The organism is Shuttleworthella sp. (assembly GCF_057251025.1).
The window spans coordinates 1-54,605 of the sequence record NZ_DBHIDN010000010.1 but is presented as its reverse complement, the minus strand read 5'-3'; the positions used below and the strand labels follow the sequence as shown (position 1 = coordinate 54,605).

42 protein-coding genes and 7 tRNA genes are annotated in these 54,605 nt (G+C 56.0%); 6 read left to right on the top strand and 43 right to left on the bottom strand.

Annotated features, from left to right (window positions below; genetic code table 11):
• Positions 1 to 381: enoyl-CoA hydratase-related protein (locus tag ACO5R6_RS04110; protein ID WP_485625919.1), on the top strand; the 381-nt coding region annotated here is incomplete at its 5' end.
• A 125-nt stretch (positions 382 to 506) separates the two neighbouring features.
• Here the strand turns inward: ACO5R6_RS04110 and nagA are convergent.
• The 26 genes from nagA to ACO5R6_RS03980 form a co-directional block, all read right to left on the bottom strand.
• The gene (gene nagA, locus ACO5R6_RS04105) at positions 507 to 1,694 is read right to left on the bottom strand and encodes an N-acetylglucosamine-6-phosphate deacetylase (RefSeq protein WP_485625918.1); all 1,188 of its coding nucleotides are present in this window, start codon (positions 1,692 to 1,694) and stop codon (positions 507 to 509) included.
• A gap of 11 nt (positions 1,695 to 1,705) precedes the next feature.
• Entirely contained in the window at positions 1,706 to 2,626 is a 921-nt protein-coding gene (locus ACO5R6_RS04100) for an ROK family protein (protein ID WP_485625917.1), read from the bottom strand.
• 35 nt (positions 2,627 to 2,661) lie between these two features.
• Positions 2,662 to 3,582 carry a dihydrodipicolinate synthase family protein gene (locus tag ACO5R6_RS04095; protein ID WP_485625916.1) on the bottom strand — a complete coding sequence of 307 codons (921 nt, stop codon included), beginning with the start codon at positions 3,580 to 3,582 and terminating at the stop codon, positions 2,662 to 2,664.
• Positions 3,583 to 3,715: 133 nt separating this feature from the next.
• Positions 3,716 to 4,639, bottom strand: coding sequence for a carbohydrate ABC transporter permease (locus ACO5R6_RS04090; protein WP_485625915.1), 924 nt, complete (start codon positions 4,637 to 4,639; stop codon positions 3,716 to 3,718).
• A gap of 10 nt (positions 4,640 to 4,649) precedes the next feature.
• On the bottom strand, positions 4,650 to 5,561 hold the full coding sequence (locus ACO5R6_RS04085; protein WP_485625914.1) for a carbohydrate ABC transporter permease: 912 nt from the start codon (positions 5,559 to 5,561) through the stop codon (positions 4,650 to 4,652).
• An 82-nt stretch (positions 5,562 to 5,643) separates the two neighbouring features.
• Positions 5,644 to 6,978, bottom strand: a complete 1,335-nt coding sequence (locus tag ACO5R6_RS04080; RefSeq protein ID WP_485625913.1) for an ABC transporter substrate-binding protein — start codon at positions 6,976 to 6,978, stop codon at positions 5,644 to 5,646.
• A gap of 61 nt (positions 6,979 to 7,039) precedes the next feature.
• Positions 7,040 to 7,726, bottom strand: a complete 687-nt coding sequence (locus ACO5R6_RS04075; protein ID WP_485625912.1) for an N-acetylmannosamine-6-phosphate 2-epimerase — start codon at positions 7,724 to 7,726, stop codon at positions 7,040 to 7,042.
• 120 nt (positions 7,727 to 7,846) lie between these two features.
• Positions 7,847 to 8,578 (bottom strand): glucosamine-6-phosphate deaminase, encoded by a 732-nt coding sequence (gene nagB, locus ACO5R6_RS04070; protein WP_485625911.1) that lies wholly within the window; start codon positions 8,576 to 8,578, stop codon positions 7,847 to 7,849.
• A gap of 61 nt (positions 8,579 to 8,639) precedes the next feature.
• Complete coding sequence (locus ACO5R6_RS04065) at positions 8,640 to 9,482, bottom strand: MurR/RpiR family transcriptional regulator (protein WP_485625910.1); 843 nt, start codon at positions 9,480 to 9,482, stop codon at positions 8,640 to 8,642.
• A gap of 322 nt (positions 9,483 to 9,804) precedes the next feature.
• The gene (glgA, locus tag ACO5R6_RS04060) at positions 9,805 to 11,241 is read right to left on the bottom strand and encodes a glycogen synthase GlgA (protein WP_485625909.1); all 1,437 of its coding nucleotides are present in this window, start codon (positions 11,239 to 11,241) and stop codon (positions 9,805 to 9,807) included.
• Entirely contained in the window at positions 11,238 to 12,374 is a 1,137-nt protein-coding gene (gene glgD / locus ACO5R6_RS04055; protein WP_485625908.1) for a glucose-1-phosphate adenylyltransferase subunit GlgD, read from the bottom strand. The genes glgA and glgD overlap by 4 nt, the downstream gene beginning before the upstream one ends.
• Positions 12,364 to 13,503 (bottom strand): glucose-1-phosphate adenylyltransferase, encoded by a 1,140-nt coding sequence (locus ACO5R6_RS04050; RefSeq protein WP_485625907.1) that lies wholly within the window; start codon positions 13,501 to 13,503, stop codon positions 12,364 to 12,366. Before ACO5R6_RS04050 ends, glgD begins: the two co-directional genes overlap by 11 nt.
• Before the next feature lie 69 nt (positions 13,504 to 13,572).
• Positions 13,573 to 15,450 carry a 1,4-alpha-glucan branching protein GlgB gene (gene glgB, locus ACO5R6_RS04045; RefSeq protein WP_485625906.1) on the bottom strand — a complete coding sequence of 626 codons (1,878 nt, stop codon included), beginning with the start codon at positions 15,448 to 15,450 and terminating at the stop codon, positions 13,573 to 13,575.
• A gap of 283 nt (positions 15,451 to 15,733) precedes the next feature.
• Positions 15,734 to 17,929, bottom strand: coding sequence for a type I pullulanase (pulA, locus tag ACO5R6_RS04040; RefSeq protein ID WP_485625905.1), 2,196 nt, complete (start codon positions 17,927 to 17,929; stop codon positions 15,734 to 15,736).
• A gap of 61 nt (positions 17,930 to 17,990) precedes the next feature.
• Positions 17,991 to 18,803 carry a pyrroline-5-carboxylate reductase gene (gene proC / locus ACO5R6_RS04035; RefSeq protein WP_485625904.1) on the bottom strand — a complete coding sequence of 271 codons (813 nt, stop codon included), beginning with the start codon at positions 18,801 to 18,803 and terminating at the stop codon, positions 17,991 to 17,993.
• Positions 18,804 to 18,816: 13 nt separating this feature from the next.
• Positions 18,817 to 20,145: a replication-associated recombination protein A gene (locus ACO5R6_RS04030; RefSeq protein WP_485625903.1), complete on the bottom strand. Its 1,329-nt coding sequence runs from the start codon at positions 20,143 to 20,145 to the stop codon at positions 18,817 to 18,819.
• Positions 20,146 to 20,154: 9 nt separating this feature from the next.
• Complete coding sequence (locus ACO5R6_RS04025) at positions 20,155 to 21,528, bottom strand: MATE family efflux transporter (RefSeq protein WP_485625902.1); 1,374 nt, start codon at positions 21,526 to 21,528, stop codon at positions 20,155 to 20,157.
• A 69-nt stretch (positions 21,529 to 21,597) separates the two neighbouring features.
• On the bottom strand, positions 21,598 to 22,398 hold the full coding sequence (proB, locus tag ACO5R6_RS04020) for a glutamate 5-kinase (protein ID WP_485625900.1): 801 nt from the start codon (positions 22,396 to 22,398) through the stop codon (positions 21,598 to 21,600).
• Between the two features lie 110 nt (positions 22,399 to 22,508).
• Positions 22,509 to 23,231 (bottom strand): TraX family protein, encoded by a 723-nt coding sequence (locus ACO5R6_RS04015; RefSeq protein ID WP_485625899.1) that lies wholly within the window; start codon positions 23,229 to 23,231, stop codon positions 22,509 to 22,511.
• Between the two features lie 162 nt (positions 23,232 to 23,393).
• Complete coding sequence (gene clpB / locus ACO5R6_RS04010) at positions 23,394 to 25,979, bottom strand: ATP-dependent chaperone ClpB (RefSeq protein WP_485625898.1); 2,586 nt, start codon at positions 25,977 to 25,979, stop codon at positions 23,394 to 23,396.
• Between the two features lie 137 nt (positions 25,980 to 26,116).
• A complete protein-coding gene (locus tag ACO5R6_RS04005; RefSeq protein ID WP_485625897.1) occupies positions 26,117 to 27,031 on the bottom strand; it encodes an MBL fold metallo-hydrolase in 915 nt (304 codons plus the stop codon).
• Positions 27,032 to 27,134: 103 nt separating this feature from the next.
• Entirely contained in the window at positions 27,135 to 27,974 is an 840-nt protein-coding gene (locus ACO5R6_RS04000; RefSeq protein ID WP_485625896.1) for an undecaprenyl-diphosphate phosphatase, read from the bottom strand.
• Between the two features lie 22 nt (positions 27,975 to 27,996).
• A complete protein-coding gene (locus ACO5R6_RS03995; protein ID WP_485625895.1) occupies positions 27,997 to 29,175 on the bottom strand; it encodes an AI-2E family transporter in 1,179 nt (392 codons plus the stop codon).
• On the bottom strand, positions 29,162 to 30,244 hold the full coding sequence (locus tag ACO5R6_RS03990) for a PIN domain-containing protein (protein WP_485625894.1): 1,083 nt from the start codon (positions 30,242 to 30,244) through the stop codon (positions 29,162 to 29,164). The genes ACO5R6_RS03995 and ACO5R6_RS03990 overlap by 14 nt, the downstream gene beginning before the upstream one ends.
• A 151-nt stretch (positions 30,245 to 30,395) precedes the next feature.
• A complete protein-coding gene (locus ACO5R6_RS03985; RefSeq protein WP_485625893.1) occupies positions 30,396 to 32,390 on the bottom strand; it encodes a hypothetical protein in 1,995 nt (664 codons plus the stop codon).
• The gene (locus ACO5R6_RS03980; RefSeq protein WP_485625892.1) at positions 32,387 to 34,000 is read right to left on the bottom strand and encodes a serine/threonine protein kinase; all 1,614 of its coding nucleotides are present in this window, start codon (positions 33,998 to 34,000) and stop codon (positions 32,387 to 32,389) included. The genes ACO5R6_RS03985 and ACO5R6_RS03980 overlap by 4 nt, the downstream gene beginning before the upstream one ends.
• Positions 34,001 to 34,580: 580 nt before the next feature.
• Between ACO5R6_RS03980 and ACO5R6_RS03975 the strand changes: the two genes are divergently transcribed.
• Positions 34,581 to 36,050 carry a L,D-transpeptidase family protein gene (locus tag ACO5R6_RS03975; protein WP_485625891.1) on the top strand — a complete coding sequence of 490 codons (1,470 nt, stop codon included), beginning with the start codon at positions 34,581 to 34,583 and terminating at the stop codon, positions 36,048 to 36,050.
• A 120-nt stretch (positions 36,051 to 36,170) separates the two neighbouring features.
• Here the strand turns inward: ACO5R6_RS03975 and ACO5R6_RS03970 are convergent, their stop codons facing one another.
• The 5 genes from ACO5R6_RS03970 to ACO5R6_RS03950 all read right to left on the bottom strand — a co-directional run bounded on the left by ACO5R6_RS03970 (position 36,171) and on the right by ACO5R6_RS03950 (position 44,055).
• Positions 36,171 to 37,718, bottom strand: coding sequence for a Mur ligase family protein (locus ACO5R6_RS03970; RefSeq protein WP_485625890.1), 1,548 nt, complete (start codon positions 37,716 to 37,718; stop codon positions 36,171 to 36,173).
• Between the two features lie 8 nt (positions 37,719 to 37,726).
• Positions 37,727 to 38,950 carry a carboxylate--amine ligase gene (locus ACO5R6_RS03965; protein WP_485625889.1) on the bottom strand — a complete coding sequence of 408 codons (1,224 nt, stop codon included), beginning with the start codon at positions 38,948 to 38,950 and terminating at the stop codon, positions 37,727 to 37,729.
• Positions 38,951 to 39,116: 166 nt separating this feature from the next.
• A complete protein-coding gene (gene cuyB, locus ACO5R6_RS03960; RefSeq protein WP_485625888.1) occupies positions 39,117 to 39,830 on the bottom strand; it encodes a cysteate racemase in 714 nt (237 codons plus the stop codon).
• 66 nt (positions 39,831 to 39,896) lie between these two features.
• Entirely contained in the window at positions 39,897 to 41,675 is a 1,779-nt protein-coding gene (gene thrS / locus ACO5R6_RS03955) for a threonine--tRNA ligase (protein WP_485625887.1), read from the bottom strand.
• Between the two features lie 349 nt (positions 41,676 to 42,024).
• A complete protein-coding gene (locus ACO5R6_RS03950; RefSeq protein WP_485625886.1) occupies positions 42,025 to 44,055 on the bottom strand; it encodes a 2-isopropylmalate synthase in 2,031 nt (676 codons plus the stop codon).
• A gap of 250 nt (positions 44,056 to 44,305) precedes the next feature.
• Between ACO5R6_RS03950 and ACO5R6_RS03945 the strand changes: the two genes are divergently transcribed.
• Complete coding sequence (locus tag ACO5R6_RS03945; RefSeq protein ID WP_485625885.1) at positions 44,306 to 46,117, top strand: Na/Pi cotransporter family protein; 1,812 nt, start codon at positions 44,306 to 44,308, stop codon at positions 46,115 to 46,117.
• A 175-nt stretch (positions 46,118 to 46,292) separates the two neighbouring features.
• Here the strand turns inward: ACO5R6_RS03945 and ACO5R6_RS03940 are convergent, their stop codons facing one another.
• The 5 genes from ACO5R6_RS03940 to ACO5R6_RS03920 all read right to left on the bottom strand — a co-directional run bounded on the left by ACO5R6_RS03940 (position 46,293) and on the right by ACO5R6_RS03920 (position 49,817).
• A complete protein-coding gene (locus ACO5R6_RS03940) occupies positions 46,293 to 47,702 on the bottom strand; it encodes a sodium-dependent transporter (protein ID WP_485625884.1) in 1,410 nt (469 codons plus the stop codon).
• The gene (locus ACO5R6_RS03935) at positions 47,692 to 48,312 is read right to left on the bottom strand and encodes a cytidylate kinase-like family protein (RefSeq protein WP_485625883.1); all 621 of its coding nucleotides are present in this window, start codon (positions 48,310 to 48,312) and stop codon (positions 47,692 to 47,694) included. The genes ACO5R6_RS03940 and ACO5R6_RS03935 overlap by 11 nt, the downstream gene beginning before the upstream one ends.
• A gap of 12 nt (positions 48,313 to 48,324) precedes the next feature.
• Positions 48,325 to 48,750, bottom strand: a complete 426-nt coding sequence (locus tag ACO5R6_RS03930; RefSeq protein WP_485625882.1) for an RNHCP domain-containing protein — start codon at positions 48,748 to 48,750, stop codon at positions 48,325 to 48,327.
• Positions 48,740 to 49,120 (bottom strand): RNHCP domain-containing protein, encoded by a 381-nt coding sequence (locus ACO5R6_RS03925; RefSeq protein ID WP_485625881.1) that lies wholly within the window; start codon positions 49,118 to 49,120, stop codon positions 48,740 to 48,742. Before ACO5R6_RS03925 ends, ACO5R6_RS03930 begins: the two co-directional genes overlap by 11 nt.
• A gap of 79 nt (positions 49,121 to 49,199) precedes the next feature.
• The gene (locus ACO5R6_RS03920) at positions 49,200 to 49,817 is read right to left on the bottom strand and encodes a histidine phosphatase family protein (RefSeq protein WP_485625880.1); all 618 of its coding nucleotides are present in this window, start codon (positions 49,815 to 49,817) and stop codon (positions 49,200 to 49,202) included.
• Between the two features lie 275 nt (positions 49,818 to 50,092).
• On the opposite strand from ACO5R6_RS03920, the gene hcp reads away from it, so the two are divergent.
• From hcp to ACO5R6_RS03905, 3 genes are all read left to right on the top strand, one after another.
• A complete protein-coding gene (gene hcp, locus ACO5R6_RS03915; RefSeq protein ID WP_485625879.1) occupies positions 50,093 to 51,736 on the top strand; it encodes a hydroxylamine reductase in 1,644 nt (547 codons plus the stop codon).
• Between the two features lie 103 nt (positions 51,737 to 51,839).
• A complete protein-coding gene (locus tag ACO5R6_RS03910; protein WP_485625878.1) occupies positions 51,840 to 52,490 on the top strand; it encodes a hemerythrin domain-containing protein in 651 nt (216 codons plus the stop codon).
• Entirely contained in the window at positions 52,487 to 53,734 is a 1,248-nt protein-coding gene (locus tag ACO5R6_RS03905) for a patatin-like phospholipase family protein (RefSeq protein WP_485625877.1), read from the top strand. The genes ACO5R6_RS03910 and ACO5R6_RS03905 overlap by 4 nt, the downstream gene beginning before the upstream one ends.
• A gap of 68 nt (positions 53,735 to 53,802) precedes the next feature.
• On the opposite strand, the gene ACO5R6_RS03900 is transcribed toward ACO5R6_RS03905, so the two are convergent.
• The 7 genes from ACO5R6_RS03900 to ACO5R6_RS03870 all read right to left on the bottom strand — a co-directional run bounded on the left by ACO5R6_RS03900 (position 53,803) and on the right by ACO5R6_RS03870 (position 54,478).
• A tRNA-Leu gene (locus ACO5R6_RS03900) sits at positions 53,803 to 53,886 on the bottom strand.
• Between the two features lie 32 nt (positions 53,887 to 53,918).
• Positions 53,919 to 53,991, bottom strand: a tRNA-Val gene (locus ACO5R6_RS03895).
• A 44-nt stretch (positions 53,992 to 54,035) separates the two neighbouring features.
• Positions 54,036 to 54,109, bottom strand: a tRNA-Asp gene (locus tag ACO5R6_RS03890).
• A 28-nt stretch (positions 54,110 to 54,137) separates the two neighbouring features.
• Positions 54,138 to 54,211 (bottom strand) — tRNA-Ile (locus ACO5R6_RS03885).
• Positions 54,212 to 54,215: 4 nt separating this feature from the next.
• Positions 54,216 to 54,288 (bottom strand) — tRNA-Thr (locus ACO5R6_RS03880).
• Between the two features lie 8 nt (positions 54,289 to 54,296).
• A tRNA-Glu gene (locus ACO5R6_RS03875) sits at positions 54,297 to 54,368 on the bottom strand.
• 38 nt (positions 54,369 to 54,406) lie between these two features.
• Positions 54,407 to 54,478, bottom strand: a tRNA-Asn gene (locus ACO5R6_RS03870).
• Positions 54,479 to 54,605 lie beyond the last annotated feature (127 nt).

Sequence of the window (54,605 nt, the reverse complement as noted above, 5' to 3'; positions counted from 1 at the left end):
ACCGGTCTCGGCATCATCCCCGGATTCGGCGGAACCCAGCGCCTCGCCCGTCTGGTCGGCATGGGCCGCGCCAAGGAGCTGATCTTCACCTGTGACAACATTGACGCCCAAGAGGCCTATCGGATCGGTCTTGTCAACAAGGTTGTCCCCAAGGAAGAGCTCTATCCCACCTGTCAGGCAATGGCCAAGAAGATCCTCTCCAAGGGTTCTTACGCCAACAGCATTGCCAAGGCTGCCATCAATAACGGCTACGATATGGACATCAAGAATGCCGTCGAGATGGAGGCCAACCTCTTCGGCGTAGTCAATGATACCCACGACAAGAGAGAGGGCATGGGCGCTTTCCTGGAGAAGCGGGCTGCCAATCTGACAGACTTCTAACCGGACGAACCTGTGAGCTGTCGGATCTCCCAACCGGACCTGCAGCAAAATCTGACGGATATGGATGAGAGGGACCGTAAGAGAATGATTTCTGCACTCTCTTACGGTCCCTCTCTTCTCCCCTGTCAAACGCCTTGGCCGGCCTTATAGACCGCTTTCAGACGCAGGTCCTGATCCAGGAGGATAAAGTCCGCCTGCATCCCCTCGGCAATCGAACCGAGTTCATCCTGAAGCCCCAGTTCTCTGGCCGGGTTGTATGTCGCCGCCCGGACTGCGGTCTCAAGCGGAAGGCCCATTTCTCTGACCGCCACCCGCATGCAGTCCGCCAGATTACTGACAGAACCGGCAATGGTCCCGTCGGATGCCAGCCGCGCGCACTTGCCCTCCTTGATCACATCCAGGCCGCCCAGAGTGTAGGATCCGTCTTCCATGCCTGTCGCCCGCATGGAGTCGGAAATTAAGATCATCCGCTCCTCCCCCAGCATACGGAAGATGCCCCGAACGACGGAGGGGTGGATGTGCACGCCGTCCGCAATCAGTTCCGCGCCGACCCACGGGGAATCGCAGACCGCGCCGACCACACCGGGCGCTCGATGACTGTAAGCCGGCATGGCATTGAACAGGTGCACTGCGTGGCTTGCGCCCAGATCGAAGGCCCGCTTGGCTACATCGTAGTCGGCGTTCGTGTGGGCCAGGGAGACCGAGACCCGATCCCTGACCTCCCGGATGAAGTCCAGGCTGTCCCGGTTCTCCTCCGGCGCAATCCCGATGAATTTGACCAGACCCCGGGAGGCGTCCAGAAATCCCTCTAAGACCTCCATTGAGAAGGGAATGATATTTTCCTGGTCCTGGGCCCCTTTCTTGCTCCTGCTGATGAAGGGCCCCTCCATGTTGATCCCCACATAGGAGGCCTCCGGTCTCCTGCCCGCTTCCGGCCGCCTTGATCTCTCCTCCTGCCCCTCGGCGTAGTCCACCAGGACGGCTAAGACCCGGTTGAGTTCGCTGACCGGCAGGGTCATGGTTGCCGGGCAGATCGAGGTCACGCCGACGGAGAGTTCATACGCCGCAATCGCGGCCAGGGCCTCTTCCCTGGCATCGCAGACATCTGCCCCCACGGCCCCGTGAAAGTGCAGGTCGATGAGGCCGGGAATCAGATAGGCCCCCCCTCCGTCTGCAATTTCCCCATCACTTTTATTTTCCCCTGCAGGCTTTCCTGTCAAATCAACCGAGGAGAACTTCCCGTCTCTGACGGCGACACTGCCCGGGTGAAAGCGAAAATCCCTCCCGTAGACAAATACATTCTGTATCCTCATAGCTAAGCTCCTCATCCTCTCCTCTCCTGCATGTATTTGAAGTGATAATAGGCTCCCAGCATGCCTGCCTGATTGCCGTTTTGCGCCATGGCGAGCCTGGTTTTTCCCCCGATCGACGGAAGCAGGTGCCGGTCTAAGGCCTTGCGCAACCTGGGATAGAGATAGTCCTCCTGTCTCATAATACCGCCGCCCAGGACGATGCACTCGGGGTTGAGAATGCAGGCCAGATTGGCCATCCCCCTTCCCAAGAGGTCCACCATCCGGTCAATGGCCTGAATACAGTCCCTGTCCCCCGCCCCGGCTGCGGCAAAGATCCTGCGCCCGTCCCAGGCCTCTTCTGCCTCGCCCTTGGCCGCAGCTACACTTCGGCACAGGGCCGATGTCGACGCCACGGCCTCGAAGCGGTCCGGTCCGCCCAGGTCCATATAACCCAGCTCGCAGGCGGCATGAGAGAAACCGTGGTAGATGCCCTCAAAGCCCTGATCCCTTAAATAGAACGCGCCCCCGATCCCGGTTCCGACCGTAAGGGTCAGCACGCTGCTACAGCCCCGGCCGGCTCCGGCGATTGCCTCTGCCAGCCCCGCGCAATTGACATCATTCTCCACCTCAACCGGCAGCTGCGTGACCTCTCCCAGAATCTCTTTCCAGCAGGTCCCCCGGTAGGCCGGAATGGTCGGTCCGGCATCAATAATCCTCCCCCGGTCCGGGTCAACCATCCCGGCCGTGGAGATGCAGACCCCGACATATTCCGCGTCTTTCTCTCGGTTTTCCAGGTAATGGGCCAGGATCTTATGTACCTTTGCCACTAGGCAGGGGCCTCCCCTGTCAGCCTGACTCGGCCGCTCGAAGGACTCAAGGACCTGTCCCTGCTCGCTGACTATGCCGTATTTGATCGCTGTCCCCCCAATATCAATGCAGATGTATTCTTTCATCCTTCTCCACACATTCGAAAACGCCCCGACGGAGCTTACAGCCCATATCTCGCCACTGCCTCCTCGATCTCAGCCGCCGTCTCCCGGGCGATCTGCCTGTCCGATTCGGTCAGGGGCGCAAGCGGCCTCCTGACCGAGCCGAGGTCAATCCCCTCTTTGATCCGAAGGACTTCCTTAATCATCGCATACATGTTGCCCCGGCCGGAGCAGAGCTTTTCTATGATCCGGTTGACCACGGTCTGGATCTCTTGTGCCAGGACCATATTCCCGGTGATGAGGCAGTCATTCATGGCCAAAAAGAGCTCCGGCATGGCCCCATAGGTGCCTCCGATCCCGGCATCTGCCCCGATCATCCGGCCCGCGATAAACTGCTCATCCGGTCCGTTGAAGACCACATGCTCTCCCTGTCCGCATCTCTTGAAAATCTGGATGTCATAGGGGGCCATGGAGGAATTCTTGACCCCGATCACCCTGGGATTCTCAAGCATCTTCAGGTAGAGGTCTCTCGACAGGGCAACCCCGGCCAGCTGGGGGATATTATAGATGACGAAGTCCGTGTTGGGAGCGGCCGAGCTGATGTCGTTCCAGTAGTCCGCAATGGCATCATCCGGCAGATGGAAGTAAATAGGGGGAATGGATGCAATCGCATCCACCCCGAGGCGCTCCGAGTGACGGGCCAGTTCCATGGAATCCGCCGTGTTGTTGCAGGCCACATGGTTGATGATGGTCAGTCCTCCTCCGGCCTGATCCATGACAGCCTCTATGATCTGCTTTCGCTCTTCCGGGCTTAAATAGATGCACTCTCCGGAAGACCCGTTGACATAGAGCCCATTGACCCCCTTGTCAATGTAATAGTCCACCAGCTTTCTGACCGCGTCTGTACTGATCCTTCCCTCTCCGTCATAGCAGGCGTAAAAAGCAGGAATCACTCCTCTGTACTTGTCCAACTTGCTCATTCTTACCTTCTTTCCCTTTCTGCCTGGGTGAGACCCCGGACCCGGACGCCATTTCCCGCAGGTCTCAGGGAGTCTCCCTATGAAGAAAAGTCGGGGAAGACCCGACTTTTACCTCTGTGCTACATTTCGAATCTTATCCCTTCACAGCTCCCATTGCGATTCCCTGGGTGAAATATTTCTGGAAGGTCAGGAATATGATCAGAATCGGAGCCGCCGCCAGTGTCGCGCCTGCCATAATCAGGCCGAAGTCCGTGGAATTCTCCGCCTGCAGCTTAGCGATGCCAAGCGAGATGGTCAGATGATTGGTGGAACTAAGCATGATCAACTGCATGAAGTAGTCGTTCCAGTTGTTGATGAAAGTGAAAATCGCCAGAGCGCCGATTCCCGGCTTCACCATGGGGACGACCACCGAGTTGAAGGTCTTCAGCTCACTGGCTCCGTCAATCCGGGCCGCCTCAATCAACTCTCCCGGAATTCCCTCGGAGAACTGCTTCATGAGAAAGACGCCGAAGGGCCAGCCCACGGTCGGGAAGATCACGGCCCAGATACTGTCATAGAGATTCAGGGCGGACATCTCCCTGATCAGGGGGATCAGGATAACCTGCTTGGGCAGGGCCATAGCGCAGACGATCAGCGAGAAGAGCAGGACTCTTCCGGCGAAGCGCTTCTTGGCCAGGACATAGCCTGCCATGGTCGCCGTGATACAGGTCAAGACCATGGCCATCACGGACATGAAGACCGTATTCAGCATCCAGCGGATCGAAGCGGGTACGATGGGACCGGTGGACAGGATCAGGGGTCTGCCATCCTCAGTGAAACCGCTGCTGAAGGGCAGGGCGATCTCCCAGAGGGGGGCTCGCTGACTTCCCATCAGGGTCCGGAAATTGTCCAGGACCCACTTGCCGGGCCACCACTCGGGTGATGGGGCATTGATCGAGGCTGCGGTTTTGAAGGCCCCCGTCACGATCCAGTAGAGGGGGAAGGTGAAGAGAATGGCCAGGATCACCAGGAGGATGACCCCGATCAGGTAATAGGGTGTGATTTTCTTCTTGATCATGTCTATCACCTTACCTTTCTCTGGTTATGCGGAACTGCACGGCTGACAGAACGGCGATGATAATGGCGAGGACCACGCCCATGGCGTTGGCATAGCCATAGTCATAGAGTTTAAACGCCGTGTAGTAGATATAGTACATCACCGTATCGGTGCTGTGGTTGGGGCCGCCGGAGGTCAGCAGCTGGATCAGGGCGAAGCACTGGAAGCTGTTGATCATGGTGATGATCAGGATATAGAGGGTCGTAGGCATGATCGCCGGCCACTTGATTTTCCAGAAGAGCTGGAAGTCCGTGGCCCCGTCCACCTTGGCCGCCTCGACAACAGACTCGTCCACATTGCCGAGAGCGGACACATAGAGGACAATGGGCTGGCCGACAGAGGTGGTCAGGAGGATGAGAATAATACAGGCAAGGGCGAAGCGCTCATCTCCCAGCCAGTTGATATTCTCATGGATCAGTCCCGTGCTCTTTCCCAGGTAGTTGAATATTCCGTAATAATTGTTGAACATCCACTTCCACACAACGGTAACCGCTACCGAACCGGTGACAACCGGCAGATAGAAGATCACGCGGAATGCGGACAGGACCGGACCTCTCATCTTGTAGATCAGAGCCGATACCCAGAGGGAGAAAACACAGACCACAGGCACGGATACGAGAACAATGATGAAGGTATTGGCCAGGGACTTTAAGAAAATCGGGTCTGCGAAGAGATTCCGGTAATTTTTCAGTCCGACAAAGACATCCTGTGTATCCGCTCCCATCGTGGAGTCAAAGAAACTGGTGAAAACACATAGAACCATGGGAAGGACAACAAATCCCAGGAAGAAAACCAGACTGGGCAGCAAGAAGAGATATGCCGACTTGGTCTCCCGGATCACAAGTGCCCGCTCCCTCAGCGCAGCATTTGTTGTTTTGCTCAAGCTTTTCCTCACTCTCTAAAAAAGGGTGCCCTGCCCTGTCCGGGCGGGGCACCTCTGACCTCTGTTACTTCGGTCGTGCAAGTTACTTCTTCTTTGCCGCCGCATTGGCATTGGTGTCGAATGTCTTGACTTCATTCGCGATGTCTCCACCGGAACCGATTCTCTGCAGCATGTTCCACCACTCGGTACGAGCAGTTGCCCAGCCGGGAACAACCTGGTAGTAGTCGCCCATCGCAGGCATGAACTTCTCCGTGAACATCTTCATGACCTTCTCATTGGACTGGCCGGCGTACACGTCGCCCAGGTTCTTGTGGGCCGGGAAGAAGCCGGACTCAAGAACGGATTCCTTGGTCTGGGTCTGGTCGTTGGCCATGAAGTCGATGAACTTCTTGGCAGCAGCGATCTTGGACTCTGAGCCGTTATTGAAGATTCCGAAGCCCCAGATGCCGCCGCAGAGCTCTGCTGATCCGTCATTGGAGGGGAACTGCATGGGGATGATCTCATCGCCGTTATTGGTCTTGCCTGCTTCTCCGTTCTTGGAATCATTCTGCTGTGCTGCATTCCAGCAGTTGGAGATGGCAAGGGTGCCGTTTCTGAAGAGGGTGATCTCGTCGCCGCCCGCAATCGAGGGATCGAACTTAACGCCCTTGGTATCCTTTAGGGCCTGCAGGGCCTTGATATTGGCCTCGGAGTTCACCGTGTACTCGGTGTGGTCTGTATTGGTAAAGCGGCCTCCGTAGAGGTTGTTCACCAGAGCTCTGGTTCCTTGGTCTCCGCCCTGTCCGGAGCAGTAGACTGCTGTGACGTCTGCGCCCTGTCCGGATTCTGCCACTGCCTTGACTGCCTTCAGGTAGTTCTCGGTCGTCCAGGTGTGCTTGTCCAGATCCAGATACTGGAGGGCGTTGGCCTTCTCGAACTTGGTCTTGTTGATTGCCATGCAGTGGGCAACCATGCAGAGCGGATACTCATAGTACTTGCCGTCTGAGCTCTTGCAGGCAGCCGTCACATTGGGATAGAAGTCCTTGGCGGCATCGCTCTTGAACATGTCAGACAGGTCAACCATGAGGCCCTTGGCACCCCAGTTGGCAACCAGCCGCTCCGGTCCTTCCATGATCAGGTCGGGTGCCTTCTTGCCCTCAATCGCGGTGTTGACCTGGTCATCTCCGGTCTTGTAGTCCAGGTACTGAACCGTCACCTTGATATCGGGATACTTCTTGTTGAAATTAGCGATCAGCTTGTCCACGGTCTCTGACTTGCCCCACTTGCCGATGGGGTAGGTCCAGAGGGTGATGGATTCCTTACCTGAAGACTGTCCCTTGTCCTCTGACGCGCCCTTCTTGCCCTGGCCGCAGCCGGCAAATGCGCCGACAACCATCGCCATGGCCAAACCCATTGCCACAAGTTTCTTAAATCTCATAATATAACCCCTCCTAAAAATATGCAGGTATTTCGGAGATCCCATTTTCTCCGAATGTCCCTCACTCCAGCGCCCGGGCAAATGCCCTGGTAATCAACTGGGGCCGGGTGATGATCGAGCCCACCACAACGGCATAGGCTCCCAAATCGATGACCCTTCTGGCCTTCTCCGGCGTGTTGATATTCCCCTCGGCGATGACCCGGTGTTCTGTATTGGCTACAATCTCCCGCAGGATCTCAAAGTCGTTGGCTTCGATCTTATCACCCTGACTCTGGGTGGTGTAGCCCACCATCGTTGTCCCGATAAAGTCAAAACCCAACGCGTCCGCGTGCAGGGCTTCCTCTACCGTGGAGCAATCCGCCATCCAGAGCTGGTCCGGATAGCGCTGCTTGAGTTCCGCAAAGAACTCATCTAAGCTCTTGTCTCCCGGTCGAAGAGCTCCGGTCGCATCGAGCGCGATGATGTCAGGCTTGACTTCCATTAACTCTTCCACTTCTCTGATCGTGGGAGTGATGTAGACCCGGCAATCGGGATAGTCCCGCTTGACGATGCCGATCACGGGCAGGTCCACAGTGGACTGAATTTCCCTGATGTCCTCCGCCGTATTGGCCCGAATCCCGGCCGCTCCGCCTTCCGCGGCAGCGGCTGCCATCCTTCCCATAATGAAAGAGGAGTGAAGCGGTTCGTCGGCCAGAGCCTGGCAGGAGACAATGAGCTTACCCTTGAGTGTTTCCACTCGATTCCTCATGCGCTTCCCCTTTCTATTGTGATAAGAGAAGCATAGCAGAATATAAATATATTTTCAATATAAATTTATGTTTCGGAAATTTTTTCTTTCATTTTCCTGCGAGATCCCTTCGGCCGGATCCTATAGCGGGCACTGACTTAGGGCCGCCGCATCCGCAATCAGGACAACATCCCGGTGCAGCTGGAGTATGGAGGCCGGAACCCGGGGGGTCACCGGACCGAAGAAGGCAGCCTGAACCGCCCCTGCCTTATCCTCTCCGCTCACGATGACCAGGATCTTCCCGGCTGACAGGATGGTCCCGATCCCCATGGTGAGAGCCTGCCTGGGAACATCCTCCTTGCAGGCGAAGAGGCGGGCATTGGCATTGATCGTGCTCTGCGTCAGGTCCACCACATGTGTTCCCTTGGGAAAGAAGTCCGCCGGCTCGTTGAAGCCGATGTGGCCGTTATGCCCCAGTCCCAGAAGCTGCAGGTCGATTCCTCCCAATTCCTCCACCAGCCGGTCATAATCCCTGCACTCTGCGGCGAGGTCTTCTGCCATCCCGTTGGGCACATGCGTGTTCCGGATGTCGATATTGACCTTGTCAAAGAGCTGATGGTTCATAAAATAACGGTAGCTGGCCGGAGAGCTCCCATCCAATCCCAGGTACTCATCCAGATTTACGCTTTTGGCTCGGGAGAAATCGAGATCCCCCTTCTCGCACCGGTCCACCAGATGCTCATAGGTCTCAATCGGAGACGACCCTGTAGCTAAGCCTAAGACTGAATTGGGTTTTAGGATCAGCTGGGCCGCAATCAGATTGGCGGCCTTCCGGCTCATCTCCTTCTTGTCTGCCGTCTTGTAAATTCTCATCGTACTCTTCTCCCCTTTCTGTGATTCTCCCACCCCTTGTGTCTCTTCCCGGTCTCTTTGCTCAATAGAGCTTATTGACCACGGCATTTGCCGTCTTACGGCGATTCTCCCTGGCCGTCTTGACATTCGCCCTGAAATAACACTGATAGAGAATATCAATGATATGAAGCTGACTCAGCTTTGCCCCCATCGAGCCCCCCTCCAGGGGGCCCTCTTTGGATCCGCAGATCAGGACGCAATCTGAGAACTCCGTCAGGGGCGACTTGAGGAATCTGGTGATGGCGATCACCTTGGCTCCCGCCTCCTTGGCGATCTGGGCCACCTCAACTGTGTCTTTGGTCGATCCGGAATAGGACACCACAAAGAGGAGGTCCCCCTCTCCCATCATCGAAGCCGCCATGGCCTGCAGGTGGGTGTCACCCGCAGTCATCACCTTGGGCGTGACATGCAAGAACTTGTTATTGGCCTCAATCGCCGCCGTCTTGCTGTCTCCCACGCCAAAGAACATGATCTGCCTGGCCTCGGTCAGCATGTCAACCGCCTTCTTGACCGTCTCCCGGTCCAGGAGCTGATTGGTCTCATTGATGGCGTCCAGATGACTCTTTAGGACTTCCTGGAAGATCGGCTCCTTGCCGTCCTCCTCCCGGTTCTCCTCTTCATCCTTCTCATGGCCCATGTTGATGGAGAGCCACATCTTGAACTCCTGATAGCCCTTGGCCCCGATGGTTCGGCAGAAGCGGTGGACCGACGCGTCCGCCACATGACACTCCTCCGCCAGCTCCGTAATCGACATGAAGAGAACCTTCTGGGCATTCTTCTGTACATAGTCGGCGATCTTCTTCTCGGTCCTGGTGAATTGATTGTAGGAAAGCTGCATGGAAAGCAGCACATTGGGAATTGCCATCATCGCCTCCTTCTCGAAGGGCAGGTGGCCGGCCGCCTGCTCTCTTGATTCATAATCCTTCTCCTGTTTATTATAGGTGGGCTGAAAATTCTTTTCAATTACATTTTCACACCTCCCTCTTTTTTGTCGATTTTTTTCATTTGGTGTTTTTGTTGGTTTTTACATCCGTCCTCCTGCTTGTATGGTCTTTGATTCATCCTTTTTCATCGATCGAATGTCGGGACCCAAACAGACAAAAAAGAAAGCCGACCCTTCCCCGCCCGCACCGAATGTGCCCCGGCGGAGAAGCCGTCAGCTTCCTCTGTCTCATTTCATCAGCGGATCAGATAGGGGCCAGCTGCTGATAGAGATCAATATAGGCAAGACTTGCCGTATCCCAGGAGAAGTCCCGGGTCATGGCGTTGTGCTGGAGAATTCTCCAGGCCTCCCTGTCATTGTAATAGACGTCAAGGGCCCTCTCGATGGTCTTGACCATCCAGTAGCCTGAGAACTCTCCGAATGAGAAACCGGTTCCCTCGTGCGTCACAGCATTATAGGGTTGCACCGTGTCGCGAAGGCCGCCAACCTCACTGACCACGGGAAGCGTCCCATAGCGCATCGCCATCATCTGCGAGAGTCCGCAGGGCTCGAAGGCCGACGGCATCAAGAAGAGGTCGCAACCGGCATAGATCTGCTGGGCCAGTTCCAGATTGAAGGTGATATTGGCTGACACCTTATCCCTGAAGGTCTGCCCGAACCACCAGAAGTCATGCTCATAGGCCGGATATCCGGTTCCAAGAACGACAATCTGCAAGTCATGCTGGAGGAGGTTGTTCATCTCACTGACCACGAGACCAAATCCCTTCTGGTCTGTCAGTCGAGACACAATTCCGATCAAGGGCACATCCGGCCGAACCGGAAGCCCGGTCCGCTTCTGCAGTTCCGCCTTGTCAAGCGCCTTGCCCGACAGGTCATCGACAGAAAAATGATGGGGGATCATAGGATCTGTTCGGGGGTCGAAGAGGTCTGTATCGATTCCATTGACCAGGCCTGATAATTTCCCGGTTTCCATCCGCATGACCTGATCCAGTCCCTTGCCGAATTCGGGCCTCTGGATTTCCTGGGCATAAGACGGAGACACCGTTGTAACCCGGTCCGAGTAGAGAATCCCTGCCTTCATCCAGTTCAGGCAGTTATTCCAGCGCAGGACTCCATCCTCATAGCGCCGGTAACCGACGCCGAAGAGTTCTGACAGCATCCCGCTGTCGAACTGCCCCTGAAATTCGAGATTGTGGATGGTCAGAACCGTCCGGATCCCCTGATAGGCCTGAATCCAGTGGTATTTCTCCTTGAGCAGGAAGGGGATCATAGCCGTGTGATAGTCATGGACATGTAGGACGTCGGGAATGAATCCGACCTTTTCCATGAGCTCGATGGCCGCCAGCTGGAAGAAGGCGAAACGCTCCCCGTCATCTCCCTCTCCATAGATCCTCCCCCGGAAGAAATACTGCTGGTTGTCCAGGAAGTAGTAGGTCACTCCATCCCGAACCAGCTTGCGGATCCCGACATACTGATGGCGCCAGCCGACATCCGTGTAGTAGTAGCCCACATATTCAACCCGGTCCCAGAACTTGGCATCAATCAGATCATAATAGGGAAGGACAACGACAACCTCATGGCCCTTTTTGGCCACTGACTTCGGGAGGGCCCCGATGACGTCGCCCAGGCCGCCCGCCTTGGCATAGGGAGCTCCCTCTGCCGCTACGTACATTATTTTCATTGAATGATATCTCCCGTGATTTCCTGTCCCTTGCCGATAACCAGCAGATGATCCTCGCTTCCGCGAAGGGTTACTCCCTCCGGGACATCGACATTCTTATCGATAATCGCGTACTCAATCGTCGCGTTTTGATAAATCCGCACTTTGGGGGAGATGACGGACCACTTGATGGTCGCACCCTCATCAACCAGGCAGTTACGTCCGACAACCGAGTGCTCCACCGCCCCCTTGATAATTGACCCTGAGGCGAACTGGGAATTTCTGATTTTCGAGTCTACATCAAAATAGGTTGCCTCCTCATTCTTTACCTTGGTATAAATCTTCTGGTCGCCATAGAAGAGGGCGTAGAATTTCTGTGGATCCAGCATATCCATATTGGCCTCGTAATAATCCTCGACCGAGTTGATATTGGCCAGATAGCCGGAGTGCTCGAAGGCCAGGGCCTGCGACTCCACCAGGAGGTCCCGAAGGACGAAGCAAATCTTGCGGAGCTTCTCCTTCCCCGCCTCTTCTTCCAGTTTCTCAATGAGCCAGGGTGTATCAACCACATAGATGTCCGCATTCATGGGGCCGATCTCCTGGATGTCTTCCAGGCCCAGCTTCCCCACCACAGTGTCCGTATCATCGATCTGCAGGATCTCGTTGACCTCAGAAATCTGCCTTTTGGGCAGCTTCTTATAGACCACGGTCAATTTACCCCCGTTGGCTGTGTGGATATGGATCAGCTGCTCCAGATTAATGTTGCAGAGGATATCGAAGGGCATGTAGATGGTCTGATCTGACCCGGAGCACTTCAAATAGGTCAAAAGCTGATCATAGTATTCCCGGTCAGCCAGCTGATAGTCCTCCCTCTCCTCAAGAAAAGAGGGAAAGTAGTGGCTCAGGAGGGTGTTCAGACCCCAGACACGTCCGGACCGCACATGGTCGAAGACAGAGCGGACCTTATCCCCGCCAAAAATCGCGTATACGCTTCGAATGCCGGAGTTGGCGATGCTCGACAGCTGAAAGTCCATCAGGCGATACTTCCCGTCAAAGGGGAGCGTCGCTAAAGGCCGATTCTTCGTCAGACTGCCCATGTCCAGAGAACCGGCGCCGACATTACCCAATATTGCTGTATATTTATCAATCTTCATCCGGCACCCCCACTACTTCGTTATAGCCGACAACTGCCACTTCCTCGCTGCCATCGATCACGACATCCTGGCCAATGGTAGCGCCTTCACCGATGATCGCCCGCGTCACATGGGCGCCCATCTTGATTGTAACCCCGCTCATAATGAAGCTGTCCTTGATGACCGCCCCCTCTTCCACCTTGACATTGGTGGAGAGAATCGAGTGGTCTACCCTGCCGAAGACGAAGCAACCGTCCACGACAAGCGAGTTGTTCACCGTGGCCTCATCACTGATGAAGTTGGGCGGAGCAATCAGGTTCTTCGAGTAGATCTTCCAGGACCGGTCGCGGCTGTTTAAGGCGTTATCAATGGCGATGTACTCCATGTTGGCCTCCCAGAGAGACTCAATGGTGCCGACATCCTTCCAATAGCCTTTGAAATTATAGGTATAGACCGGCTCTCCGTGCTCCAGATAGGCCGGTATGACATTCTTTCCGAAGTCCGACATATCTACTTCATTCTTCTTGGCATTGATCAGCATCTGCTTCAGCTTCTTCCAGTCGAAAATATAGATGCCCATTGAGGCATGTCCGGACTTGGGATGCTCGGGCTTCTCCTCGAACTCGACAATCCGGTCATTGGCGTCCGTGTTCATGATTCCGAAGCGGCTTGCCTCCTCTAAAGGCACGTCAATTACCGCCACAGTCAGGCTGGCGTGATTATCCTTGTGCTGCCTGAGCATATCGTCATAGTCCATCTTGTAGATGTGGTCTCCGGAGAGAATCAGAACGTACTTGGGGTTGATGCTCTCAATATAGTCCATATTCTGATAGATGGCATGGCTGGTGCCCAGGAACCACCGGTTCCCCTCCTTGGCGGAATATGGCTGCAGAATCGTCACTCCCGTGTCAATCCCGTCCAGACCCCAGGAAGATCCGTTCCCGATATGACTGTTCAGGATCAGAGGCTGGTACTGGGTGATTACACCGACATTCATGATGCCTGAATTGGCGCAGTTGGACAAAGCGAAATCAATAATCCGATAGCGGCCGCCGAACTGAACCGCCGGTTTTGCGATGCTCTGCGTCAATTTCCCCAGACGCGTTCCCTGCCCTCCGGCAAGAATCAAAGCCAACATTTCATTTTTCATGGAAATCCACCCCTCCTTCACAACGGATATCATGATATCGATAAAGACGCCTTACTCTCGGAATCCGTCTTAGTTTCTCACGCGTCTCTTCAATCTCCAGACACTGGCTCCGAGGGCCGGCAAGGTGAAGCTGAGCGTATTGGTGTAATCTTTCCAGCTGCCCTCCTGCGTCTGGGTATTCTGATTGTGTTCCTTCCAGACGCCTCCGAATTCCTCCAGCTCCGTATTGATCACTTCCTCATACAGGCCCGCGACCGGAACGCCGATTGTGAAGTTCTGCCGCTCAACCGGTGCCATGTTGAAGACACAGATTAAGAAGTCTCCCTTATCCCCCTTTCGGATGAAGGAGAGCACGCTCTCCGCCCGGTTGTCCGCGTCAATCACCTCCAGGCCGTCGTAGGAGTCATCAATCTGCCAGAGCGCCTTGTGATCCTTATAGAAGGCATTGAGTTCACTGGTAAAGTGCTGCATCCGCTGGTTCATGTAGTCATCCAGATTGCCCCACTCCAGTTGGTAGTCGTACTTCCACTCCAGGAACTGACCGAATTCAGAACCCATAAAGAGGAGCTTCTTGCCCGGATGGCAGATCTGATAGGTGAGAAGGTTCCTGAGACCGGCGAACTGGTTGTAGCGGTCTCCCCACATCTTGTGCATCAGGCTCTTCTTCCCGTGGACCACCTCGTCATGGGAGAAGGGCAGGATGAAGTTCTCGTTGAAGACATACATGAAGCTGAATGTCACCAGGTTAAAATCATACTGGCGATAGATGGGATCTTCCTCGTAGAACTTGAGGATGTCGTTCATCCAGCCCATATTCCACTTGAAGTCGAAGTCGAGGCCGCCCTCGTCGAAGGGTCTTGTGATGGGCGTGGCCGCCGTTGACTCCTCGGCGATCATCATGACATCCGGATGATAGAACTTGACCACCCCGTTCAGGCGCTGCAGGAAATTGTAGCCCTCGATATTCCGGTTGCCGCCCTCCTGGTTGGGCGTCCAAGGGCCATCGTCATAATCCAGATAGAGCATATTGGACACCGCATCCACCCGAATTCCGTCCAGATGATACTCCTCCAGCCAGAAGAGGGCGCTTGAGAGGAGGAAGGACTGGACCTGGTTCTTGCCCAGGTCGAAATTCAAGGCTCCCCACCGATAGTTGTGGGCCCTGTTATGGTCCTGGTACTCGAAGGTCGGCGTCCCGTCGAAATAGGCAAGCGCGTCATCATTCTGCGTGAAATGGCCGGGCACCCAGTCTACCAGAACACCGATATTGTTCTGATGGCAGGCCTCAACGAAATCCTGGAAGTCCTCCGGGGTCCCGTAGGTGTGCTCCAGGGCGAAATAACCCATGAGCTGGTAGCCCCAGCTCATGTCCAGGGGATGGGCCATGAGGGGCAAAAACTCCACATGGGTGTAGTGCATCTTCAGCAGATAGGGAATCAGCTGATCCTTCAACTCCTTGAAGGTGCAGGGGGTTCCGTCCTCCTTGTACTTCCAGGACGACGCGTGGACCTCATAGATGTTGACCGGACGCTTCTTAAAACCAAAGCGCTTGCGCCGTCCCATCCAGGGAGCGTCCCTCCACTTCCTCTTCTGCATGGTGTGCACGATGACTCCCGTCCCGGGTCTGGCCTCAAAATAGTTGGCGAAGGGGTCGATCTTCTCTACCACCTGGCCTCCCTGTCTCTTGACAAGATACTTGTAGACCTGTCCCTCCTGGGGAAGATCCGTGGAGAGCTCCCAGACGCCGATGTGGTTCTTTACCATATCCAAGGGATTTTGGAACCAATCTGTGAAATCTCCGATGACCTGGACGTGCTCAGCGTGCGGCGCCCAAACGCGAAATACGTAAGTTCCCTCCTGATTTTCATCCCGGTGCAGTCCCAGGTAGTCCTGCAGGTGAAAGTTCTCACCCAGCCCAAATGTGTACATAGACTCTTCCAAATTCATACGATCACCTCTCCTACTCATACAACTATGCAATCGTTTTTTCTATTATATCACTTCTCTATGTTTGTCAGAAAGTTCTAAATTTTTGTTTAGAGTATTGCGTTAATATATTTAATATGGCATAATTATATGATCGGCGCATTTTTAGAGGGTCTCACCTCTTCCCGGATCAATCCGCAAAACCCCCGCAAGTCCCTGCATTTGCCTGGACTTGCGGGGGTTTTCAATTGATCTGAAAAAGACATGAGACCGGCCGATTCCGCAGGCCTCATCGGGGGATCTCTCAGGAGATCTCCAGGCTCTTCTTGCTGCTGTCAAAATAATAGTGCTTCTTGTCGGCTCCCAGACTCTTCAGCTCTATGATCCCGGACCCCTCCTGGCAGGACTCGACCTCAATATGGTTTCCAATCTCCTCATAGCTCCTGCAGCTGAATTCCCCTGCCGTCTTCTTGAGCTGAATCAGGTCCCGGATTGCCGCAACCAAATCCGCCTTACGGGTGACCCGGTCCCAGTCGATGCTGTTGACGGCATCCGGGGCATTGTAGCTGTTGCTGGCCCGGGCATAGTCCCCATCCGTATAGGTCCCGTTCGGTCCGGTCGCGACCAACTTGCTGCGCTGGAACTCCTGCCCCAGCTGCATGAAGCAGATCCCCTGCATGAGAAGGTTGAGCGCGTTGGCAAAATAGACCCTCTTCTTGCGTTCTTCCTCGGAGTCCTCCGGATGCAGTATGGTCAAGAGGTCATTCAGATTGTAGTTATCATGGGCCTCGATATAGTTTAAGACCTGATTCGGAGCCACATAGGCCACATAGCCAAGGCTTCCGAGAAGCGCCGCGGCGACTCTGCCCTCATGCCCCTGGCCCGAGACATAACCCTTCTTGATCTGCCCGTATACTTCCGCCCCCTTGACAGCGTCCCTCTCATCATCATTGAAGAAGGCGATCCGGGGCATGAAGTGGGCATTCGCCTTCATGGCCTTGTACTGGCTCGGCAGGCCCCGGCCCATATCCCATCCCTCCCCGTAGAGAAGAATGCGGGGATCGATCCGGTCCAGGGCTGACCGGATGGCGTTCATTGTGTCGACGTCATGGAGGCCCATGAGGTCCAGCCGGAATCCGTCCAGGCCGAACTCCTCAGCCCAATATGTGATGGAGTCCAGCATATACTTGCGGTACATCTCCTTCTCACTGGCAGTCTCATTGCCGCAGCCCGATCCGTCCTGGAAAGACCCGTCGTAATTCATGCGATAGTAGTAATCCGGCACCGCCAGCTGGAAGGGAGAGCTGTAAGGCGAATAGGTGTGGTTGTAGACCACATCCATAATTACCCCGATTCCCGCCTCGTGATAGGCCTGAATCATCCGCTTGAACTCCAGAATCGGAGCCAGGGGATCCTCCTGGTCCAGGGCGAACTGTCTGTCCGGGACATTGTAGTTCTCCGGATCATAGCCCCAGTTGTACTGGATCTTCCCCTCCTTGTCGTAGGTCTTGTGGTGGTCGAAGACCGGCTGCAGCTGGACATAGGAATAGCCCATTTGCTTGATATAATCAAAGCAGCTTGCATCGCCGAAGCGGTTTTTCGTCCCGGACATGCAGGCCGCCGGGAAGGTTCCCCGCAGATCTTCCGCAAGTCCGGACGTGGCGGACTTGGTAAAATCTCTCAGGTGGAGCTCCGCGATCACCGCCGCGCAGGGGTTTTTCACCCGCCAGCCGGCGGCCGCCCCATGTCGGACCGCAAAGTCCTCCGGGACCAGTTCCTCCGGGGCCGCAATCAGGCTTCTCTGGTTGTCAAGGCTCAGGGCGATGCTATAGGGGTCCCGGGTCTCCTGGTAGAAATTCTCCTCGTGATAGACCCGGTAGAGATAGGAGGCCCCTGCCAGATCTCCCTTAACGGTCACAGACCAGACCCCCCGGGTATTTCTCTTGTGATTGGCAAAATGTGTCTCCCCTCCCCGCTTCATATCGAGGACACGGACCCGCCGATCCCCCTTTGGGTACAGGAGAACCTGGACCTTATGGGCCATGGGAGACCAGAGGCGAAATTCCGTCTCGGTCCTCCCGTACCGGTATCCAAGCCAGCCCTGGAATCCCCATCTGCGGTCGAAGTCCTGGGTGTGAACCGCCATGTCGAAGGCGGTCTGATTGGGTTCTTTCAGATAGGGGCTGGTCATAGCCGCCTGCTTGGAGTAGTAGACCTGCCCATCCCCCTCGATCAGCCAGATCTCATTGGGGGCATCCCCCAGAAATCGCCTTACCTTATAATCCTTGGTCTGCTTGGACCAGTCATCGGTCTTGACCAGGAGATTGACCGAAGTCAGAAAACGACTGGAGGGGTAATTGATGCTTCCAAGGAGGCCGAAATCATCCCTCCCCGAGAACTTCTCTTCTTTTCCCCAGTAGCCGTCAAGCCACTTCCACATATTGCAATGACTGTAGTTTCCATCCTTACTGTGAAAGTGTACGCGCAGTTGGTTATCCATTCTCTCTCTCTTTCAAACGCTTCTTCCTTAACAACTCCATTTGTCTTATGAGGGACCGGTCTCATCTTCTGCCCATCTCCTTCGACTTCTTCACGGCTGCCAGTATACCATCCATGACCAGGCCACGGAAGCCGCCTTCTTCCAGCACCCTGAGACCGGCGATGGTGGTTCCCGCAGGCGAGGTCACCTGGTCCTTGAGCTGGCCGGGCGTAAGACCTGTCTCAAGGACCATCTTCGCGGACCCTAAGACTGCCTGGGCGGCGAATCGATAGGCCTGTGACCGGGGGAGACCGGCCGCAAGTCCCGCATCCGCCATAGCCTCTATCATCATGTAGACATAGGCCGGGGAAGAGCCGCAGAGACCGGTCACCGCATCCATCAGAGCCTCGGGCACCCATTCGGCCCTGCCCAGGCTCTCAAAGATCTCTAGGACCAGGTCCCTGTCCTCTTGCGGCACCGTGTCGCTGGCGGTCAGCGCGGACATCGCCTCTCCAACCATGGCCGGCGTGTTGGGCATGACCCGAATCAGCCTGACCGGGCGGCCGAACGCCGCCTGCAGGGCCGCAAGAGATTTGCCGGCAGCAAGGCTGATCAGCAGGGTATCCTCTGCCAGCACATCCCGAATTTCCTCGATAAGCCCCTCCAGGATGTGGGGCTTTACCGCCAGGACAAGGATCCTCCCGAAGGCCGCCGCCTCCCGGTTGTCCCCTGTGGCCCTCACGCCGAAGTCAGCGGCGAGCCGGTCCCGGTTCCTTGCACTCGGAGCCGAGACCATGACCCGGTCTCCGGTGACAAGCCCCCCCTGCCGTATTCCCTGCAGGATGGCAGATGCCATATGGCCTGCCCCGATAAAAGTGATCTTCTCGATTTGCATAGGCGCTCCCTCTTTAATCCTCCGCCTGCTCGTGGATCTTATCCATCCAGGCCTTCATCTGCCTCTCATAGCCCTGGTCTGAGATCTCATAGAAGGTCTCACCCAGAAGCGAATCCGGCAGATACTGTTGTCTGACATAGTGGTTGGGCCAGTCATGCGCATACTTGTAGCCGATCCCATGGCCAAGCTTGGCACTCCCCCCGTAGTGGGCGTCCCGCAAGTGACCGGGCACGGTCTCCGTCATGCTCGCCCCGACCGTCTTCATGGCCTTCATAATCGCATTCACTGCGGAATTGGACTTGGGCGCGCAGGCCACATAGGCTGCTGCCTGGGCCAGAATGATCTGACTCTCCGGCATGCCGATCCGCTCCACTGCCTGGGCTGCGCTGTTGGCAACAATCAGGGCCATGGGATCTGCATTGCCCACATCCTCCGCGGCGCAGATACAGATCCGCCTGGCAACAAACTTGACGTCTTCTCCGGCATAGAGCATACGGGCCAGATAGTAGACCGCCGCATCCGGATCACTGCCCCGCATCGACTTGATGAAGGCAGAGATCGTATCATAATGGCCGTCCCCCTTCTTGTCATACTTGACCACCCTCCGCTGGATGCACTCACCGGCCACCTCGAGGCTGATGTGGATCCGGCCGTCCTCAGACCGGGGCGTGGTCAGGATCCCAAGTTCGATCGCCGTGAGGGCGTTTCTGGCGTCACCGTTGGCCATATCGGCCAGAAAATCCAGGGCGTCCTCATCGACAAGCGCCTGATAACTCCCCATCCCCTTCTCGCAATCGCTGACCGCGCGCAGCAGAAGCTCACGGATATTTTCCCTGGAGAGAGGCTTCAGCTCAAATACAATCGACCGGGAGAGGAGGGCCCCGTTGACCTCAAAGTAGGGATTCTCTGTCGTGGCCCCGATCAGAATAATGGTCCCGTCTTCCACATAGGGAAGCAAATAGTCCTGCTGCCCCTTGTTGAAGCGGTGAATCTCATCGATGAAGAGAATGGTCTTCCTGCCGTACATGCCCAGGACATCCTTTGCCGCCTGAACCGCCTCCTGCATGTCCTTCTTCCCCGCTGTCGTAGCGTTGATCTGGTGAAAATCAGCCGAGGTCGTGTTGGCAATCACCCTGGCCAGGGTGGTCTTTCCTGTCCCCGGAGGGCCGTAGAAGATCACCGATGAGAGCTTGTCCGCCTTGATGGCCCGGTAGAGGAGTTTATCCCTGCCTATGATATGCTCCTGTCCAACCAGCTCATCCAGACTGGTCGGGCGCAGGCGGGAGGCCAGCGGGGCCTCATCTTCCCGGCTTCTGTCCCTTGCATAGTCAAATAAATCCATCTGGTCCTCTCATTCTCTGTCCTTTCTTCTTCTCGCCCGCATCTTCTGCTCGATCCTTCCGATCACATAGAAGCGGTAGACAAAGGCCGTAAAGAGGCCGGCCGTAAGCCAGGCCGCCGCATCACAGGCCGCTGCCAGTGAGTAGGAGCCGATTCTCATGGAGACAGCCGCCGGAATCACCCGGGCAAGCAGTTCCACCACTCCTCCCATCATGGGAAGGAGACCATACCCGCAGCCCTGCATGATATTGCGGAAGATGAAGATCATCCCCAGTGGAATATAGCAGGACATGGAGAAGTAGATATAGGGTCTTGCGAACCCCATCAGGCTCTCTGTATCTGTCCCGGGCGGGAAGAAGAGATGCATCAGGGGTGAGAGCAGGAGCAGGATCAGGACCGAGATCAGGGCCGCATAGACAACGTCCATCTGCATGGCCGCCTTGACGCCGGACCGGATCCGGTCCGAACGAGCTGCTCCGTAATTCTGCCCTCCGTAAGCGGCCATGGACTGGCCCAGGGCTGCGAACCCCTGGGTCAGCAGCGTTGACATCTTGCTGGCCGCCGTAAAGGCCGCCACCGCCGTCGGTCCGAAGGTGTTGACCGCCGTCTGCAGGACCATGGTCCCCGATGCGGTAATCCCGAACTGCAGAGCCATAGGGATCCCCACTCGGATCTGCCGGGCAGCCATTCCCCGGTCGATTCTCCAGAAATCCCGATAGGGGAGCAGGTCCGGCATCTTCCTTGCGATGTAGACGGCGGCGGCCAGAGCGGCGATCACCTGGGAGAGGACTGTGGCGTATGCCGCCCCCTCCGTCCCCATGCCAAGGCCCAGGATGAAGGCCAGGTCCAGAACGATATTGCAGGCCGCGCCGATCAGAAGAAAGAAGAGGGGCAGCTTGGAATTCCCGACCGCTGTCAGGAGAGCGGAGCCAAGGGTGTAGAGAACGATGCTGAAGAGGCCGAAGCAGATAACAATGATATAGCGGTAGGCGTCATCGAAGATCTCCTCCGGTGTATTCATCAATCGCAGGATCCGCCGCATAAAGATGGTAGAGAGGGCAGTCAGAATCAGGATCACTCCAAAGCTCAGCATGAGGGCATTGGAGGCCGACCGTCTGGTTCCCTTCGGGTCCATGGCGCCGAAGCGCTGCGCCGTCAGAACGGTAAAGCCGGTGGTCAGGCCGATTGCCAGGCCCTGAACCAGGAAGACAATGGTTCCGGTGGAACCGACGGCCGCCAGGGCATTCTGGCCGAGAGCGCGCCCGACAATGATCGTGTCCACCAGATTGTAGAGCTGCATGAACAGATTGCCCAGAAAGAGGGGCAGGGTGAAGCGGAGAATAACCGTCAGGGGCTTCCCCTCTGTCAAGTGTACGCTCTTCATTACAATCCTTTCCGGCGTCTGCCCGAGCTTCGAGAACGATCTCCCGACCGCCGCCGGCGTCCGGTTAAATCATTTCTCCTTAGCGGCGAAGAGGGTACCCACCCTCTTCGCGTCCACGATATCATAGAGGACCTCCGGGTTGGCTCCGTTGGTCACCAAAGTATCAATTCCGTTGGCCGTAGCCAGTTCTGCCGCCTTGAGCTTGGTCCTCATTCCCCCGGTTCCCCGCCGGCTTCCCGCGCCGCCTGCCAGGGCATAGGTCTCATCGGTGATCTCCTCTATGCGGGAAATCAGCCTGGCATTGGGATAGAGCCTGGGATCCGCATCATAGAATCCGTCAATATCGGACAGAATCACCAGGAGGTCCGCCCGGCAGAGAACGGATACGACGGCGGACAGCATGTCGTTATCCCCGAAGAGCTTGTCCTCGGACTCAATCTCCGTGTAGGACACGGAGTCATTCTCATTGACGATGGGGATGATCCCCTGCTCCAGGAGTGCGAAGAAGGTATTGGCCAGATTCTCCTTCTTGACCTCCTGCTTGATATCCTCAGCGTTTAAGAGGATCTGCGCGACAATCTTGTTGTACTCCCCAAAGAACTTGTCGTAGAGGAACATATTCTCGCACTGGCCCACGGCGGCAGCCGCCTGCTTCATGCGCATCTGCGTCGGCTTTTGGGCCAGCCGCATCTTGTTGGTCCCTACGGCGATAGCTCCGGAGGATACCAGGAGGACCTCATGCCCCATATTCTGAATGTCCGACAGGACCCTGGCCAGATGGTCCAGCGTCCGCAGATTGCTCTTTCCATGCTCATTGGTCAAGGTCGATGTTCCGACCTTGACTACAATGCGTTTTCTCTGAATCCCCATGTCTGCTCCTCTTCAGCCATATGCCCTGCTCTCGCATAAGAGTTCATCTATTATAGACTACTTACGCTTCCCGTGACATAGTTCCGCACAAGTCTTTTCCGACCGGGATTTCAGGGGAGAAGAAGGCGGCCAAGACCGTATAAGAGCATCAGGTGTCCGGGATAGAAGACATAGAAGAACCACTTGTGGAAGGGCTTCCTGCTGCCGGCCTGTCCGTTATAGGTATAGCGGAGCAGGAAAAGAGGCAGGAAAATACCGAGCAGGTATACTTCTGTCCGGATCTCGGCCCCTGCCATGAATTCAGAGAAACCAATCAGGAAGGTGTAGATTATGGTTATCCCGAAATAGGCCCTCCACATGCGGGTCTTGTCCCGATAGTTGCGGACAAGCATCAGGGGGACAATCACCCCATAGGCCGACCAGTCCCCCCAGATACTTAAGAGGATGCAGGCCAGGACTGCCAGCCGCCTGAAAGTCGGTGCAAGATTTGCCCTCTGGTCGAAATAGCAGGCCATCAGTCCCAGGAAGAGGGTATATATGATTCCGAAATTCGTCCCGAGAGAACTTCGGATGTCGAAGCAGAGGATAAAGGGAATCCAGGACACCAGGGCAAAGATCCCCATGCGGATCAGGTATTTCTTCAGGTCCCGCGTGTGCATGAATCCCTCGGCGACAAAAAAGGCCATGGCCGGCCCGGTCAATCGTCCGATGAAGTGCATGACCTGCCCCGCCGGGCTGGCGGTTGGGATGAACTTCCAGGCTACATGGTCGATGACCATGGCAATAATAACCAGGTACTTGATTTGATTTCGATTCAGAGAAAGTGTCTTCATGGGAGGTATTCTCCCATATGCACTGCCCATAAAGCAAGGAGATCTCATCTTGCCTCCAATAAAAAACACCCCTCCCTCTTCCCGCGTGCGATGGCACGGGCAAGAATGGGGAAGGGTGTTTTCTGTTTTGTCCTTCTCTGACCTAAGAGACTTCTCGAAAGCTTACTGCTTCCTTGCGGACAGACCGGAGTCGTCAGCAGAGATCACGATGCTATCTCCCATACTGATGTCTCCCTTTAAGATGATGCGGGCAACCAGGGTCTCAACAGACTTCTGAATATAGCGCTTCAGGGGGCGGGCCCCATAGGCCGGCTCATAGCCATGATCAATGATATATTCCCTGGCCTCATCCGTCAGGACAACCTTGATCTGCCGGTCCTCCATGCGGGCATTGAGTTCCTTCATCTGCAGGTCTACAATCCTGCCGATATTGGACTTGGTAAGAGGCTTGAACATAATGATCTCATCGAGACGGTTGATAAACTCCGGCCTGAAATGGATCTTGACCTGGTTCATAACCTGTTCTTCCGCCTCGGGTCCGATCTCGCCTGACTCGTCAATGCCGTCCAACAGATAATCGCTCCCCAGATTGGAGGTCATAATGATAATGGTGTTCTTGAAATCCACCGTTCTGCCCTGAGAATCCGTGATCCGGCCGTCATCCAGAACCTGCAGAAGAATATTGAAGACATCCGGGTGCGCCTTCTCCACCTCATCGAAGAGGACGACCGAGTAGGGCTTGCGGCGGACCGCCTCGGTCAGCTGACCGCCCTCGTCATAGCCCACATATCCCGGAGGGGCCCCGATCAGGCGAGACACGGAATATTTCTCCATGTACTCACTCATATCAAGACGGACGATATTCTTCTCATCATCGAAGAGGTTGGCGGCCAGGGTCTTGGCCAATTCCGTCTTGCCGACGCCGGTGGGCCCCAGGAAGAGGAAGGAGCCGATGGGTCTGGACGGGTCCTTGATCCCGGCCCGGCTGCGGATGATGGCCTCAGTGACCAGTTGGACCGCTGTATCCTGTCCAACCACCCGCTTATGGAGCTCTTCATCCAGATGCAGGGTCTTATTCCGCTCGCTCTCTCCCAGCTTGGACACGGGAATACCGGTCCAACGCGAGACAATCCGGGCGATCTCATCCTCGGTCACCGCCTCATGGACCATACTCATGTCCTTGTCCTCAATTCCGGCCTCCTCCTGTTTCAGGGATGCCTCCAGCTTAGGCAGCTTTCCATACTGCAGCTCTGCGGCCTTGGACAAGTCATAGGACTGCTTGGCCCGTTCAATCTCCTTCTTGGTCTCCTCAATCTCCTCCCGGAGGGCAGAGACCTTGCCGACAGCGCTCTTCTCGTTCTCCCACTGGGCCTTCCTGCTGTTGAGCTCTTCCTTTAAGTCTGCCAGTTCACGAGTCAGCTTCTCAAGCCGTTCCCTGGAGAGGGCATCCGTCTCCTTCTTCAGAGCTTCCTCTTCAATCTGCATCTGCATCACCTTGCGGTTGATCTCGTCCAGGTCTTCCGGCATGGAATCCATCTCTGTCCGAATCGAGGCGCAGGCCTCATCGACCAGGTCAATGGCCTTGTCCGGCAGGAACCGATCCGTAATATAGCGATTGGACAGGGTTGCCGCAGCGACCAGGGCCGCATCCTGGATCTTGACATGGTGGAAGACTTCATAGCGCTCCTTGAGTCCGCGGAGGATCGAGACCGTGTCTTCCACGGTCGGCTCATCCACCATAACCGGCTGGAAACGCCTTGCCAGGGCCTGATCCTTCTCAATATATTCCCGGTACTCGTCCAGAGTCGTAGCTCCGATACAGTGGAGCTCGCCCCTGGCCAGCATGGGCTTTAACATATTCCCGGCATCCAGGGCTCCGTCCGCCTTGCCTGCTCCCACAATGGTGTGGAGCTCATCAATGAACATCAGGATCTGTCCGTCCGACTTCTTGACGGAATCGAGGACTGCCTTGAGCCGCTCCTCAAATTCTCCCCGATACTTGGCTCCGGCCACTAAGGCTCCCATATCCAGGGCGAAGACCTTCTTATCCTTCAGGGTGTCCGGGACATCGCCTCTGGCAATACGCTGGGCCAAGCCCTCCACAACGGCGGTCTTTCCGACGCCCGGGTCCCCGATCAGGACAGGGTTGTTCTTGGACTTGCGGGAGAGGATCCGGATGACATTCCGAATCTCCTCGTCTCTTCCGATGATGGGGTCCGCTTTCTGGTCTCTGGCCCTGGCCACCATCTCGTGGCCGTATTTCTCCAGGGCCTCATAGGTATCCTCCGGATTGTCACTGGTGACCCGCACATTGCCCCGCACCTGCGAGAGAGCCGCAAGAAAACGCTCTCTGCTAAGGCCGTACTCCCGGATCAGGTCCTTCATACCCTTGCTTGCGAATCTGAGCATGGACAGGAAGAGATGCTCCACGGAGACATACTCATCTCCCATGGCCTTCGCCTCATCCTCCGCATGGGTCAAGGCATCATTGAGCGTCTGAGAGAAATAGCGCTGTCCCGCGCCTGAGACCTTGGGCAGGGCATTCAGCTTCGAGATGGCATTCTCGGTAAAATGCCCGCAATTGATATCCATCTTCTCGAGGAGCTTTGGAATCAGTCCGTCCTCCTGCTGCAGGAGGGCGACCAGGAGATGCTCGTCGTCAATGGTCTGGTTGCCGTAATCCGCCGCCAGCTTCTCCGTGTTCTGTACTGCCTCAATGGACTTCTGGGTGAATTTCTGAATATTCATAAAGTCACCTCCTTTTCTTACTTGTTTCATATTGTGGATGGGATTCTCAGATCCCTCTCCACGGCACAAGTATGTTATAACACTAAAATTAGCACTCGTCAATATCGAGTGCTAATAATTTTAGCTAATTTATGTTTTTATTTCAGGTACTCCATCTTCCGCTCCACCTGGATCTGCGGATCCACCCGGCGCTCGAATTCTTCCGGGCAGGAGCTGTCTCCGGCGACACTCCCGTAGTGGGTCGGGATGGCAATGCCGGGGGCAATCGCATTCACAAGCTCCGCCGCCTGTCCGGCGTCACAGGTGTAAGTTCCTCCGCAGGGAACAAGAGCAATATCACAGACTACGGCCCTGGCCTCCGGAACCGGATCGGTATCTCCCGCCACATAGATCTTCTGCTTGTGATCATCAATCAGATAGCCCAGCCAGTCCTTGTCCCTGGGGTGAAAATCCTTATCTGTATTGTAGGCCCGGATGCCGGTAATTCGTATTCCCTCCCAGTCCATCGCTTGGTCCGGCTCCAGGTAGTGATCCTTCCCCCGCAGGTCTTCGCGCTCTTTTGTGATTCTCCCCTCCATGCTCTTGGGGAAGACGTACTCTGTCTCCTCCTTGGCGAGCTTAGCCATGTCCTCCGGGGAATAGTGATCGCTGTGCTCATGTGTCAGCAGGATCAGGTCCGCGTCGTGAGCCTCCTCCCTCAGCTGATAGGGGTCCAGATAGAGAACCTTTCCGCGGGCCTCAATCCGCACCGCCGCATGCGTGATCAGGCGGACCTGAGAAGTATCCGGAAGATCTCCCGCAAAGCCCATCTCCTCCAGAAGGCGCCCCGCCTCCTCTCTGGCCTCCTCAGCCACGAAGACTCCCACGGGATGATAGTCGCCGGATCCCAGGTAGAGCCCCATCAGCTGGTTGATCCCATCCTGGTGTTTGTAGGCCAAGATCCCCTGGCTCTCTAAGGCCGCAATTGCCCGGTCCGCATCGAACTCATTCATAAGGGTGAGAACGCAGACACCGCTTCCGTCCTCCGTATGCTCTCTTCCGAAAATGCCCATCTCTCTTGCCTCTTCCTTCTGAAATATGTGTCCTCTTCAAGGGGGATCCCGCAATCAGCGGTCACAACCATCTCTCCTACAGACTGCTGCCGGCATCCCTCAATCAATGAAAGAGGGAGAAATAGAGAATCACTGCCAGCCCCAGCCCGATCCGGTAGATACCGAAGGGTTTGAAGTCATGCTTGCGGATGTAGTCCATCAGGAAGCGGATAATGACGACTGACACGAAGAAGGCGACCAGCATTCCCGTAAGCAAAATAGCTACTTCCATCCCGCTGAAATATCCGCCCCTCGCGAAGAACTTGATGATCTTCAGAAGGCTTGCCCCCAGCATCACCGGGATTGCAAGGATGAAGGTAAACTCCGCGGCAATCTTCCTGGAAACACCGATGGAAAGGCCGCCGATGATGGTGGCTCCGGACCTGGATGTCCCGGGAAAGACCGCTGCCAGAAGCTGAAAGAGGCCGATGATCAAGGCGTCTTTCATGGTCAGGTCCTCAAGGCTTGTCACCCGGGCCTCTCTCCCGGCATTTCTCCTCTCAAGAAAGAGGAAGACAAGACCGATCAAAATCAGCATGCCGGCGACCACCCACCAGTTGTAGAGGTGTTCATCCAGCCAGTCATCCAGGGCAAGGCCCACAACAGCCGCCGGAATGCAGGCCGCGATCGTCTTAATCCAGAGGCTTATGGTCTTTCGGCTGACATAATGTTCTCCCGTCTTTTGGGATTTTCGGACCGGCCAGATTGTCTTCCAGTAGAGAAGGATTACTGCCAGAATCGCGCCGAACTGAATCACGACCAGAAACATCTTCCAGAATTCACCGGAGACGTCTAATTTGATGAATTCATTCAGAAGGATCATGTGGCCGGTAGAGGATACCGGAAGCCACTCGGTCACGCCCTCGACCAGGCCAAAGAGGATGGCCTTTAAGATATTGAACATACGCTTCTCCTATTCATGTGCTTTATTTACTTTGCTCTTTGCCCTGCCCGGACCCGGAGCACATGTCTTTGCGCTCCCGATAGCGCCTGAGCCGGACCAGGATGGATTCCCGATAGACGAAATCAGAGATCGCCGCAAAAGGAATGGCCAGGAGGATACCGATCACGCCGAAGGCCTTGCCTCCCACAATGATACAGATCAGAATCCAGATACCCGCCACACCCAGGGTATTGCCAAAGAGCCGGGGCTTGATCACATAGCCGTCAATGGTCTGGAGGACAATGGTAAAGAGCAGAAACCAAAGGGCCTGCCAGGGGTTGATCAGGACCAGGATCAAAGATCCGATGGCCCCGCCCAGAATCGGTCCGAAGGTCGGGGCCAGATTGGTCACACCGACGACGACCGACAGGAGAATGGCATAGGGCATTTGCATAATCATCATGAAGATGAAATTGGCCGTCGCGACGATCAGGCCGTCTAAAATCGTGCCACCGATGTAGCGGACCAGGATTCGGTCTGACCTCCTGGCGAAATCACTCAATTCCCGATAGCGGTTCGGACTCAGGAGCAGACTCATCAGCTGGCGGAGCCCCCTCATCCACCGGTCCTGGTCCATCAGGAAATAAATAGCCATGATGATGCCGATCACCCAGTCAAAGAGTCCGACACTGAAATTGGTGACAAAGTGCAAAAACTGGCTGGGCTGACTGGGCAGGAGACCGGCCAGGCCGTCCAGACCCTCTTTAATGATCCCGGACAAGTCACTTAGGTCGCGCCCATTTTGCTTTAAGGCGTCCACTGCAAGGGTAATCAGATTCTGCAGACTGGTGATGTAATCCCCGGCATTCTGAAGAAAACGGAGTATCGACCCTACCAGTTGCGGGATCAGGGCGATCATCAGAAGCACAATCAGAAGCAGGACCACAAGCACCGTCGCTGTCACGGAGAATACATGGCGGACCTTTGGGCGAAAGCGCTTGATCTTCGAGAAGATTGTCTGCTCGAAGAAGTTGACCAGAGGATGAAGGACATAGGCGATCACGAGTCCCAGTAGCACCGGTCGCATAACTGTGGCGACTGAGCTGATTGACTTTGCTATCACATTGATGTGGGACAAGATCAGATAGAAGAGGATCGCCGCCCCCAGGCCGAGGGCGATCTGGGCCCAGAGTTCTTTGTGAAAGTTTTTACTGAATTTCATCTCTCAACCGTCCTGTTTCGGGCCTCAGCATAAACTGAATCACTCTGAGGTTCCCCTTGAATAAACGATAGTAAGTCGTACCCTTCTCTTCATCGAAGTTCTTCACGAACTCCTGGTGGAGATCTGCCAGATGCCCCGCCTCGGCCCGGCGCAGGATCTTGCAGATCTGGGGCCGGTCGGCCTGCGGCAGCCGATTCATGCGCAGGAAGACATCCACATAATTTCTAAGTCGGCCGTTGACATTGGTCAGATAGGCCCGCCTGGCCTCTTCTTTCCAGCCGGCCTGTGCATCTAACTGTTCAAAGACCTGATTGCCCAGGTCAACGCCCAGCAAGTGGTTCAAGCTCTGGCGAAAATCCGCCTCCCGAGAAACGCGAACGGACTTGGCCAGAATCCTGGCCGCCTGCAGGTCCACCTCTTTGACCTGTTTGGCCCCTTCTGCCGGCCGATCTTCTCTTCCCCGGACGCCGGTCTTTTCCGTCTTCTTAGGTCTTGCCGTCTGCCCCTGGCGGGACTCCTCCCTTCTCTCGGGTCTTGCCGCCTGCCCCTGGCGGGACTCCCCTCTTCTCTCGGGTCTTGCCGCCTGTCCCTGACGGGACTCCTCTCTTCTCTCGGGTCTTGCCGCCTGCCCCTGGCCGGTCACCCTCTTGAATATCTTGAGAACGACACTCTCCTTGCTGTCAGGCCTCGGATCCGTCTGCTTCTCCAGCCGGGTCTGCACCGGTTGCCGCTGGATCTGTATTCCTCTCTCCTGCCAGAAATAGGAGACCGGGTCATATCCCTTGTCATTCGAAATAATGACATAGCGGCAACTCGGCCCGGATGCAGCCATGTAACCCAGATAAGAGACCAGCTGAAAATCGAGGGCATTCGTCCCCTTATGGCACCTGACGGCCTCAAACTCGCATCCCTTGGCCGCGAAGTCCGCCATTCTCTCCCAGGACAGCTTGGGGCTGTTTTCCGTGTAGAAGGCCACCACCTTGTCTCTTGGCTGGATTGCCGCAATCGCATCCACCCAGACCTCATTCACATTTTCCGTGTCGACCAGGTATATGGTCTGTGTTTTCATCAATCTCCGACTACCTCTCTGGAATCTGCTTAAATCACGTCCGAACATATAAATCGGCTCTATTTTAACACAAATTCCGCCCGCAAAATATGAAAAGGCCCTCCTTACCGCGGTCCGGTAAAGAGGGTCCTATCCCTTTCTCTGATCTGTGTCACTTCCTGCGGCGAACACAATGAATCAGGGCAAACAGGGCAAGCCCCAAGACAAGAAGGCAAAGGGCCATTCCCCCGGTCCAAACTGGCCGAGCCCTGAGAATCTGTGTCCTCTCCGATGCGTGCCCGGACTCCGACGGACGGCTTCTGCCGCTTCTTCCCTCCCCTGTCCCACCGGTCGCCTTGTCCCACCGGTTGCCGGACCGGCTTCCCTCTGTCCGACCTTTCACCTTCTCTTTCTCCCCTGCCTGATCCAAAAGCCCCTTTCGCATATTCCCCTGCCGGATCAAAATTCCCCGGCAGGTCTTCTGGCTTCGATTGCCTGCCCGATCCTCCGCCTCGATGCGGACCTCCCCATAGGTTCCCGCGGCAAGCTCCAGAATATAGCGATTTCCCTCCCGGCGAAGGGGAATCTCTCTCCCATCGGCCAGGCAGCGGACTTCCTTTAACTCCTGGTTATCCCGGACGATCACTTGTGTCCGATATGGATCTGCATCCACCCGGAGGCCGTCTTCCAGACCAGCGGCATAAATCATGGGGCCGGTCCGATCTAAGTGAAAGCGAAGCTTCTCTCCTCCCAGCCGGGACGTATTTCCCGTTAGGTCCTTGGTCCCAAGCAGGATCTCATAGAGGCCGTCTGTCTCAAACAGACTCTTGGGAAGTCGATAGGTGTGTCTCCAGAAATCACCTTCATCCCGGACAGACTCCATCTCATATTCCCCCGGCTGCAGCAGGCGGCTGATCCCATCCTGTCGCAGGATCAACCGGGGAAATCCGGCCGCCATCCCGTCGAGATTCTCCTCAATAAAGACAAGATCCGGAATCCGGCGCAGGGGTCTTGCCATAGGACCTGCAAGGGCTTCATTCGGGAGGAAGACCGATCCTCTTCGATTGACAAGGAAGGTCCGGCGCATCCGGCTTCGGTTTCCCGCCTTATCTCGGACTGCAAGCGCAATCGAGTAGATCCCGTCTTCTGAGAAAATATCCTCTGAGAAAATCAAGTCTCCCTCTCCGCTTCGTTTAACCATCCGGCTTAAGTCCCGCTCCTCCCCCCGGATCCGGTGGGTCAGACGCAGGGTCAGAGTCCCCGGATCCGGGTTGGCATCCCGCAGCCGGATCCGTCCGCTGACCGGTCCCCGATGGCGTCCCTCCGGCAATCCCTCCACCAGGAATCGTGGTTTACTCTGATCAATCAGGAACTTCTCCGAGGACAGGCGGCTCTCGTGTCCTGCCAGATCTCTCGCGGTCAGCTCCAGCTGATGCTCTCCATCCCGCTTGACCCGGACCCGACCGCGGATGGCCTGCCCCTCCCGCTCCCAATCGATCGGAATGATCTTCCCATCCAGAGTCACACTCACGCGCTTCTCATCGAGATTGGCATCCTCCGTCCGCAGTTGGAAGTCCACCGGGCCTGCGTAGATAGCCTTCTCCTCCTGCCCTGCCTCTATCTTGAGCCTCGGTCCGCAGCAGTCCAGTTCATACTCTGCCTCCCGCAAGAGCTTCTGTCCTGTGATCAGTTCGACCTCTGCCGAGAGGCGAACACAATCTTCCTCTTTTGCACCCGCAATCTCAATCTCAGTGCTTCCCCGATAGCTGCTTCCCTCCCGTGTCTCCTCCCTGTCAAAGCGCTCAAGGGTTCCCCTCTGAATCTCAGGCCCTTCCTCCGGCTTCGGCTCCTCTTCCGGCTTCGCCCCCTCTTCCGGCTTCGCCCCCTCTTGCGGCTTCGCCCCCTCTTCCGGCTCCTTCCTCTTCGGCAGAGACCGAAGGCTCCAGGAGAGCTTCTTTATGGGCAGGTTTTCGCTCGTGACATCAAGCTTCAGGCGAAATTTCTCCCCGTAGAGTTTCCGCCCGTCTTCGACCGAAACCGGGTCTGTATCCGGGGTCATCTGCAACTTCACCTGGCGGTTTAAAGCCTCCTCTTCCATCGGAGACGGAATCATGGGTCTTCCCAGAGAAAGCACCGCCATCAGTCCCAAAGCCAACATCTTCTTCATCCTTCCCCCCTCGCTTCTTCTTCCGCCATCTCAAGAATTTTCAGGCTGTCATTCTGTCTCCGGATCACATAGGGATTCTCGCTCTTCATAGACCGAATTTTCTCCGCCAGTTTCGCCAGCAGTGCTCCGTATTCCTCCCTTGAGACCCCGTCTTTCAGATAGGAGTCCCGCTCCAGGTAAAGGCTCTCTAAGACCTCCTGCCTCCCTCGAATCCGAATCAGATCGTTCTCCCCCTGATCCAGCTTGGCCTCATACTCCTGCAGGCGAAGGAAGTGTTCCCGATACAGACCCTTCTCCCTCCCCTCCCGCTGACGGGCCCAAGCTTCCCTGTGGAAGTCCAGGAGGGCCAGGTGCTCTTCTACTTCCCCGGCAATCTCCCGGTCTCTTCCCTCCTTTGCCTGTCCTCTCTCCTTCTGCTGTCCCCCCTGCTTGAATCTGCGCAGAGCCTCCCTGCTCCGCCTGAGCCACTCGCCGGCCGCCTGCATCCGCGCCCCCTGGCCGACTTGGTCCCCGGACGCATCCTGCCCATAGTAGTACCAGTAGAGTTTCCCCACCTGCAGACAGATTCCGGCATAAGTCAGAGGCGACTCCTCCGCCAGCTTCTCTGCCTCTTCACCGGCCAGAAGTCCAAGCAGCCTCCCCTCCTCCTCCAAAGAGAAAGTGAGGTCTTCCCTGTCCTCGCGAATCAATTCCGCAAGTCTTGTCCCTATCTCCTCTGTCCCCTTCGCCTCCCTGTCGGGTCTGCCCCAGGGCTTTCGGAGGAACACAGAGGTGCCCAGAAGCAGCAGGATCAGGATTCCCGGGGCAAGGAGCAGGCAAAGGTGCGCCGCGCGCCTTCCCTCCTCAGATGCCTCTTCCAGTCTCAGCAATTGACTTCTCACTTGCCAAGCCGTCTGAAAGCGGTCGCCCGGCTTCTTCCTACAGCAGCCCGCAATCACTCGCTCCAGGCCGTCTCTCTCCCTCCTCTGATTCTCCGGCAGAAAGGCAGCCAACTCTCTTAAACAGACTCCCAGAGCATAGATATCACTCCTCTCATCACAGCTGCCCTCAAATTGTTCCGGCGCCGCATAGACCGGACTTCCGAGAGAAGGCTCCCGGTCGGATGAATCCGCAAGACAGAGCAGGGTCCCGAAGTCGATGAGCTTTAAGTTTCCATCCGGGCAGATCATGATATTGGATGGCTTCAAGTCACGGTAGATCAAGGCCGGCTTTCTGCTGTGCAGATAAGTCAAGATCTCTGACAGGTCCTCTCCCCAGGCAAGCAGGCGGCTGAAAGGCAGGTCCCCCGGCCGGATGTTCTCTATATAGCGCTTGAGCGACTGCCCCTCGATCAATTCCATGACGACATAGACACAGTCCTCCCCCTCCAGCAGATCCACCAGGTGCGGCAGGCGGGGATGGTCCAGGTCGCTCAGGGCCATCAGCTCCCCATATCCCGACTGGAGGCTGTTCTTGGGGACGCACTTGATTGCCCGCTTGACCCCGATGTTCTCCTGCATCGCCAGATAGACCCGGCCGCTTGCCCCTTGGCCGAGTGTTCCCAGAATCCGATATTTCGATGCGAGAAGGGAGTCCTTTGAGAGAAGATCCAAAGAAAAGGAAGTATTCATAGAGGTCACAGTGGATAAGTTAAGAAGCGGAAGACTTGGGTCATACCGGATGAGTCAATCATAAGAAGAGGAGCGATGGCTTATAAAACGATGCCCCGTTTGGGCCTGCTCTTAGTATATCTCCCTCTTTCCGACCCTTCCATCGGCAGGATCCACAGTCTTTGCCGCTCATCTTCTCTGCATCGGTCACTCTGCAGGATTCCCTGCAGACACAAAAAACCCTCCCCCTTCTCTTCATCCCGAGAAAGGAGAGGGGCCCACTCTGATCAGACCTCGTCATCTTCTTATAATGTCTGACCCTGCCTGTTATTGAAGCAGATGCTTATGTACTGGTGTGTGATGAGTGTGCTCAGACCCCTTAGCTGATAGGCCGGGCCGTCTTCTCGAGAACAATCTCCACATGCTCAACCGTCGCCCCGCAGGCCACCATATCCCTGGCCAGCCTGCTTAAGTAATCCAATATCTCTTCCATAAAATATCTCCTATCTCTTTCGCCCGTCACCCACATCCCGGAGATCTCATGTTATAATTGATCTGTACTGCTCGAATTATTTTCACATTGATTTGAACCGGGGGGCACATGACACAAGAGACACAGGACAAAATTGCTGAGAACCTGAGTGTTCCGGAGAGAAAATCCATCAACCGCAAGGCAGTCGGCCTGGCTCTTGCCCTCCTGCTGCTTCTTGTCTATGCGGCCGGCCTTTTCTTCTTCCGGGGACACTTTCTTCCCCGCTCCAAGGTCGGAAACATGGATGCCTCTCTCTTGAAAGCCTCCTCCCTGGCCAATCATCTCAGCACAAGCCATAGCCGGTATCAGCTTGTGATCAAAGACAAGAACGGCCACGAGGTAAGCCTTGAGGGCAAGTCCATCGGACTTACTTACTCGGACCAGGATTACGCCGCTCTTGCCGCCAGGGCTCTGCAGGCGCAAAATGCCTTTCTCTGGCCCCTGGGTCTCTTCTCACATCACCATTACCCCCTTCAGATCAGCTATGATGAACTCCTGCTCAAGGCCAAGCTAAAACCCATTCTGGATCAGTCGGCGGAGCCGTCTGACGCTAAGATCATCTTCTCCGATGATCAGTATACAGTCAGGGAGGGAGAATGGGGAATCAAGGCCGACCGGATCCTGGCGGATGTAAAGAAGGCGATTGCGGCGCAGGAGGATCAGATCACTCTGCCCGACAGCGACTACACAGCCCCCACCCGCAAGACGGATGACCCTGCCATCAAGGCGGCCTGTGCCAAAATTGACCATTACGCCGGTTCCACAGTCTCTTACCAGCTTGAGGGCAAGGAAGCCTCCCTGTCCAGGGCAGATATCCTCTCCATGCTCCATGTCGATGAAAACTACAATGTCAGTCTCAAGTCCGATGGGCTGAGCAAATTCGTGGACCGCCTGGCCCATGAGCTCAACACCTACGGGGGCAAGCGCTCCTTTCACACCCAGCAGGGAGATGTCATCGAGGTCTCCGGCGGCACTTATGGCTGGGTTCTGTCCAAGAAGAAGGAGCTGGAGCAACTATCCCGGGAAATCGAGGGCGGAAAGCCCATCAGCCGGCAGCCCAACTGGGAGCAGACCGCCCTGGGGCCGATCGGAAATGACATCGGAAACACCTATGTGGAACTGGATTACAGCAACCAGCGCATGTACTATGTCAAAGACAAGTCCCGGGTCTGGGAGAGCGATATCGTCTCCGGCAATATGGCCAAGGGAAGCGGGTCTCCTGACGGAGTCTTCCGCATCATTTACCGCAAGTCCCCGGCGGTTCTGCGGGGAGAGGACTACGAGTCCCCGGTCAAGTATTTTGTGGTCTGGGCCTCCGATGTGGGTTTTCATGACGCCTCCTGGAAGCACGTCTTCGGGGGCAAGGAATACCTGACCCGGGGCTCTCACGGCTGCATCAATCTTCCCCTGAATTCAGCCAAGTGGGTCTATGATAATATCCCGGACGGGACCCCGGTTGTATCCTACTACCGCGAGCCAGTATCGCTCACAACGGACAACAACCGGATTTCCAATGCCAAGTCCTATGTGAAGAAATAATTTATTCTGCGGACATCATCGGGCGTCGGGCGACTCTGCGGAGCCATACGGCAATCACTCCTTCAAGAGTTAAGAGACGGCTTCCGCCGTCTCTTAACTGTTTTCTCGCAAGGAGCATGCCTAATTCTGAATAGGGGAATCCGAAAGTCCCCCGTCGTACTCCTCCAGATACTTTCTGGCGCAGGCGGCATCCGAGAGCCCCTTCTCATAGCCATGGGCCCGGCGAACCATCAGCTCGTGCCCCTTGCCTGCAAGCAGGAGCAGGGTCGGCCCCTCTGCCGCTCGAATTGCCGTTCGGATGGCCTCCTCCCTATTTGGAATGATCTCATAGGGGGTCCCGAAGGGCTTGATATAGGAGGCGATCTCCCCGGCAATCTCCGCCGGATCCTCCTTGCCCGGATCATCTTCCGTCAGATAGATGTAGTCGGCATTGGCGGCCGCGACTTCCCCCAGATCTCTGCGGCGATTGATCGCCTTGCCTCCCGAGGCGCCGAAGAGGGCGACGATCCGGCGGTTCGGAAATTCCTCCCTGGCAGCCGCAAAGAGCTTCTCAAAGGAGAGGCGGTTGTGAGCATAGTCGATAATGGCCACGATCTTGCCGTCGGCGCTCATATACTCCTCCATACGGCCGGGCACCCGGGCGATCGCAAGCCCCCTTCGGATACAGGCATCGCTGATTCCATAGTGGTCCGCAATGGCAATGGCCGCCAGGGCATTGGAGACATTGAAGAAGCCGGGAATTCCCAGGACATAGGTCCTCTCCTGTCCGCGGACCCTGGCCTGAAAGCGGGTCTCTCTTCCGGCCTTATGTATATCGTACCCATAGACATCGGCCCCCGGATCGATCTCTGAGAAAGTCAGCACCTGCTCCGCCCTCTCGGCATAGGCTGCCATCTCCTCGGAGTGGTCTGTCCCCAGATGCACAAGAGCTGTCCTGCACTGGTCGAAAATCTTGAGTTTGGAGGCGAAATAGTCCTCCCAGGTCGGATGCTCAACCGGAGAAATATGGTCATAGCCGATATTTAAGAAGGCCCCCACATCAAACTTGACATCCAGGACCCGGTCGTACTTGAGCGCCTGGGAAGATACCTCCATGGTCACATAGTCAAGCCCCGCCTCTCTTGCATTGGCGAAATGTTCCTCCAGGTCCAAGGGCTCCGGCGTTGTCATCCTGGAGGGGCTGCAGACCTTGCCGTCCGAGGTCAGAATGGTGGAGATCAGACCGGACGGCAGGCGTCCCCGCTCTTCTTCATAGACGTCAAAAATCGACTTGAGAAAGAAGGCCGTCGTGGACTTGCCCTTGGTCCCGGTGATTCCGACCAGACGGAAGGCCTCCCAGGGCCTGTCGTAGAAGAAATTGGCGCAGGAGGCCATCGCCTCCCGAATGTCTGAGACCCCGATCCATGGCAGATCAACCTGTGAATACTCCCGCTCGCTCAGATAAAAGGCTGCCCCGGACGCGGCCGCCATCTCCAGAAAGTCCGGCTTGAAATTAGCCCCTTTACATATAAAAAGGGTGTCTTCCGCCAGTTTGCGCGAATCACAGGAGACCAGGGCCACTTCCCGCCTGCACTTGTCTCCAAGCCTCTGCCTCAGGGCATCCTCGGGCTCTAAGAGCAGGCCTCTTGCGGCCAGCATTTGCAAATAGTCCTCTAACAAGTGTCTCATGCTGCATCTCACTTCTGCTTCTCATAGTAGGTCGCGAACTTCTTCACATGGCTGTGCAGATTGTGCCAGACCCAGAGCTTATGGCGCAGGCTCTTCTCATCCGGGGAGATGAGGGAATTGCTGACATGCCCCTCTGCCTCCATCCGCCTCATAAAGGCGTGGTACTTGGATGGCACATAGTCGTAGGAGACCTTCTTGGGAACCACTCTCCACAGGCTCTCCCCGCGACAGAGTTCGAACTCCATATCCTCTTGCAAGATGAGGTCTCTGACCCAGTAGCCGGCCACATTGTAACCGGCCGCGGTCACATAGTAATTGGACCGTCCCTGCCGGCAATTGATCTCGAAGACCTTGTATTTGCCGTCTCTCTCGTCGTACTTGATGTCAAAATTGGAGAAGCCGGTGTAGTGGATGTCCTCCAGGAAGCTCCGGATCCTGCTGCAGAGTTCTTCCAACCTGGCATCCGGCTTCTCGGTGATGACAACGGCGTGGTTGCCCCTGCCATGAGGAGTGTGCTCTTCCAAGAGCGTGTGGCCCGGACACATCATCTTGACCTGCCCCTTCCGATCGGAATAGCAGGTCAGGACCCGCATGTAGGAGTCGTCTCCCGGAATCATGTCCTGAATAATCATTGCGTCCGGATAACCGGCCGCGTAGCAGCGGTCCAAGACATCCAGAAGGGACTTCTTGTCCTTTAGGACGAAGACCTTGTCATTGCCCGGGAAGGGATGACGCCAGTAGAGGGCCGAGGAAGAGGGCTTACAGATATAGGGGGGATTGAAGGGGAGATCGAAATCATGCCCCATCTCCTTTCGGTAAATAAAGGTAGCGGGATGGTCGATCTCGTACCGGTCCGCCAGCTCGTAGAAGTGCTCCTTTCGGATCAGTTCTCCCATCAGCTTGCTGTCAATATAGGGGACGAGGACATTGTCCGGATACCGGTCCCTGTGCTTCGTCACCAGGAAGACATAGTCATCGGAACAGCCGATGGGTATGACCTTCCCGTCCCTGTGCTCCTCAGCGAAATCGCAGATCAGCTTAACCAGAGTGTCGGCCTTCTCCGCGTTGGCGTTGACCCGGTAGTCGATCAGACTGGACCGATAGGCCGGGCCGGAAGGGTACTTGCCATAACAAGTCACCTTGATCCGGTACTGCTCATAGAAAGCTCTTGCAACGGAGTAGACATTGATATCACCTCCGAAGAGGAGGGGGTAGATTTTCTCATTCATCATAAATCACCTGCTTGCTCCGGGCGGGCGACCGCACCGGATGCCTGAATCTGACCGGGAAGTCTCCGGGACTCCACGCCTCTTATTCTACAACTTTCACAGACAAATATCCCCAGCCCCTTCCGCCGGCCTGGAATTCTTTCCGACCGTGCGGATTCCGGCAAAATCCCTAGACCAGGGTCGGGGTCAGACCGAAGAACTTGATGCACTCCTCGGCCAAGACCTCCATGGCGTCGATATAGAACTCGGACAGGCCGTGGTACTCTCGATAGACGGACAACTCCGTACACCCTAAGATAGCAGCGTCGCAGCCGGCCTCCCTTACCGCCCGGTCGATGGCCGCAAAACTGTGGCGCTTTCCTCTCTCACCGGCCTTGATCTCCTCATAGATCAGGGACATGACCCTCTTCTGGATTTCCGGATCCGGCTCATAGGGCGTCATCCGAACCGCCTCAAGAGCCTTGCGGTAGATACCTGTCGCAATGGTTCCGTCCGTCGCAAGAATCGCCACCTTCTTCTTTCCCGCCTCCGCGAGCCTTCTTACGGTCTGGCGGGGCATGTGAATGATCGGGACGGACAGGTCCTCCTGCAGGCGGTCGGCAAAATAATGCGATGTATTGCAGGGAATGGCAATCGCCGAACAGCCGCAGGACTCCAAGAGCCGGCAGTCCTCCAAGAGCCGGTCCCGGACCGGTCCCTCCTCTCCCGACAGAATCGCCGCCGTCCGATCCGGCATCCCGGTGTCGGAGTATATCAAGGTCGGTATATGGTCCTGGTCCCGGGCCGCCGGGGTCCGGTCCAGAATCCACTGGTAGAAGATCTGGGTGGCCTGGGGACCCATTCCGCCCAGTATTCCGAGTTTTCCTGCCTTTCGATCTGCCATATCATCTCCATTTCATCTCTTGGGCCGGCTGCCCGCGGGTTAATCCCGGGCCAGGGCAAAAGAAGGTCAATCCTGAACCGGTCCGGTCAGAAGTTCCAGCAAATGCTCCGTCTGTAAGTCCCTGCACATGGCGTAGAAGTCGGCCAAGGACAGGTCGTGGATCTGCTGTTTCTGCCCGCGGACAGTTACTGACACGGTTCCGTTCTCGACTTCCCTGTCACCGATCACCAGGATGTAAGGGTCACGCAGGGTCCGGAAGCGCTTGATCTTCTCATTCATATTCTTGTCGGCGTAGTCCGCCTCCACACGGATTCCCATGGCGCGGAGGTCCTCCTGGATCTTCCTGGCATAGGCATTGTGACTGGTCCGGATGGGGACAATCCCCACCTGATAGGGCGATACCCAGAAGGGGAAGTTGCCCTTGAAGTTCTCGATCAGGATCCCGATGAAGCGCTCCATGGAGCCAAAGATGGCCCGGTGGATCAGAACCGGCTGCTTCTCGCTTCCGTCCTGGGCAGCGTACTTAAGTCCGAAATTGAGAGGCAACTGGAAGTCCAGCTGAATGGTTCCCATCTGCCACTCTCTTCCCAGGGCGTCCTTCATCTGCAGGTCGATCTTGGGTCCATAGAAGGCGCCGTCTCCCTCGTTGATATCGTAATTGCCCTCCCCATACATGTTGTTGAGGATCTCCTTGAGCTCCTCCTCCGCCTTGTTCCAGGTCGCAATGTCTCCCATGTAGTCATCGGGTCTGGTGGACAGCTCCGCATGGAAGGTCAGGCCGAAGGTAGCGTATATCTCGTCCGCAATCGACATGATATCGCCGATCTCGCTGGCGATCTGGTCCTCCGTCACCAGGATGTGGGCGTCGTCCTGCCGGAACATCTGCACGCGGAAGAGCCCGTTTAACTCGCCGGACTTCTCCTTGCGGTGAATCACATCCACCTGGGAGACGCGGAAGGGCAGATCCCGATAGGAGCGCAGACCGTTCTTGTAGTACATAATGGCATTGGGGCAGTTCATGGGCTTGGCCGCATAATAATCGGATTCATCCTCCTTTTCTCCCGGGATGATGAACATATTCTCCTTGTAGTGGCCCCAGTGGCCGGAAGTGGCCCAGAGTTTCTGGTTGTTGATGACAGGAGCTGCGATCTCCTGATAGTCGTGGCGCTCATGTACGCTTCTCCAATAGTCCAGAAGCGCATTGAAGAGCTTCCAGCCTCTGGGCAGCCAATAGGGCATGCCGGGCGCAGACTCGTGGAACATGAAGAGCTCCATGGCCGGTCCCAGCTTCTTGTGGTCCCTCTCCTTAGCCTCGCGCAAGAGCCTCTGATGCTCCTTGAGCTCCTCCTTGGACGGGAAGGCATCCACATAGATCCTCTGCAGGGTATCGTTCTTCTCATCCCCCCTCCAATAGGCGCCGGAGGTAGACCGAATGGCAAACGCGGCGGACAGGAGGTCCCTTGTATTATCCACATGAGGGCCTCTGCAGAGATCGATGAAGTCATCCCCTGTCTTGTAAATGGTAATCTGAGCATCTTCCGGCAGATCCCGGATGATCTCTGTCTTGTACTTCTGATCCCTGAAGAGGTCCAGAGCCCGGTCTCTTGAGACCTCCTCGCGCTTGAAGTCCTCCTTGCGCTTTAGGATCTCCTTCATCTTAGCCTCGATTTTGGGGAAATCCTCCTCCGTAATTGATTCCGGCAGCTTGAAATCGTAGTAGAAGCCGGTCTCGATCTGGGGGCCGATCGCATACTGGGTCTTCGGCCCGTAGAGCTCCACAACCGCCTTGGCCAGAATGTGGGCCAGGGAATGCCGATAGACCTGCAAGAATTCTTCTCTCTCCATTTGTTTATCTCCTCTCCTGTGATCCTGCCGCTTAGGGACCAGGATCCTCCGTCAACACCTGCCAACAAAAAAGCACCCGGCACGCCTCATTGCGTGCTCAGGGTGCTTCATGCACGGTTCCACCTAAGCTTTTCACTCATTCTCCCGTAACGGGGGATACCGTCAGATCTTACACACTCTCTGTAGCCCTCGGACAGACCGGAGGATGAGCTTGGGACCTGCAGCTGGGGAGTGGTCTTGGCAGATCCCGAGGCCCAAATGACTTCCAGCCTTGGTCATTCTCTCTGCTGAGTCTCATTGGGATCTGTTACTGTCTCCGTCAACGCCTTTGTCTATAAGTGCCTACAGTTTATCTTTTGCGTCTGCGCTTGTCAACCGGGATTCCGTTCTCGGAATTGCGGTAGGCCAGGGGGGTCATGGCAAAGAGCCGCTTGAAGGTGCGGTTGAAGTGCTCCACATTGGCATAGCCGGACTCATAGGCGATGCTCTCCACCGTGGCGACTCCGTTTTTGAGCAGGGACTTGGCCCGCCGCATTCGCTCCGCAGTGACGTGCTCGCCGAAGGTCCTGCCGGACTTCTCCTTAATATACTTGGAGACATAGGGCTCCGACAAGTGGAAGGTCTTGGACATCGTATCCAGCGTGACATTGCGGTAATTCTGTCGAATAAAGCGGAGCATGGCCGCAAGGCGGGGGTCCGTACTCTGATCCTGCTTGGCGATCCTCGGCAGCTGGTTGACCGCCACGCAGAGAGCGTGGATTGAGGCGGTCAGAATATCTTCGTTGATGCCGGCACCCCAGTACTCCTCCTCTCCCGAGGAGATCCCCACATAGGCAATGGCCTTCGAGGCCGAGCCCCTGGACAGGGTGTGTTCCTCATAGGCGGTCAGCTCATAGCTGACATTGAAGAACTCCTTGATGGCGTTGGAGGCGGCGTCCAGGCGTCCGTTTCCAACCGTCTCGACCTTGTCCTCTCGTCCCCCGCTGCAGATCTGAACACGGGCTACAACCGCATCGCCCATTCGCTTGAAGTCCGTATCTCCTATGGAGAAATGGGGCATGGAGTCCACAAACTCGCTCCGGAAGGCCTTGTAGACCTCTTCCGGCGTCAGCTCCTGATGCATCTGATCGGAGATCTGCTTGATGGTGTAGCTCACCGCCTCTCGCATCTTGACCGGGAGCGTCAGGGCGAAATTGTGCTTGAGAATATAACTGATTCCTCCCTTGCCGGACTGGGAATTAATGCGGATGACGTCTTTGTCGTAATTGCGGCCGACATCCTGGGGATCGATGGGAAGATAGGGCACGGTCCAGGGCTCTCCGCTGATCTCCCTCTCTCTGGCCGCCATTCCCTTGGCAATTGCGTCCTGATGAGAGCCGGAGAAGGCCGAGAAGACCAGGTCTCCGGCATAGGGCTGCCGACAGGATACCTCCATCTGGGTCAGGCGCTCATAGGTCTGTCGGATCCTTGGCATATCGGAGAAGTCAAGGCCCGGATCAATGCCGTAGGAATAGAGATTCATCGCCATGGTCACCAGGTCCACATTTCCGGTCCTCTCTCCGTTGCCGAAGAGGGTTCCCTCCACCCGGTCCGCACCGGCCAGGCAGCAGAGTTCCGCGTCAGCAACCGCGCAGCCCCTGTCATTGTGCGGGTGCAGGGAGAGCACGACATGGTCCCGGTACTTTAAGTTCTCTGAGATATACGCGATCTGGCTGGCCAGGATATGGGGCATGGCCGTCTCAACCGTTGCCGGGATATTGATAATGCACTTGCGGTCGGCGCTGGGCTTCCAGACATCAAGAACCGCATTGCAGACCTCAAGTCCGTAGTCCACTTCCGTGCCGTGGAAGGACTCGGGCGAGTACTCAAAGGAGAAATCCCCCTCTGTCTTCTCGGCCAGGTCCATCAGCATCTTGGCCCCGTCCGTTGCCAGTCTTCGGATCTCCTCCTTATTCTTGCGGAAGACCACATTTCTCTGGGCGACCGAGGTTGAGTTGTAGAGGTGGATCACCGCATGGGGCGCCCCAGCGACCGCCTCGAAGGTCTTCTTAATAATATGGGGCCTTGCCTGGGTCAATACCTGCACCGTCACATCCTCGGGAATCATGTCCCGGTCGATCAGAGCCCTCATAAAGTCATACTCTGTCTCAGAGGCCGCCGGAAAGCCAACTTCAATCTCCTTGAAGCCGATCTCGACCAACATGCGGAAGAATTCCAGCTTCTCCTCCAGGCCCATGGGCTCGATCAGGGCCTGATTTCCATCCCGCAAGTCAACGGAGCACCATATGGGCGCCTTGTCCAGGTGATCCTTCCTGACCCAGTCCGTCTCCAAAACGGGGGGAAGAAAATACTGCCTCTTGTATTTCTCAACATTTTTCATCGCAAACCTCCTAGGGCCCCCATCAGCCTGAATTCTCCCGAAGCCCTTTATTTTTTCCTATGGTAACACAATAATTTTTGTTAGTCAGTGTTTGATTTTATCTTCTTTTATTGATTTTTTTTATTTTGTCTGCTGTTTTTCGCTCTTATCGCTCGCAAAGTCGCTATTTTCTTGCGCAGTGCCTTCTCGGCAAGTAAAATTAGTAGTGTGTGGGCCTCCGCGGTCCCTGCTACGAAAAGGAGATTTGCATATGGACATTACCATTATCCTACAGATGATCGGCGGCCTGGTTCTCTTCCTCTACGGGATCCAGTACCTGGGCGATTCTCTCAAGAAGGTATCCTCCGGTCGCATGGAGAAAATCCTTGAGACCCTCACCTCCAACAAGTGGAAGGCGGCCCTTCTGGGAATGCTGGTCACCGCCGTCATCCAGTCCTCCGGGGCGACCATCGTCATGTGCGTCGGCTTCGTCAATTCCGGCATCATGAGCCTGACCCAGTCTGTCGGCGTCATCCTTGGCGCCAACATCGGTACCACGATCACAGCCTGGCTCTTGTCCTTATCCGGGATCACCTCGGACAACATTGTCCTCCAACTTTTTAAGCCGGCCAATTTCTCCCCGATTCTCGGTTTCATCGGCCTGGTCATGTTCCTGGTCGCCAAGAGAGAGCGGACCAGGGATATCGGCTCCATCCTCCTCTCCTTCGCCATTCTCCTGATTGGAATGAGTTCCATGTCAGCGGCAGCGGCCCCCCTCTCCAACAACGAGGCCTTTACCGGTCTTCTGACCGCCTTCTCCAACCCCATTCTGGGCCTTATCGCCGGTCTCGTCATGACCGCCATCCTTCAATCCTCCTCCGCCTCAATCGGTATCCTGCAGGCCCTTTCCACAACGGGGACCGTCAGTATGGGCGCAGCCATCCCGATCATCATGGGCGAGAACATCGGCTCCGCCCTGACCGGTGTCATCTCCTCCATCGGAGCCTCCCGCAACGCCAAGCGCGCCGCCTGGATCCAGATGTTCTACTGCATCCTGAAGACCTTCAGCTTCATGCTGGGCTTCTACTCCCTGAACATGATCTTCCACTTTCCGGTCATGCAGCAGGCCGCAAATCCTGTTATTATCGCCGTCTTTCACTCCATCTTCAACATCGCGGCGGTTGTCATCATGCTTCCCATCTCCGATGTCTTGGTCAAGATGGTCGAGACCGTCTTTCCCATCACCGAGGAGGAGACCAAGGCCAGAGAGAGCATGCACACCTTCGATGTCTTGGATGAGCGCTTCCTCGGATCTCCCGTCCTGGCCCTGGACCAGTCCAAAGTCGTTCTCATGGAGATGTTCCGGCACTCGAATGACGCCATGAACGATGCCATGGACCTGATCTTTAAGTACGATGAGAAGAAGGCCAAGAATGTCATCCAGTTGGAATCCCTGGTAGACCAGTATGAAGACCGGCTGGATTCCTACCTGACCCTCCTGGCCACCAAGACCCGCACGGAGCATGAGGCCAACCGCCTGACCATGCATGTTCACTCCACCAATGACCTGGAGCGCATCTCTGATCATGCCCTCAATATCGCCAAGTCCATCACCAAGATGCATGAGAGCGGCCAGTCCTTCTCAGATGCGGCTAAGGAAGAGCTCAAGGTCTTCACGGATGCGGTCCGTGAAATCCTGAACCTGACCATGCAGACCTTCGATGAGAACAACCTGGAACTTGCCCGCAGCGTCGATCCCCTGGAAGACACCATCGACTTCCTCAACATGGAGATCAAGGACCATCACGCCCGCCGTCTGCAGCACAATGAATGCTCTATTGCCTTGGGCCTGATCCTCTCCGATATCACCATCGACCTGGAGCGTGTTGCTGACCATTGCGCCAATATGGCGGTCTACATGATGGCCACCAATGACAACAGTTTCGTCACCCATGATTTCGTCCAGAGAGCCCGGGAGGCCAAGGACAACAACTTCGAGATCCTGGTTGCCGGCTACATGTCTAAGTACAAGCTGCCCAAGTCCAAGTTTAGGACCCATATCGACCGGGAGGATGAATCCTGACCATCCCGGCCGGTCCTCCTCAGGCAATTCCTGTCCCTGTCAAGAGAGAAGCTCCCGCGGACCAGTCGGTCTGCGGGAGCTTCTTATGATTCTTTACTGATTCTTTGCTAAGTCTGATGCTTCCTGCTCTTATGGCCCCCGGTCCGCCCGGAAGGTCCGGAGGACTTACCGCGTCTTACTTGAGGAAATCAAGCAATCCGGTGGACTGGAGGAAGAGGACCAGCATCATCACGGGAGCCACGAACTTCACCATGATGACATAGACCTGCTTGCGGCTCATCTTGTGTCCGGAGGACTCCACCTCATCGGTGACATATTTGGGGCCTACAATCCAACCGATCAGAATGGTTGACAGGAGGGCTATAAAGGGCATCAGGAAGCTGTTTGAAATATAGTCCATGATATCCAGGAGCTGGCCGGTAGACCCGTTGGGAAGCTTGATCTCCACATAGAAGAGGGAGTAGCCAAGGGCAATCACAACAGAGGCCAGGCAGTAGATGACGGAGGCGACAAGGGTTGTCTTCTTTCGCTCGGTATGAAAGATCTCCATGCAGTTGGCCACCACCGTCTCCAGGACAGAGACGCAGGAAGTCAGTGCTGCGAAGGCCGCCATGATAAAGAAGATCAGGCCGAAGATGGGGCCGACAATTCCCATCGCCGCAAAGACCTTGGGAAGAGAGATGAACATGAGAGCGGGACCGGCACCCATTCCATCGGTTCCAGAGAATACAAAGATGGCCGGGATAATCATCATTCCCGCCAGGAAGGCAACCAAGGTGTCAAAAATCTCGATCTGGGCGATGGACTTGGATAAGTTGACGTCCTTCTTCACATAGGACCCGTATGTGATCATAATTCCCATAGACACCGACAGAGAGAAGAAGAGCTGACTCATGGCATCTAAGAGAATCTGGAGAAAGCGGCCCAGGGTCAATCCCTCCAGGTTTGGGGTCAGGTAAATCGCCAGTCCCTGCAGACCTGTGCGGCTGACGCCGTCTGCGTCCCTATGACTGAGGCAGAGGGCGAAGACGGCGATCAGGACGATCATGACAAGGAGGATGGGCATAATAAAGCGTGAGGCCTTCTCTATGCCGCCCTCAACCCCCTTATAGACAATCACAGCGGTGATCAGCATGAAGATCAGGGCATAGATGACCGGGGATAGCTCTCCTGTGATAAAACCGGTGAAGTACTTGTCTCCCGCCGCCGCCTTGGTCTCTCCAAGCAGATAGCTGACAATGTAGCGGGAAATCCAGCCTCCGATCACCGCATAATAGGTCATGATCAGGACCGGGACAATGAAGGTAAGGACCCCCAGGAATCCCCAGCCCTTCTTCATCTTGGCGTAGGCCTTGACGGAGGACACCCCTGTCCTTCGTCCGATTGCGATATCCGAGGTCAGGAGGGTGAATCCGAAGGTGACCACCAGGGCCAGATAGATCAAGATGAAGAGTCCTCCTCCGTCTTTGGCCGCCAGGTAGGGGAAGCGCCAGATATTGCCGACGCCGACCGCAGATCCTGCTGCCGCCAGGACGAAGCCCAGCTGGCCCGTGAATGTTCCTCCCTGATTTTCCTTACGCTTCATGGTTCACCCCGTATTTCTCTGTAATGATTCCGGCAAGTACCTCGACACAGGTGTTGACTCCGATGGCTCCGACATCCAGACTGATCTCGTAGTGACGGCTGTCTCCCATCATATGTCCCGTGTACTGCCTGCAGTAGTTCTCCCGCATCTGGTCTCTGTGCGCGATGTACTTGAGGACGTCTCCTGTGTAGCCGCCCAGCTCCTTTGCATGCGCCTTGCGGCTCTCGAGATCGGCGTGCAGATAGATGCGAAAGACGTCCACGCCCGCCTTCTTTAAGGTAAAGTCGGAGCACCTGCCGATGATGATACAGGGATGCTCCCTGGCCAGCTCCAGGATCAATTTCCGCTGAGCCCGGTTGATCTCATCGTGGGATGAGGTGTAGGCGGCGGAATTATTGAGGACCGTGTTCAAGAACATGGATCCCCTGGAGATCTCCTCTCCCTCTCTTGCCACCTCATCCTCTCCGTAGCCGGACTCAAGCGCCGCCCGCTTCTGAAAGTCCTTGTCGTAGAAGGGGATGCCCAGGCGCTCCGACAACTTTCTTGCGATGGTAGATCCATAGGCGGCATACTGTCTGGAAATCGTTATTACCGGTAATTTTCTCTCCATAACTCACACTCCTTAGAATAGATTTCCCTGATCCTCCATGGTCTCAAGCATGGAGGAAAGACGATCCCTGTCAAAATAGTCCATGGTAAAGGGCTTCATCGCCAATGCCATCAATTTCATGGGATTGTCATCTGCGGCAATCCGGTTGGATGACGTAGCCCCGCAGTAAGTACAGCGATGAATCAGAGCCCACTCTCCGTCAGACCTGGTCCACACACCGATGGGCTCCATCACCGCGCCGCAACTCGCAGCCCGGTCCCCCGGCCGCTCGTCCACATGCTTGGAGCACAGACAGTTGGGGCAGTGATTTCTGTGGTTGGATCCGGCCCCGTTGGAGACAATCAGCCAGCCGCAATTCTTGCACTTGAACGATTCCACCGCGGGATTCTTCATATAGTAATTCTTGTCATACTTGCGGCGCTTATTCTCACGATTCACGATTCCAGCCCTCCATCGATCCCTGTCCGCCCATCAGGTCCAGAAGTTCCTGCATTCGCTCCAGGGGAAACGCGGGCGCTCCCAGGGGGCCTGCCGCAAGGCTCATCAGCTTGACCGGATTGTCTTGGCCTGTCATAGGCGTCGTGTGCAAACTCCCGCAGACAACACAGCGGTGTATAATCTCTCCCCGTCCTCTGTCCTTCACCCAGATGGAGATGGGCTCGAATTCACCCCCACACTCATTCTCCTCCGAGTCATAGGCATGAACTGCGGACAGGCAGTTGGGGCAGTGTTCCCACGATATATCCTCAAGTCCCTCCTCAGCGGTCCAGCCGCAGTAAGGGCACTGATACACTTCCTCTGCGCACATTTTCCTCTATCTCCCTCTGCTCTTTATTTCCATACTTCCGATCTCACGCCCCGGCCGGGTCTGAGATCTGTCCCTCTCCTTATCCCCGACTTGCGGGAAGGATCCGCCCCAGAAACCGGTGCTTGCCTCCCATGCTCTCATAGACGCGGATCTCGCAATTCTTCAGCTTGGGACGCCAGATCACGCCCGTCGGGGCGCCCTCCATGTAACCGATCAGGGCCCGCATGATCCCGCCATGGCAGGTCACCAGGATATTCTCATAGCCCTTGGCCACCCCCTCCTGCTCTATATCTCTTAAGAAGGAGACCGACCGTCTGCGCATGGACTCAAGAGGCTCCACGGTCGGGGGACAGGGGAAATACTCGGCATAGCGCCAGTAGAGGCTCATCCTGATTCCCAGAGCCCAGTAAGGTCTTCTCTCATACCTGCCGAAATCCGTCTCTGTAATACGGGGATCGACTGTGACGGCCTCCCTCGGTCTGCCGGACAGGATCGAGGCCGTTTCAATGGCCCGATCCAGGGGGGACGCATAGACCGCGTCAAAGACCGGCTCTTCTCCCAGGAAGTCCCGAATCGCCCGCCTGGCAGATTGGGCCTGCCTTATGCCGGTCTCATTCAGGGGTTCATCGGTTCTTCCCTGCATGAGATGCGCCCTATTCAGATTCGTCTGCCCGTGACGGCTGATCCAGATCTTCATATTCACCCCCGGAGGTCATAGAGTCCATATTATAACCTCCGATTCACTCTTCACGCAAATCTCGGCCCTTCCCTTGCCTTCGGATCAGATCCTTTCTCCTCTTGCATCCTGATATCCCGGCAACTCTACCCCATTATATAGAATTTCCCCCGATTCGGAAATGAATTCGAATAAATCCGGATTTGTTGGATATCCAACGATTATCTCCCTCATAAATCCGTAAGATAGCGATAATTCATTACAGAGTCATCCATAGGGAAGAAAGGCATACGATTATGGAAAACAAAATGTTCTGTTACCAGTGTCAGGAAACGGCCGGCTGCACCGGCTGCACGGTTTCCGGTGTCTGCGGCAAAAATCCGGAACTTGCCGCCATGCAGGATCTTCTGGTCTATGTGACCAAAGGGCTCTCCTCCGTCACAAGTCAACTGCGCGCCGAGGGCAAGAGCATTGACCAGGCCGTCAACCACCTGATCTCCGTCAACCTCTTTGCCACCATCACCAACGCCAACTTCGATCTCGACGCCATCCGGGCGAGGGTGGAAGAGACCCTGGCCTGCAAGGAACAATTACTGGCAGAAGTCCGGGACCGGGACTCCCTGCCCCAGGCAGCGACTTGGAAGGGCGACCGGGACTCCTTTGCGGCCAAGGCCGCAAGCGTCGGCGTTCTTGCCACAGAAGATGAAGACATCCGGTCCCTGCGAGAGCTGATCTCCTATGGACTCAAGGGTCTCTGCGCCTACACCAAGCACGCCAATGCCCTGCTCAAGGACGACGGGGAGCTGGACGCATTTATCCAGAGGGCTCTGGCTGCAACTCTGGACGATCGCCTGAGCCTTGATGATCTGGTCGCCCTGACCTTAGAGACCGGCAAGTTCGGTGTTCAGGGCATGGCCCTTTTGGACAGTGCCAATACGGGCGCATACGGCAATCCCGAAGTCACAGAGGTCAACATCGGGGTCCGCGACAACCCGGCCATCCTCATCTCCGGTCACGACTTAAGGGATCTGGAAATGCTCCTGGATCAGACTAAAGGCACCGGGGTCGACGTCTATACCCACTCCGAGATGCTTCCGGCCCACTACTATCCCTTCTTCAAGAAATACGATCATTTTGCCGGCAACTACGGCAATGCCTGGTGGAAGCAGGCCTCAGAGTTTGCCTCCTTCAACGGCCCCATCCTCATGACCACCAACTGCATTGTTCCCGTCCGCGACTCCTATCGGGACCGCATCTTCACCACCGGAGCCGCGGGCTATCCCGGCGTCAAGCACATCGATGCCGCCTACGGACAGACCAAGGACTTCTCCGAGATCATCGCCCTGGCCAAGACCCTGCCCTCTCCCACGGAAATCGAGACCGGCTCCATCGTCGGCGGCTTCGCCCACGAGCAGGTCTTTGCCCTGGCCGACAAAGTGGTTGACGCCGTGAAATCAGGCGCCATCAAGAAGTTCGTCGTGATGGCCGGCTGTGACGGCCGACAGAAGTCCAGGTCCTACTACACCGAATTCGCGGAGAAAATGCCCAAGGATGCCCTTATCCTGACGGCCGGCTGCGCTAAGTACAAGTACAACAAGCTGGATCTGGGCGATATTGCGGGCATCCCACGCGTCCTGGATGCGGGACAGTGCAATGACTCCTACTCTCTGGCCCTGATCGCCCTGAAGCTCAAGGAGGTCTTGGGCTTGGATGATATCAACGATCTTCCCATTGTCTACAATATTGCCTGGTACGAGCAGAAGGCCGTCATCGTCCTTCTGGCCCTGCTCTATCTCGGCGTCAAGAACATCCATCTGGGCCCCACCCTTCCGGCCTTCCTCTCCCCCAATGTCGCCAGACTCCTGGTTGATCGCTTCGGCATCGCAGGCATCGGGTCTGTCGATGATGACCTCGATCTCTTCTTCGGCGATATCGCCTGACCCGGATCCCCTGGGGGATGACCCGGCCCGCACTGGCTGAACGCAGCGATAAGCTCTATACTGGCAGTGACGGAATTTCCCGTCCGATCAGAAAGGATCCGATATGTACGCTACCGACATTATGCGCGCGGAGCATGACAATATCTTCCGCTTCTTAAGGGCAGTGCGCGCCCTCTCCTGTCAGGTTCTGGAGGGCCTCCCCGTCCCTGTCGGCGATTATCGCAAGATCATTAATTTCGCCCGCAATTACGCGGACCACCAGCATCACGGCAAGGAGGAGAATTTTCTCTTCGACCGGATGGTTGAAGAGCTTGGCCCTATCGCCGACAAACTGATTCATCACGGCATGCTGGTAGAGCATCATCTCTGCCGCAGCTACATCATGGATCTGGAGGCGGCGGTAAATCTCTATGAGGAGGAAGCCCTGCCCATCCATAAGCTGGATATCCTGGCCGCGGCCGAGGGCTATGCCACGACCCTGCACCGCCACATGATCAAGGAAAATGACCTTGTCTACCCTCTGGCCGAGCGGTCTCTCTCCCGGGAGGTCCAAGGAGAGATCGACACCCTGGTGGAGGCCTTCGAGCGGAAGACCTCCACGGAGGGCGTCCAGGACCACTACCTGGCGATTGCAAATGAGCTTTGCGATAAATACGGGCAGGTCGAGGACCAGCATGACAAGACAGACAGGGCTGTCTCCCTGTCTGCGGCATTCAGCCGAGCCAATTCCCCGCGAAAAGAGGTGAGAAAATGACGCAAGAGAATGAAGCCGGCTACCGTCTGCTCCGCCGGGCTCAGAAGTCTATTCTGAGCGCCCAGGAGGACCTGATCGAAGCCAGATCACAATTGTCAGAGTCTGCCCCCTCATCCCCGTCGGATCGGGACCGGGACTGGAACCCGGATCAGGTCCTGGACCGGATGAGCCATTCTCTTCACCTGGCGATCCTGGAACTGGATGATATCCTCCCGGACACTTTGACAGAGAAGGGCTCCGGCCCGGTCCCAGATCATCCCGTCGAGAGACTTGTGAACCTGGTCCCGGAAGCTGCCGTAGAGCGAATCAGTGAGATCCTCCCCGACCGGCCCAAACCGGCAGTCTACTCCCGGCTGGATCAAATCCCAAGAGGACAGGCCGACGACCAGATCACACCCGGCGCCCTCGTCCTGGAGGGAGGTGCCTTCCGCGGCCTCTACACCCAGGGCGTCCTGGATGCGCTCATGGAGGCCGGCATCAATTTCCAGACGACGGTCGGAATCTCTTCCGGCGCCCTCTCCGCCCTGAGCTATGTCTCCGGTGAAATCGGCTGGTCCGCCCGCCTGAACTTGAGCCTCCGCCATGACTCCAACTACATCGGTTTCCACGCCATGCGCCGTGACCACGGGATCACCGGCTTCTCCTATATCTTTGAGGACCAGCTCAAGAACCACCCCATCGACCTGGATCGACTCAATGATCCCAGGCGCCGTCTCCTGGTGGGAGCGACAGACATGAATACGGGCCTGGTACATTTCTTTGAAAAAGGGCACTGCAAGGACTTCTTCCTCGCGGCCCGGGCCTCGGCGACCGTCCCCTATGTCTCCCGTCCAGTCGTGATCGATCAGACTCCCTATTTGGATGGGGGGATGGTCTGCAATATTCCCTACCAGTGGGCCATCGACGGGGGATATCGGAAGATTATCGTCGTCAAGACAAGGGACAGAAGCTACAGAAAGCCTACCGGAGGAGCTGGCCGCCAGCAGAGAATCAACTATCTCTACTACCACAACTATCCGAAGCTCCTGGAGCAAATCGCCTCCTCCGGTGAGAAATACAATGCTCTTTTGGATCGGATTGAAGGGGATGAGGCGGATGGAAAGATCTTCGTCTTCGCCCCGAAAGACCCGGTCAGGATCAATCGCTTTGAGTCAGACATGGAGAAGCTGGGCCAGCTCTACTGGGAGGGCTATCGGGAGGCGCAGGAGGCAATTCCCGCCCTGAGGGAATACCTGGCAAAATAGGATGAAATCCGGACCTATAACTCTAAAGCCCCCTCCGGACCGTACTCGGTCCGGAGGGGGCTTTATGATGCCGCTGGTCGGGCTCGAACCGACACGGTGTTGCCACCACGGGATTTTAAGTCCCGCGCGTCTGCCAATTCCGCCACAGCGGCAGATCTGCCGTATGGATTCCATACAACAAAAATGGGACCTATAGGGCTCGAACCTATGACCCTCTGCTTGTAAGGCAGATGCTCTCCCAGCTGAGCTAAGATCCCACATCCTTCATGCGGAGTATCTCTTGGAACCATTCGCATGAAAACGACCTAGGAGGGGCTCGAACCCTCGACCTCCGCCGTGACAGGGCGGCGCTCTAACCAACTGAGCCACTAGGCCAAATATGCAATTACCCCTCGGGGAAAAGTGGACCTTCAGGGACTCGAACCCGGGACAAACCGGTTATGAGCCGGTTGCTCTAACCAACTGAGCTAAAGGTCCAGAAAGCCGATGATCGGACTTGAACCGATAACCTGCTGATTACAAATCAGCTGCTCTGCCAATTGAGCCACATCGGCGCACTTAGTGACTCCGACGGGGTTCGAACCCGTGTTACCGCCGTGAAAGGGCGATGTCTTGACCGCTTGACCACGGAGCCCAAGCTCCTCTATCTCATTTCCGTTGAGATAAAGAAAACTCCCCAAGTAGGGCTCGAACCTACAACACCTCGGTTAACAGCCGAGTGCTCTACCATTGAGCTATTGAGGAATATTTCAGAAAGTATTCGGTTAGGGATACCTTCAAAACTTCATACAGATGAATAAACAAGCCAACACATTTTCTAGGAAAATGGTCATCTCGCATTCGTGCTTCGCACGCCTGCTCGATGTGTTTG

Coding starts and splice junctions, on each gene's coding strand:
- nagA (WP_485625918.1), bottom strand. CDS start 1,694: ATGAGGATACAGAATGTATTTGTCTACGGGAGGGATTTTCGCTTTCAC.
- ACO5R6_RS04100 (WP_485625917.1), bottom strand. CDS start 2,626: ATGAAAGAATACATCTGCATTGATATTGGGGGGACAGCGATCAAATAC.
- ACO5R6_RS04095 (WP_485625916.1), bottom strand. CDS start 3,582: ATGAGCAAGTTGGACAAGTACAGAGGAGTGATTCCTGCTTTTTACGCC.
- ACO5R6_RS04090 (WP_485625915.1), bottom strand. CDS start 4,639: ATGATCAAGAAGAAAATCACACCCTATTACCTGATCGGGGTCATCCTC.
- ACO5R6_RS04080 (WP_485625913.1), bottom strand. CDS start 6,978: ATGAGATTTAAGAAACTTGTGGCAATGGGTTTGGCCATGGCGATGGTT.
- ACO5R6_RS04075 (WP_485625912.1), bottom strand. CDS start 7,726: ATGAGGAATCGAGTGGAAACACTCAAGGGTAAGCTCATTGTCTCCTGC.
- nagB (WP_485625911.1), bottom strand. CDS start 8,578: ATGAGAATTTACAAGACGGCAGACAAGAAGGAGATGAGCCGGAAGGCC.
- ACO5R6_RS04065 (WP_485625910.1), bottom strand. CDS start 9,482: ATGGCAATTCCCAATGTGCTGCTTTCCATGCAGCTTTCCTACAATCAA.
- glgA (WP_485625909.1), bottom strand. CDS start 11,241: ATGAAAATAATGTACGTAGCGGCAGAGGGAGCTCCCTATGCCAAGGCG.
- glgD (WP_485625908.1), bottom strand. CDS start 12,374: ATGAAGATTGATAAATATACAGCAATATTGGGTAATGTCGGCGCCGGT.
- ACO5R6_RS04050 (WP_485625907.1), bottom strand. CDS start 13,503: ATGAAAAATGAAATGTTGGCTTTGATTCTTGCCGGAGGGCAGGGAACG.
- glgB (WP_485625906.1), bottom strand. CDS start 15,450: ATGAATTTGGAAGAGTCTATGTACACATTTGGGCTGGGTGAGAACTTT.
- pulA (WP_485625905.1), bottom strand. CDS start 17,929: ATGGATAACCAACTGCGCGTACACTTTCACAGTAAGGATGGAAACTAC.
- proC (WP_485625904.1), bottom strand. CDS start 18,803: ATGCAAATCGAGAAGATCACTTTTATCGGGGCAGGCCATATGGCATCT.
- ACO5R6_RS04030 (WP_485625903.1), bottom strand. CDS start 20,145: ATGGATTTATTTGACTATGCAAGGGACAGAAGCCGGGAAGATGAGGCC.
- ACO5R6_RS04025 (WP_485625902.1), bottom strand. CDS start 21,528: ATGAAGAGCGTACACTTGACAGAGGGGAAGCCCCTGACGGTTATTCTC.
- proB (WP_485625900.1), bottom strand. CDS start 22,398: ATGGGGATTCAGAGAAAACGCATTGTAGTCAAGGTCGGAACATCGACC.
- ACO5R6_RS04015 (WP_485625899.1), bottom strand. CDS start 23,231: ATGAAGACACTTTCTCTGAATCGAAATCAAATCAAGTACCTGGTTATT.
- clpB (WP_485625898.1), bottom strand. CDS start 25,979: ATGAATATTCAGAAATTCACCCAGAAGTCCATTGAGGCAGTACAGAAC.
- ACO5R6_RS04005 (WP_485625897.1), bottom strand. CDS start 27,031: ATGGGCATTTTCGGAAGAGAGCATACGGAGGACGGAAGCGGTGTCTGC.
- ACO5R6_RS04000 (WP_485625896.1), bottom strand. CDS start 27,974: ATGTTCAATATCTTAAAGGCCATCCTCTTTGGCCTGGTCGAGGGCGTG.
- ACO5R6_RS03995 (WP_485625895.1), bottom strand. CDS start 29,175: ATGAAATTCAGTAAAAACTTTCACAAAGAACTCTGGGCCCAGATCGCC.
- ACO5R6_RS03990 (WP_485625894.1), bottom strand. CDS start 30,244: ATGAAAACACAGACCATATACCTGGTCGACACGGAAAATGTGAATGAG.
- ACO5R6_RS03985 (WP_485625893.1), bottom strand. CDS start 32,390: ATGAAGAAGATGTTGGCTTTGGGACTGATGGCGGTGCTTTCTCTGGGA.
- ACO5R6_RS03980 (WP_485625892.1), bottom strand. CDS start 34,000: ATGAATACTTCCTTTTCTTTGGATCTTCTCTCAAAGGACTCCCTTCTC.
- ACO5R6_RS03975 (WP_485625891.1), top strand. CDS start 34,581: ATGACACAAGAGACACAGGACAAAATTGCTGAGAACCTGAGTGTTCCG.
- ACO5R6_RS03970 (WP_485625890.1), bottom strand. CDS start 37,718: ATGAGACACTTGTTAGAGGACTATTTGCAAATGCTGGCCGCAAGAGGC.
- ACO5R6_RS03965 (WP_485625889.1), bottom strand. CDS start 38,950: ATGATGAATGAGAAAATCTACCCCCTCCTCTTCGGAGGTGATATCAAT.
- cuyB (WP_485625888.1), bottom strand. CDS start 39,830: ATGGCAGATCGAAAGGCAGGAAAACTCGGAATACTGGGCGGAATGGGT.
- thrS (WP_485625887.1), bottom strand. CDS start 41,675: ATGGAGAGAGAAGAATTCTTGCAGGTCTATCGGCATTCCCTGGCCCAC.
- ACO5R6_RS03950 (WP_485625886.1), bottom strand. CDS start 44,055: ATGAAAAATGTTGAGAAATACAAGAGGCAGTATTTTCTTCCCCCCGTT.
- ACO5R6_RS03945 (WP_485625885.1), top strand. CDS start 44,306: ATGGACATTACCATTATCCTACAGATGATCGGCGGCCTGGTTCTCTTC.
- ACO5R6_RS03940 (WP_485625884.1), bottom strand. CDS start 47,702: ATGAAGCGTAAGGAAAATCAGGGAGGAACATTCACGGGCCAGCTGGGC.
- ACO5R6_RS03935 (WP_485625883.1), bottom strand. CDS start 48,312: ATGGAGAGAAAATTACCGGTAATAACGATTTCCAGACAGTATGCCGCC.
- ACO5R6_RS03925 (WP_485625881.1), bottom strand. CDS start 49,120: ATGTGCGCAGAGGAAGTGTATCAGTGCCCTTACTGCGGCTGGACCGCT.
- ACO5R6_RS03920 (WP_485625880.1), bottom strand. CDS start 49,817: ATGAAGATCTGGATCAGCCGTCACGGGCAGACGAATCTGAATAGGGCG.
- hcp (WP_485625879.1), top strand. CDS start 50,093: ATGGAAAACAAAATGTTCTGTTACCAGTGTCAGGAAACGGCCGGCTGC.
- ACO5R6_RS03910 (WP_485625878.1), top strand. CDS start 51,840: ATGTACGCTACCGACATTATGCGCGCGGAGCATGACAATATCTTCCGC.
- ACO5R6_RS03905 (WP_485625877.1), top strand. CDS start 52,487: ATGACGCAAGAGAATGAAGCCGGCTACCGTCTGCTCCGCCGGGCTCAG.